This window comes from Rhizobium sp. BK376, assembly GCF_004341625.1.
Lineage (GTDB): Bacteria > Pseudomonadota > Alphaproteobacteria > Rhizobiales > Rhizobiaceae > Rhizobium.
On record NZ_SLZG01000002.1, the window covers coordinates 111,697 to 167,052 of the forward strand.

Annotated in this window: 58 protein-coding genes and 1 tRNA gene (2 of these 59 cut by a window edge); 42 read left to right on the top strand and 17 right to left on the bottom strand. The window is 59.7% G+C overall.

The window, feature by feature from the left end; translation table 11 throughout:
- Together EV561_RS05070 and EV561_RS05075 are read left to right on the top strand one after the other, a co-directional pair.
- Positions 1-220, top strand: the 3' end of a protein-coding gene (locus EV561_RS05070) for an AcvB/VirJ family lysyl-phosphatidylglycerol hydrolase (RefSeq protein ID WP_132518302.1). Its footprint begins 1,163 nt before the window's first position; 220 of the gene's 1,383 nt are visible here — the last part of the coding sequence; its start codon lies beyond the left edge, outside the window; the stop codon is at positions 218-220.
- Between the two features lie 193 nt (positions 221-413).
- Entirely contained in the window at positions 414-1,094 is a 681-nt protein-coding gene (locus EV561_RS05075; RefSeq protein WP_348633725.1) for an HAD-IA family hydrolase, read from the top strand.
- A 79-nt stretch (positions 1,095-1,173) separates the two neighbouring features.
- Here EV561_RS05075 and EV561_RS05080 read toward each other — a convergent pair whose 3' ends face one another.
- Positions 1,174-2,613 carry an FAD-binding oxidoreductase gene (locus EV561_RS05080; protein WP_132518304.1) on the bottom strand — a complete coding sequence of 480 codons (1,440 nt, stop codon included), beginning with the start codon at positions 2,611-2,613 and terminating at the stop codon, positions 1,174-1,176.
- A gap of 212 nt (positions 2,614-2,825) precedes the next feature.
- On the opposite strand from EV561_RS05080, the gene EV561_RS05085 reads away from it, so the two are divergent.
- From EV561_RS05085 to EV561_RS05095, 3 genes are all read left to right on the top strand, one after another.
- On the top strand, positions 2,826-3,413 hold the full coding sequence (locus EV561_RS05085; RefSeq protein WP_132518306.1) for a 5-formyltetrahydrofolate cyclo-ligase: 588 nt from the start codon (positions 2,826-2,828) through the stop codon (positions 3,411-3,413).
- A gap of 3 nt (positions 3,414-3,416) precedes the next feature.
- Complete coding sequence (locus EV561_RS05090) at positions 3,417-4,241, top strand: TIGR00282 family metallophosphoesterase (RefSeq protein ID WP_132518308.1); 825 nt, start codon at positions 3,417-3,419, stop codon at positions 4,239-4,241.
- A 253-nt stretch (positions 4,242-4,494) separates the two neighbouring features.
- Positions 4,495-5,355, top strand: coding sequence for an MBL fold metallo-hydrolase (locus EV561_RS05095; RefSeq protein WP_132518310.1), 861 nt, complete (start codon positions 4,495-4,497; stop codon positions 5,353-5,355).
- 56 nt (positions 5,356-5,411) lie between these two features.
- On the opposite strand, the gene EV561_RS05100 is transcribed toward EV561_RS05095, so the two are convergent.
- Positions 5,412-5,915 (bottom strand): pyridoxamine 5'-phosphate oxidase family protein, encoded by a 504-nt coding sequence (locus tag EV561_RS05100; protein WP_132518312.1) that lies wholly within the window; start codon positions 5,913-5,915, stop codon positions 5,412-5,414.
- 184 nt (positions 5,916-6,099) lie between these two features.
- On the opposite strand from EV561_RS05100, the gene EV561_RS05105 reads away from it, so the two are divergent.
- A complete protein-coding gene (locus EV561_RS05105) occupies positions 6,100-6,846 on the top strand; it encodes a YebC/PmpR family DNA-binding transcriptional regulator (RefSeq protein WP_132518314.1) in 747 nt (248 codons plus the stop codon).
- A 214-nt stretch (positions 6,847-7,060) separates the two neighbouring features.
- Positions 7,061-7,687 carry a LysE family translocator gene (locus tag EV561_RS05110; RefSeq protein WP_132518316.1) on the top strand — a complete coding sequence of 209 codons (627 nt, stop codon included), beginning with the start codon at positions 7,061-7,063 and terminating at the stop codon, positions 7,685-7,687.
- Positions 7,688-7,690: 3 nt separating this feature from the next.
- Here the strand turns inward: EV561_RS05110 and EV561_RS05115 are convergent, their stop codons facing one another.
- Together EV561_RS05115 and EV561_RS05120 are read right to left on the bottom strand one after the other, a co-directional pair.
- Entirely contained in the window at positions 7,691-8,500 is an 810-nt protein-coding gene (locus EV561_RS05115) for an anti-sigma factor (RefSeq protein ID WP_132518318.1), read from the bottom strand.
- Positions 8,497-9,282 carry a sigma-70 family RNA polymerase sigma factor gene (locus EV561_RS05120; RefSeq protein ID WP_132518320.1) on the bottom strand — a complete coding sequence of 262 codons (786 nt, stop codon included), beginning with the start codon at positions 9,280-9,282 and terminating at the stop codon, positions 8,497-8,499. The genes EV561_RS05115 and EV561_RS05120 overlap by 4 nt, the downstream gene beginning before the upstream one ends.
- 294 nt (positions 9,283-9,576) lie before the next feature.
- Here EV561_RS05120 and EV561_RS05125 point away from each other — a divergent pair, with 294 nt between their 5' ends.
- Both EV561_RS05125 and EV561_RS05130 read left to right on the top strand, forming a co-directional pair.
- Positions 9,577-10,551 carry an MBL fold metallo-hydrolase gene (locus EV561_RS05125; RefSeq protein ID WP_132518322.1) on the top strand — a complete coding sequence of 325 codons (975 nt, stop codon included), beginning with the start codon at positions 9,577-9,579 and terminating at the stop codon, positions 10,549-10,551.
- 31 nt (positions 10,552-10,582) lie between these two features.
- Positions 10,583-11,026, top strand: coding sequence for a tetratricopeptide repeat protein (locus EV561_RS05130; protein ID WP_245512621.1), 444 nt, complete (start codon positions 10,583-10,585; stop codon positions 11,024-11,026).
- 84 nt (positions 11,027-11,110) lie between these two features.
- Here EV561_RS05130 and EV561_RS05135 read toward each other — a convergent pair whose 3' ends face one another.
- Positions 11,111-12,112, bottom strand: a complete 1,002-nt coding sequence (locus tag EV561_RS05135) for an LLM class flavin-dependent oxidoreductase (protein ID WP_132518326.1) — start codon at positions 12,110-12,112, stop codon at positions 11,111-11,113.
- Positions 12,113-12,327: 215 nt separating this feature from the next.
- On the opposite strand from EV561_RS05135, the gene ruvC reads away from it, so the two are divergent.
- From ruvC to EV561_RS05170, 7 genes are all read left to right on the top strand, one after another.
- On the top strand, positions 12,328-12,840 hold the full coding sequence (gene ruvC, locus EV561_RS05140) for a crossover junction endodeoxyribonuclease RuvC (protein ID WP_132518328.1): 513 nt from the start codon (positions 12,328-12,330) through the stop codon (positions 12,838-12,840).
- 60 nt (positions 12,841-12,900) lie between these two features.
- Entirely contained in the window at positions 12,901-13,155 is a 255-nt protein-coding gene (locus tag EV561_RS05145; RefSeq protein WP_132518330.1) for an AbrB/MazE/SpoVT family DNA-binding domain-containing protein, read from the top strand.
- Positions 13,155-13,568: a type II toxin-antitoxin system VapC family toxin gene (locus EV561_RS05150; protein WP_132518332.1), complete on the top strand. Its 414-nt coding sequence runs from the start codon at positions 13,155-13,157 to the stop codon at positions 13,566-13,568. The genes EV561_RS05145 and EV561_RS05150 overlap by 1 nt, the downstream gene beginning before the upstream one ends.
- A gap of 12 nt (positions 13,569-13,580) precedes the next feature.
- Positions 13,581-14,195 carry a Holliday junction branch migration protein RuvA gene (gene ruvA, locus EV561_RS05155; RefSeq protein WP_132518334.1) on the top strand — a complete coding sequence of 205 codons (615 nt, stop codon included), beginning with the start codon at positions 13,581-13,583 and terminating at the stop codon, positions 14,193-14,195.
- 75 nt (positions 14,196-14,270) lie between these two features.
- The gene (gene ruvB, locus EV561_RS05160; protein ID WP_132518336.1) at positions 14,271-15,311 is read left to right on the top strand and encodes a Holliday junction branch migration DNA helicase RuvB; all 1,041 of its coding nucleotides are present in this window, start codon (positions 14,271-14,273) and stop codon (positions 15,309-15,311) included.
- A 73-nt stretch (positions 15,312-15,384) separates the two neighbouring features.
- Positions 15,385-15,873 carry an NUDIX hydrolase gene (locus tag EV561_RS05165; RefSeq protein ID WP_207910503.1) on the top strand — a complete coding sequence of 163 codons (489 nt, stop codon included), beginning with the start codon at positions 15,385-15,387 and terminating at the stop codon, positions 15,871-15,873.
- A gap of 43 nt (positions 15,874-15,916) precedes the next feature.
- Positions 15,917-16,480 carry a DinB family protein gene (locus tag EV561_RS05170; RefSeq protein ID WP_132518340.1) on the top strand — a complete coding sequence of 188 codons (564 nt, stop codon included), beginning with the start codon at positions 15,917-15,919 and terminating at the stop codon, positions 16,478-16,480.
- Here the strand turns inward: EV561_RS05170 and EV561_RS05175 are convergent.
- From EV561_RS05175 to EV561_RS05185, 3 genes are read right to left on the bottom strand one after another with little or no spacing between them, the layout of a single operon-like run.
- The gene (locus EV561_RS05175) at positions 16,449-17,381 is read right to left on the bottom strand and encodes an NAD(P)-dependent oxidoreductase (protein WP_132518342.1); all 933 of its coding nucleotides are present in this window, start codon (positions 17,379-17,381) and stop codon (positions 16,449-16,451) included. The genes EV561_RS05170 and EV561_RS05175 overlap by 32 nt on opposite strands.
- Entirely contained in the window at positions 17,378-18,244 is an 867-nt protein-coding gene (locus EV561_RS05180) for a glycosyltransferase (protein WP_132518344.1), read from the bottom strand. The genes EV561_RS05175 and EV561_RS05180 overlap by 4 nt, the downstream gene beginning before the upstream one ends.
- Positions 18,241-19,461 (bottom strand): NAD-dependent epimerase/dehydratase family protein, encoded by a 1,221-nt coding sequence (locus tag EV561_RS05185; protein WP_132518346.1) that lies wholly within the window; start codon positions 19,459-19,461, stop codon positions 18,241-18,243. The genes EV561_RS05180 and EV561_RS05185 overlap by 4 nt, the downstream gene beginning before the upstream one ends.
- A gap of 138 nt (positions 19,462-19,599) precedes the next feature.
- Here EV561_RS05185 and ybgC point away from each other — a divergent pair, with 138 nt between their 5' ends.
- The 16 genes from ybgC to serA all read left to right on the top strand — a co-directional run bounded on the left by ybgC (position 19,600) and on the right by serA (position 37,231).
- Complete coding sequence (gene ybgC / locus EV561_RS05190; RefSeq protein WP_132518348.1) at positions 19,600-20,052, top strand: tol-pal system-associated acyl-CoA thioesterase; 453 nt, start codon at positions 19,600-19,602, stop codon at positions 20,050-20,052.
- 365 nt (positions 20,053-20,417) lie between these two features.
- Complete coding sequence (gene tolQ / locus EV561_RS05195; protein ID WP_132518350.1) at positions 20,418-21,137, top strand: protein TolQ; 720 nt, start codon at positions 20,418-20,420, stop codon at positions 21,135-21,137.
- Between the two features lie 24 nt (positions 21,138-21,161).
- Positions 21,162-21,623 carry a protein TolR gene (gene tolR, locus EV561_RS05200; RefSeq protein WP_132518352.1) on the top strand — a complete coding sequence of 154 codons (462 nt, stop codon included), beginning with the start codon at positions 21,162-21,164 and terminating at the stop codon, positions 21,621-21,623.
- A gap of 9 nt (positions 21,624-21,632) precedes the next feature.
- Positions 21,633-22,931 carry a hypothetical protein gene (locus tag EV561_RS05205; protein WP_132518354.1) on the top strand — a complete coding sequence of 433 codons (1,299 nt, stop codon included), beginning with the start codon at positions 21,633-21,635 and terminating at the stop codon, positions 22,929-22,931.
- A gap of 20 nt (positions 22,932-22,951) precedes the next feature.
- Complete coding sequence (locus EV561_RS05210; protein ID WP_132518356.1) at positions 22,952-23,386, top strand: hypothetical protein; 435 nt, start codon at positions 22,952-22,954, stop codon at positions 23,384-23,386.
- A gap of 20 nt (positions 23,387-23,406) precedes the next feature.
- Entirely contained in the window at positions 23,407-24,714 is a 1,308-nt protein-coding gene (gene tolB / locus EV561_RS05215; RefSeq protein WP_132518358.1) for a Tol-Pal system beta propeller repeat protein TolB, read from the top strand.
- A 145-nt stretch (positions 24,715-24,859) separates the two neighbouring features.
- On the top strand, positions 24,860-25,393 hold the full coding sequence (gene pal / locus EV561_RS05220) for a peptidoglycan-associated lipoprotein Pal (protein ID WP_132518360.1): 534 nt from the start codon (positions 24,860-24,862) through the stop codon (positions 25,391-25,393).
- A 180-nt stretch (positions 25,394-25,573) separates the two neighbouring features.
- Positions 25,574-26,617, top strand: a complete 1,044-nt coding sequence (gene ybgF, locus EV561_RS05225; protein ID WP_132518362.1) for a tol-pal system protein YbgF — start codon at positions 25,574-25,576, stop codon at positions 26,615-26,617.
- Positions 26,607-27,950: a tRNA lysidine(34) synthetase TilS gene (tilS, locus tag EV561_RS05230; RefSeq protein WP_245512591.1), complete on the top strand. Its 1,344-nt coding sequence runs from the start codon at positions 26,607-26,609 to the stop codon at positions 27,948-27,950. The genes ybgF and tilS overlap by 11 nt, the downstream gene beginning before the upstream one ends.
- Positions 27,951-28,075: 125 nt before the next feature.
- Positions 28,076-30,019, top strand: a complete 1,944-nt coding sequence (gene ftsH, locus EV561_RS05235; protein WP_132518364.1) for an ATP-dependent zinc metalloprotease FtsH — start codon at positions 28,076-28,078, stop codon at positions 30,017-30,019.
- A 222-nt stretch (positions 30,020-30,241) separates the two neighbouring features.
- Positions 30,242-31,594, top strand: coding sequence for a phosphoglucosamine mutase (glmM, locus tag EV561_RS05240; protein ID WP_132518366.1), 1,353 nt, complete (start codon positions 30,242-30,244; stop codon positions 31,592-31,594).
- Positions 31,595-31,806: 212 nt separating this feature from the next.
- Entirely contained in the window at positions 31,807-32,655 is an 849-nt protein-coding gene (locus EV561_RS05245) for an outer membrane protein (protein ID WP_132518368.1), read from the top strand.
- Between the two features lie 202 nt (positions 32,656-32,857).
- Entirely contained in the window at positions 32,858-33,151 is a 294-nt protein-coding gene (locus EV561_RS05250) for a KTSC domain-containing protein (RefSeq protein WP_165927753.1), read from the top strand.
- 203 nt (positions 33,152-33,354) lie between these two features.
- Positions 33,355-34,188, top strand: coding sequence for an outer membrane beta-barrel protein (locus EV561_RS05255; RefSeq protein WP_132518372.1), 834 nt, complete (start codon positions 33,355-33,357; stop codon positions 34,186-34,188).
- Between the two features lie 181 nt (positions 34,189-34,369).
- On the top strand, positions 34,370-35,551 hold the full coding sequence (locus EV561_RS05260; RefSeq protein ID WP_132518374.1) for a phosphoserine transaminase: 1,182 nt from the start codon (positions 34,370-34,372) through the stop codon (positions 35,549-35,551).
- 84 nt (positions 35,552-35,635) lie between these two features.
- On the top strand, positions 35,636-37,231 hold the full coding sequence (serA, locus tag EV561_RS05265; RefSeq protein WP_132518376.1) for a phosphoglycerate dehydrogenase: 1,596 nt from the start codon (positions 35,636-35,638) through the stop codon (positions 37,229-37,231).
- Positions 37,232-37,294: 63 nt separating this feature from the next.
- Here serA and EV561_RS05270 read toward each other — a convergent pair whose 3' ends face one another.
- The gene (locus EV561_RS05270; RefSeq protein ID WP_132518378.1) at positions 37,295-38,218 is read right to left on the bottom strand and encodes a LysR substrate-binding domain-containing protein; all 924 of its coding nucleotides are present in this window, start codon (positions 38,216-38,218) and stop codon (positions 37,295-37,297) included.
- A gap of 392 nt (positions 38,219-38,610) precedes the next feature.
- On the opposite strand from EV561_RS05270, the gene EV561_RS37080 reads away from it, so the two are divergent.
- The 4 genes from EV561_RS37080 to EV561_RS05285 all read left to right on the top strand — a co-directional run bounded on the left by EV561_RS37080 (position 38,611) and on the right by EV561_RS05285 (position 42,219).
- On the top strand, positions 38,611-38,757 hold the full coding sequence (locus EV561_RS37080) for a hypothetical protein (RefSeq protein WP_165927750.1): 147 nt from the start codon (positions 38,611-38,613) through the stop codon (positions 38,755-38,757).
- Positions 38,758-38,915: 158 nt separating this feature from the next.
- A complete protein-coding gene (locus EV561_RS05275; RefSeq protein ID WP_132518380.1) occupies positions 38,916-39,497 on the top strand; it encodes a histidine phosphatase family protein in 582 nt (193 codons plus the stop codon).
- A gap of 608 nt (positions 39,498-40,105) precedes the next feature.
- On the top strand, positions 40,106-41,974 hold the full coding sequence (locus EV561_RS05280) for a hypothetical protein (protein ID WP_132518382.1): 1,869 nt from the start codon (positions 40,106-40,108) through the stop codon (positions 41,972-41,974).
- A gap of 26 nt (positions 41,975-42,000) precedes the next feature.
- Entirely contained in the window at positions 42,001-42,219 is a 219-nt protein-coding gene (locus EV561_RS05285; RefSeq protein ID WP_132518384.1) for a hypothetical protein, read from the top strand.
- Between the two features lie 59 nt (positions 42,220-42,278).
- Here the strand turns inward: EV561_RS05285 and EV561_RS05290 are convergent, their stop codons facing one another.
- Positions 42,279-42,485 (bottom strand): hypothetical protein, encoded by a 207-nt coding sequence (locus EV561_RS05290; protein WP_132518386.1) that lies wholly within the window; start codon positions 42,483-42,485, stop codon positions 42,279-42,281.
- A gap of 344 nt (positions 42,486-42,829) precedes the next feature.
- On the opposite strand from EV561_RS05290, the gene mnmA reads away from it, so the two are divergent.
- Complete coding sequence (mnmA, locus tag EV561_RS05295; RefSeq protein ID WP_132518388.1) at positions 42,830-44,029, top strand: tRNA 2-thiouridine(34) synthase MnmA; 1,200 nt, start codon at positions 42,830-42,832, stop codon at positions 44,027-44,029.
- 130 nt (positions 44,030-44,159) lie between these two features.
- Positions 44,160-44,236, top strand: a tRNA-Met gene (locus EV561_RS05300).
- Positions 44,237-44,918: 682 nt separating this feature from the next.
- Here the strand turns inward: EV561_RS05300 and EV561_RS05305 are convergent.
- The gene (locus tag EV561_RS05305; protein ID WP_132518390.1) at positions 44,919-45,440 is read right to left on the bottom strand and encodes a DUF992 domain-containing protein; all 522 of its coding nucleotides are present in this window, start codon (positions 45,438-45,440) and stop codon (positions 44,919-44,921) included.
- Between the two features lie 258 nt (positions 45,441-45,698).
- Here EV561_RS05305 and EV561_RS05310 point away from each other — a divergent pair, with 258 nt between their 5' ends.
- Positions 45,699-46,943 (top strand): adenylate/guanylate cyclase domain-containing protein, encoded by a 1,245-nt coding sequence (locus tag EV561_RS05310; protein WP_132518392.1) that lies wholly within the window; start codon positions 45,699-45,701, stop codon positions 46,941-46,943.
- A gap of 7 nt (positions 46,944-46,950) precedes the next feature.
- Here the strand turns inward: EV561_RS05310 and EV561_RS05315 are convergent, their stop codons facing one another.
- Entirely contained in the window at positions 46,951-47,652 is a 702-nt protein-coding gene (locus EV561_RS05315) for a TetR/AcrR family transcriptional regulator C-terminal domain-containing protein (protein WP_132518394.1), read from the bottom strand.
- A 195-nt stretch (positions 47,653-47,847) separates the two neighbouring features.
- Between EV561_RS05315 and EV561_RS05320 the strand changes: the two genes are divergently transcribed.
- Positions 47,848-49,068, top strand: a complete 1,221-nt coding sequence (locus tag EV561_RS05320; protein ID WP_132518396.1) for a multidrug effflux MFS transporter — start codon at positions 47,848-47,850, stop codon at positions 49,066-49,068.
- A 523-nt stretch (positions 49,069-49,591) separates the two neighbouring features.
- On the opposite strand, the gene EV561_RS05325 is transcribed toward EV561_RS05320, so the two are convergent.
- From EV561_RS05325 to EV561_RS05340, 4 genes are read right to left on the bottom strand one after another with little or no spacing between them, the layout of a single operon-like run.
- A complete protein-coding gene (locus EV561_RS05325) occupies positions 49,592-50,458 on the bottom strand; it encodes an HlyD family secretion protein (RefSeq protein WP_132518398.1) in 867 nt (288 codons plus the stop codon).
- The gene (locus EV561_RS05330) at positions 50,455-50,664 is read right to left on the bottom strand and encodes a DUF1656 domain-containing protein (protein ID WP_132518400.1); all 210 of its coding nucleotides are present in this window, start codon (positions 50,662-50,664) and stop codon (positions 50,455-50,457) included. Before EV561_RS05330 ends, EV561_RS05325 begins: the two co-directional genes overlap by 4 nt.
- The gene (locus tag EV561_RS05335; protein ID WP_132518402.1) at positions 50,661-52,760 is read right to left on the bottom strand and encodes an FUSC family protein; all 2,100 of its coding nucleotides are present in this window, start codon (positions 52,758-52,760) and stop codon (positions 50,661-50,663) included. The genes EV561_RS05330 and EV561_RS05335 overlap by 4 nt, the downstream gene beginning before the upstream one ends.
- Positions 52,753-53,220: a MarR family transcriptional regulator gene (locus EV561_RS05340; protein ID WP_132518404.1), complete on the bottom strand. Its 468-nt coding sequence runs from the start codon at positions 53,218-53,220 to the stop codon at positions 52,753-52,755. The genes EV561_RS05335 and EV561_RS05340 overlap by 8 nt, the downstream gene beginning before the upstream one ends.
- A gap of 199 nt (positions 53,221-53,419) precedes the next feature.
- On the opposite strand from EV561_RS05340, the gene EV561_RS05345 reads away from it, so the two are divergent.
- Complete coding sequence (locus EV561_RS05345; RefSeq protein WP_132518406.1) at positions 53,420-54,259, top strand: TIM barrel protein; 840 nt, start codon at positions 53,420-53,422, stop codon at positions 54,257-54,259.
- A gap of 122 nt (positions 54,260-54,381) precedes the next feature.
- Complete coding sequence (locus tag EV561_RS05350; RefSeq protein WP_132518408.1) at positions 54,382-54,981, top strand: DsbA family protein; 600 nt, start codon at positions 54,382-54,384, stop codon at positions 54,979-54,981.
- A gap of 189 nt (positions 54,982-55,170) precedes the next feature.
- On the opposite strand, the gene EV561_RS05355 is transcribed toward EV561_RS05350, so the two are convergent.
- Positions 55,171-55,356, bottom strand: partial view of a putative quinol monooxygenase gene (locus EV561_RS05355; RefSeq protein ID WP_132518410.1) — the 3' portion only. The gene runs 114 nt beyond the window's last position; only the last 186 of its 300 coding nucleotides appear in the window; the start codon falls outside the window, past its right edge; its stop codon occupies positions 55,171-55,173.

Here is a 55,356-nt window from a genome sequence, read left to right on the forward strand (position 1 = left end):
GGGCAAGGGCGGAAACCCGCTCAACGACCTGAAGTCGGTCAACCCCAAGATCGTCCAGTGCATCTACGGCAAGGACGACGACGAGGATGTCGCATGCCCGTCGCTCGATGGGTCGGGCGCTCAGGTGATCGGCATGTCCGGCGGCCACCATTTCGACGATGACTACGAAGCGCTTGCGCAGCATATCATCGACGGGCTGAAGAGCCGTCTGGTCGAGTAATCGAATTTTTGCCGGCGGCGACGTCCTGTCGCCGCTGCATTATTGGTTTGAATGTCCGGGTCGATACCGGCCCGATCCCTGAAGACATTCGTTTGCTTCCTGGCCTGACTATCGGTAGTCGGAAGGAGGCAGCCGTGAGTCGATACTTCGATCGACGGCGCGGCATTCGTTCGAAATCCAAGAGGAAACAGTCTTGCCTGTCGCACCCGTCTCCGCCTTCGACAAACATTATTCGGCCTTCCTCTTCGACATGGACGGCACGATCCTCAATTCGATCGCGGCGGCTGAGCGCGTGTGGGGCGACTGGGCCAGGCGGCAGGGGCTCGATGTCGTCGAGTTCCTTCCGAAGATGCATGGCAAGCGCGGCATCGACACGATCGGGCAGCTCAATCTGCCGGGCGTCGATCCCGTACGCGAGTCGGCGCTGATCGCTGAAGCCGAAATTGCAGATACGCGCGGCGTGATACCGATCCCCGGCGCTGTAGAATTCCTGGCATCGCTGCCGCCGGATCGTTGGGCAATAGTAACCTCCTCGCCGATCGCACTTGCCAAGGCGCGGCTTGAAGCGGCCGGCCTGCCGATGCCGCGTTTCATCGTCACCGCCGAAGACGTCACCGTCGGCAAGCCGAATCCGCAATGCTATATCCTGGGGGCCGAGCGTCTCGGCGTCAGCACGTCGCATTGCCTAGTGTTCGAGGATGTTCTGGCTGGCGTCCAGGCAGGTGAGGCGGCAGGCGCTGATGTAACCGTCATAACCGCCACGCATGCCCATCCGCTCGAGACAGCGCATACGACGATTACCGATTATCTCGGCGTCGAAGTGCATATCACCGAGGACCACTTTCTGACCATGAGGCGCAAGGCCTCCCTCTAGGCCCCTCGGGAACAGAGAAAGGGGAAGAGCGGGTCCAGTCCATAGCCAGTCGCTCTTCCCAGGTTACGGGTGACGTGCTCTAGGCGGCCCGCGTACCCGTTGACGGGGTAATGTTCTGGTTCATTCGGAACAGATTGAGCGGGTCGTAGCGCTGCTTGATCTCGACCAGATGCCGATAATTGCTGCCATAGGCGGCCTGTACCCGATCCCCTTCGTCAAACGGCATGAAGTTGATATAGGCTGTGCCAATCGCATGCGGCTTGGTTGCTTCGAATAGCTCTCGCGCCCAGCCGATGCATGGGTTGTCCATGCTCTGCTCGCGCCAGCGTGCATGGACGTTCATCACAAAGTGGGATTTGCGTTGCGGGAATGCGGTTGCATCCTGCGCGATGCGGCCGGCGCGGCCGCCGACATGGCCGATAAATATTTCGCATTCCGGTCCCGGCAGCTTGCCGACCGCCTGGCGCAATACGTCGATGGCGCCATCCGACAGGGCCGCGAAATCCTGGCTCTTCCAGTAATTGCGCGCTCCCGGCGTCAGCAGCGGATCGAATGCCTGTTGCCATGCCGCAAAGGGTGCCGGGCCGACCACATCGGCGATGGGACGCCCAATGCCGCGCAGCCTTGCCGTCGCCTTCTTGCCCTCTTCGACATCGCCGGCATAGCACATGGCGAGAACGAGAATCTTCTTGCCGTGCCATTCCGTGGGCAGGAAGGGCAGTGGGGGCGCATGGCGCATCACGACCCAGCAGGTCAGCTCATCGGGGGCTGCCTCGAGTGCTTCGCGATAGTCCCGAAGGATGTTTTCCGCGTCGTCGAAAGAATGCACGACCAGTCCGGCCAGAACCTGCGGATTGAGTTCGTTCAGCTGGAATTCGAATGATGTCACGACACCGAAATTGCCGCCGCCGCCGCGCAATGCCCAAAAGAGATCAGCGTGCTCCTCCTGGCTCGCACGCAGCAGCTGCCCGTCGGCAGTCACCACGTCGACAGAGAGAAGATTGTCGATCGTCAGGCCGAATTTTCGTGTGAGCCAGCCGAAGCCGCCGCCAAGCGTCAGGCCGGCTATGCCGGTCGTCGAATTGATCCCGGTCGGCAAAGCGAGGCCAAATGCCGCTGTCTCCTTATCCACATCGGACAGCAATGCACCCGGCTCTACGCGGGCCCGCCTAGCCTGCTGGTCGACCCTCACGGAGCGCATCTGGGAAAGGTCGATTACCACGCCGCCGTCGCAAACCGCATTGCCGGCGATGCCGTGGCCGCCGCCGCGGATGGAGACGAGCAACTTGTTCTCGCGCGCAAACTTGACCGCCGCGATCACGTCAGCAGCACCAAGGCAGCGGAATATGATGCCCGGCCGCTTGTCGATCATGCCGTTCCAGATGGCGCGCGTTTCATCATAGGCCGGGTCGTCCGGCGTCAGCAGGGCGCCGCGAAAGCCTAATGCAAGCGCGTCGATGGCCGCGCCGCTCACCACCGCTCGACCCTTTTCGAGGGTCGCGAGACTCAAATCATTCATGATTTTTCTCCTCGCAGGCGACGCCCCGTCTCGCTGCGGAGCTCATTTTGCGCTTAACGCTGCAGCTCCACAAGTATTCGCTAAAATAACAACCCGAAATCGGTATATCGGCTGCTCGCCTCATCGAGGCTGGGAATGTCGCCCCCGCGGCTTGAATTGGGCAGACAGCCCTCTATGGTCCACGGCCTTGTGATCTGAAAGATCGGGCGGCCATGACACCGAAAGAATTGAAAGCCGAGATGCGCAACGCACGGCTGGCGGAACGCGATGCCATTCCTGAGGAAGAGCGTATCGATAAGGCGCGCGATATGCTGAGGCATAGCGGCGATGCCATTGCGGTCGAGCCGGGCATGATCGTATCGGGCTTTTTGCCGATCCGCTCGGAAGCCGATATCCGGCCCTTGATGGAGCGGCTGCGCGAGCGTGGTGCGCGGCTCTGCGTTCCGGTCATTCTGGACAAGCTGACGATCGTCTTCCGCGAACTTTTGCCCGAGGCGCCGCTCGTTTCCAGCGGCTTCGGCACGGTTGGACCAGGGCCTGATGCTCATGTGCTCGATCCGGATTTGATGCTCGTGCCGCTCTCGGCTTTCGACCGGACCGGGCACCGGATTGGCTATGGTGCCGGCTATTATGACCGCGCAATCGATAAATTGTGGCAAAAAGGGCTCGATCCGAAGCTGATCGGCATTGCATTCGATTGCCAAGAAGTGCCATCAGTACCGGCTGAGCCCCATGATGTCAGACTGGACGCGATCTTGACCGAGAGCGGGCTCAGCATATTTTCTCCTGAGATTGGATAGTGAATGCGACTGCTGTTTCTGGGTGACATGGTTGGGAAAACGGGACGTACCGCAGTCTGGGACCGTCTGCCCGGATTGATTTCCGACCTGAAACTCGACTTCGTCATCGTCAACGGCGAGAACGCCGCCGGCGGCTTCGGCATTACCGAAGATATCTTCCTTGAGACCATCAATGCCGGTGCCGATGTCGTCACAACCGGAAACCACGTCTGGGACCAGAAGGAAGCGGTGACGTTCGCAGGCCGCCACGATCAGTTCCTGCGCCCGGCAAACTATCCCCAGGGCACGCCGGGCCGCGGCTCGGGCATCTACTATGCCCGCAACGGTGCCCGCGTGCTTGTTGCCAACATCATGGGCCGCGTGTTCATGCATCCGGAACTCGACGACCCTTTCAAGTCGGCCGAGGCGATCCTTGCGGCTGCGCCCCTGAAGGAACAGGCGGATGCGATCATCTTCGACTTCCATGCGGAGGCGACCAGCGAAAAGCAGTGCTTCGGCCACTTCGTCGACGGTCGCGCCAGCTTTGTCGTCGGCACGCATACGCATGTGCCGACGGCGGACGCACAGATCCTGAACGGCGGCACCGCCTACATGACCGATGCCGGCATGTGCGGCGACTATGACAGCTCACTCGGCATGGAAAAGGAAGAACCGCTCAACCGCTTCATTTCGAAGATGCCGAAGGGTCGGTTCGAAGCGGCATCGGGACCGGCGACGATCTGCGGCGTCGGCGTCGAGATTTCCGATGCGACGGGGCTTGCGGAGAAGATTGCTCCGCTCAGGATCGGTCCGCGGCTGTCGGAGACGATACCGGAGTTTTGGCGGTAGGCCCACACACTCCCCTCATCCCTGTGCTTGTCACAGGGATCCAGCCACCCCGCGTCCGCGCGGTGAATGGCTCGTCCAGATAATGCGTCTCCCGCGCCCAAGGACTTGGCCGCACTGGATTCCTGTGACAAGCACTGGAATGAGGGAGGAACATGCTGCCCTGCCCAACACGCAATCGTGAGCATCGGTCCTCTGGACCGCCTCCCACCCATGCCGCATTCTCGCTGCACCGTGAAAGCGCCGGAGGGGTGGCATGAAGCCGCACGATTTTATCCTCGCTATCGCATGCCTTGTGGCCTTCATTGCACCGAACCTTGCCACAGCCCAACAGACGAAAATCCAGGCCCGACCGCAGACGCCTGCCAGCGAGTGCCAGGCGATTGCGCAATCACTGCCCAAGACGACATTCGTCAATCTGACGTCCGCGCCGCCCTCGAAAGCGGCGGCGGAAGCCAACGACCAGGTGAAGATCACCTTTCTCGGTCACGCGACCTTCTTCATCGAGACGCCAGGCGGCGTGTCGATTGCGACCGATTTCAGCGGTGTTTATCCGCCGCCTTATGCGCCAACCGTCGCAACGATGAACAAAGCGCATCCGTCGCATTACACGTTGAACCCCGATCCCGCGATCAAATATGTCCTGCATGGATGGAGTGACACGCCCGGCGAGGCGGCGAAGATCAACATGAAGGTCGGCGACACGCTGATCCGCAATGTCCCGACCGACATCCGCGCCGGCTACGGCGGCGGCGTCGAACCGAACGGCAATTCGATCTTCATTTTCGAAGTGGCGGGGCTTTGCATCGGCCATCTCGGACATCTGCATTTCGAGCTTAATGACAAGCAATATGCGGAGATCGGCCGTCTCGATATCGTGATGGTGCCCGTCGATGGCGGCCTTACCATGGGCTCTGACAGCATGAGCCGCGTGGTGAAGCGGCTGCGTTCGTCGATCATCCTGCCGATGCATCGCTTCGGGCCGGTCATGGATCAATTCCTGGCGCTATTCGGCCCGGATTTCGATGTCGAGAAATCGTCCGGCGACACGCTTACGGTTTCGCTCAGGACATTGCCGAAGAAGCCGCTCATCTATGTGGTGAACGGCATGATGTGACACAGAAATCCCGGGCGCTTGCGCGGCCCGGGATGTGATGCGGTTGTCAGTTTCGATCAGGCGAACTGCAGATGCCGCTTGATGCCGACGTCAGGCGTCTTTTCGTCGTCGAGATTGGCCTTGGCGATTTCCCAGCCGAACTTCAGCTTGCTCCCGGTCGAGACCCAGATTTCGGCATCGTCCACATGCATGGCAAGCATGGTCAGGTGGGGGTCCTTCTTGCCGTCATCGTACCAGGCAGCGACGATCGAGCTCCAGTACTGGTCGATGCGGGATGGATCGGGCCGCACCTCGATGCTGCCGGCGAGGCATGCGTGATAGTCGTGATCCTTGCCGACGAGGCAGAAATGCGCACGGGTGCCGGGCTTGATGGCGCGTGCGATGTCCGCGTCGGTCTTGGTATAGAACCAGATCGTGTTGGTCGTTGGATCGGCGTGCGGGGCCATGGGCTGCATATGCATTCCGGAGCCGTCGATACCCAGCATTCCGGCGTGAACGTTGTCTACCTGATCCCAGAGCTGTTGCGCCGGATGTTCGCGTGCTTCACTGAAGCTGGCCATGGCTTTCCCTTTCCGTAGCGTATGAGGTTCGGTTCAAAACGTCAGGTAGCTGGCTTTGTTCCCCGGCTTTCGCAATGGCGAGAATGCGGTGCTGCGACGCGCATTTCCGGCTTTTTACTTGAATGCCGGCTGCTTCGCTTTTATAAGGCGGCCCATTCCGAAAATAAGACGTGACAGGGGTGCCATGGCTGGCCATTCACAGTTCAAAAATATCATGCACCGCAAGGGTCGGCAGGACGCGGTCCGTTCGAAGCTGTTTTCCAAGCTCGCACGCGAAATCACGGTTGCGGCCAAGAGCGGTGTTGCCGATCCGACGATGAACGCGGCTCTGCGTCTCGCCGTGCAGAACGCCAAGGCGCAGTCCATGCCGAAGGACAATATCGACCGCGCCATCAAGAAGGCCGCGGGCGCCGAGGGCGAGAACTACGATGCGGTCCGCTATGAAGGCTACGGCCCGGGCGGCACGGCGATCATCGTCGAGGCGCTGACCGACAATCGCAACCGCACAGCCTCCAACGTTCGCTCGATCTTCTCCAAGGCGGGCGGTGCGCTCGGGGAAACCGGCTCGGTGTCCTTCTCCTTCGACCATGTCGGCGAGATCACCTACAAGCTTTCCGTCGGCGACGCCGACAAGGTCATGGAAGCTGCCATCGAGGCTGGCGCCGATGATGTCGAAACCGATGAAGACGGCCACTACATCACCACGGGTTTCGAGGCGATGAGCGAAGTTGCCAAGGCTCTGGAAGCCACGCTCGGCGAAGCAGAGACGGTCAAGGCCGTCTGGAGAGCACAGAACAACGTGCCTGTTGACGAAGAGCGTGCGCAGTCGCTGCTGAAGCTGATCGACAGCCTCGAAGATGACGACGACGTCCAGAACGTCTATTCGAACTTCGAAGTTTCCGACGAGGTCATGGCCAAGCTTTCCGCTTGATCGACGTTTAGGATTGAGTTCACAAGGGCCCTCGAAGTTTGCTTCGGGGGCCTTTTGTTTCGATTGGCAACCGGGTCCTCCGTGCCAATCGCATCGGCATATCCGCGCAGGCGAGAAATTGCGCTTGCGCAGGCGGATCGAAATCGGCTCAAGATGAGGGATTGCACCGCGCTGCCGTTTCCGACAATCGGCGCGTGTCGCCGAGGAGGATGAAATGATCGATACAGCCACGCTTGCGACCTATGTTCTCGTCGTGATGGGTCTGATGCTGATCCCGGGTCCCGCCGTTCTGCTGGTGCTGGCGCGGGCGACGACCGGTGGGCGGTCGATCGGGTTTGCGTCCGGGCTCGGCATTGCGACCGGCGATCTCGTGCATACGATCATGGCGACCTTCGGCCTCTCCGCCATTCTCGCGACATCGGCGCTGGCTTTCAGCATCGTGAAATATGCGGGCGTCGCCTATCTCGTCTATCTCGGCCTGAAGGCAATCACCGAAAAGTCCGGCCGTCTCGATCTCCCGACCACGCGGCCGATCAGTGCCGGCAAGGCATTCCGGCAGGCGATCCTCGCCGAAATTCTCAATCCGAAAACGGCGCTGTTCTTCCTCGCCTTCCTGCCGCAATTCGTGCATCCGGCAAACGGCCCGGCCATCCTGCAGTTTGCCGAGCTCGGCATCATCTTCGTGCTGCTCAGCGTCAGCTATACGGCTGTCATCGCCTTGGCCGCAGGCTCCTTCGGCCGCTGGCTGCAGCGCAATCCCGGCATCGGGCGCTGGCAGAACAAGGTGGTCGGCGCCGTCTATGTCGGGCTTGGCCTGCGGCTTGCGCTTCAGGATCGCTAGAAATCACAGCGCCGCCTGGCGGATGAAATCGTCTCGGAAAGCCGCAAGGTCAGACGCACCGACATCTGAGACCGCATAGAAGACAAGGCCGCCGCCGGACCATCTCACGACATTGTAGCCCTCATGCGTGTCGGCGGTCTCCGCTTCCGGCTTATCGGGCCAGACGAAGACGTTGATGATATGGGCGCGGCGCTTGTAGATCAGCGCAGCGACGACCTTGCCATCGATATAATCGACACGGCCGCCGACCAGCGGAAAGCCTTGCGGGGCCAGATCGACGACAGGCGGCGAGAAATCGATCTTGCCGTCGAACCAGGGTTTGACGGTATGCTGGTCCGATGTCAGCACGTCGGTCAGATGGTTGGCGAGCAGCGAGCGGATATGGCTCGCCAACACCTCGTCCTGGATCGGCAGGTTTCCGGTCGGCGCATTGACGAAGAGAAAAGCGCTTGCGGCCAAAACGCCGAGCGATGGAATGAAGCTCCATTCCTTCACATAGCGCAGGCCGCGCGCCCACCAAGTCTCTTGCGCGGATACGCCCCGACGGGCGTTTGCACGCGAGCGGCTTTCCTCGGCGATGGCATCGAGCAGGGTGGAGCGAACGGCAGATGGCATCGGCCATTTTACCCCATCCCGTCTCGTCAGCCGTCTCATGGTTTGAAGTCTTTCCAGTTCCGCAGTGCAGTCGGGGCAGGTGGCAAGGTGGCTCTCGAATTGTGCGGTGTGCACGGAATCCAGTTCGTCATCGACGAACCCGTGCAACATGATGCTCCATTCCGGGCAGCTTCCCTTGTCGGCATTCTCGTCAGTCATTTCGTCTTTCCATTGTCTTCAGTCAGGCGCCATGCGTCCGCAAATTCCTGGCGCGCTCTCGCCAGCCTTGACATGACGGTGCCGATCGGCACGTCGACGATCTCGGCGATCTGGCGGTAGGAGAGGTCTTCCAGTTCCCGCAGCACCAGTACCTCGCGCATGGCTTCGGGCAAGGCGCTGATCACCTTGCGGACGCGCAGCGATTCCGTCGTATGGATCATCGACATTTCCGGAGTGTCTTCCTCAGAGGCTACTTCGAAATCGGACGATCGCTCGCCGTCGGCTTCCGTCTGGCCTGGCATTGGGATCTCGACGCGGGACTTGCGCCGCTTTTCGATCAGCCAAGCGTGATAGCAGTTGCGCACGATGCTGAAGATCCATGCGCGTGGATCGCCGCCGCGATATCCACCGAAGCTGCGGCAGGCCCTGAGGAAGGCGTCCTGCAATATGTCCTGTGCCGCATCCTGATCCCGGCTGAGAAAACGCGCGAAATTATAGGCGGCGTCCATGTGAGGCACGATGGTTTGGCGAAAGCGGCGCATCACGTCGGCTTCGTCTGCACCATTGCCGGCTTCGGCGCGTGCCCGTTCCCCGATGTCCGTATCGGCCGTCGTGTCCAGTATGGCCAGAATGGTTTCTCTGAAAGTCGACAGCGCTCTTGCCGGCCCGTCATTCAGGACCGAACGGGCAAATCGCGACGTCGCCGCGCCGAGGTCGCCAAAGAAGGCGAGGAGGGGACGATGGGCAAATGATGTCGAATACGCGAGAGGGGCGTTTGTCATCCTGTTTCCCGAGCTGCGTCGAGGGAGAATAGGCCTCGGATCTGCGAAGGTGCAATGCTGGCTTCATAAGCTAGATCGATGAGGCGCCGCTTTTATTCCATCTAGAACTAAATTTTTTCGATTGTTCTGCGGTGCAGGCAACCGGCGATAAAATTCTGCCTTTTATTTCAGCAAGATAGCAAAAAACTTTGCGGGGTTCGGAATAAATCGACGGCGGCTGCGATCTGGTTTCAGCAGTGGGGCGAAATGCTGCTCCACGCCGCAGACCCCATAATTATCCGAGGAGACATCACAATGTTCAACATGACACGCCGCGCCGTTTTGGGCTCGGCCGCAGCGGCGGCCGCGTTCGGTCTGTCATCGAAGCTCGAATTCGTGGCGCCGGCTTTCGCCGAGACGCCGCTCGAGCCGACCGTCGGCTTCTATCGCTACAAAGTGGGCAACGTGGAAGTCACTGCGATCTACGACGGCATATGGCGCAAGCCGCATGATCCGAAATTCATCCGCAATGCCTCCATCGAGGACACGAAGGACGCGCTTGCCAAGGCAGGCTTGACCACGGAATTCATGCCGATCCCGCTCACCGTCGTCGTTCTCAAGATGGGCGATCGGCTGATCATGATGGATGCCGGCTCCGGCGTCGGGCAGTGGCAGGCAAACGCCACGCATCTGCCGGCCAACATGGCGGCGGCCGGCATCGACTACAAGAAGATCGATACGATCATGATCTCGCATTTCCATCCGGACCATGTCTGGGGACTGATGGAGAAGGGGACGAACGACGCGGTATTCCCGAATTCCGAGCTGATCGTCAACGCCGCCGAATTCAACTGGTGGACCGATCCGGCCCGTCTGGACAAGCTCGCTCCCGATCGCAAGCCGGCCGGCAAGCGCATCGCCGACGTCTTCCCGAAATGGAAGAACTGGAAGCTCGTCAACGACGGAGCCGAAGTCGCCCCAGGCATCCGGTTGGTATCGGCGCCCGGCCATACGCCTGGCCACTCCGTCTACATGGTTGATGCTGGGAGCGACCAATTCATGGTCTCGGCTGACATCATGTACGTGCCGGCTCTGCTTGCGCCGCATCCGGAATGGCAGGGCGCCTATGACCAGGACGGGCCGATGGCCGTCGATACCCGCCGCAAACTGATCGACCGGGTGATCGCAGACAATATCAAGATCTGCGGTTCCCATTTTCCGTTCCCGGGAACGGGGACTTTCGTGAAGGACGGCAATTCCTACGGGTTCACGCCGGTCCTTCAGAGCTGATCGATAAAGGAGAACGATCATGAGAGAATTTATGCTGAGCGGTAAGCTCGTCGCAGCCCTCATCATCTGCATCGCGGCCGCTGCCCCGGCGCTTGCCGTCGACAACATCGAATCATCCGATGCTCCGGATCTGACCTCCGTTCAGGCCAAGATCGCGGCGAAGGATTATTCGGGAGCACTGACCGAGCTTCAGGGCATTGCGCAGACCACGCAGCAGGCCGACGTCTACAATCTGATGGGCTTCACGCTTCGCAAGACCGGCGACTACAAGACGTCGCTCACCTACTACACCAAGGCGCTGGAACTGCAGCCTGACCACAAGGCTGCCCGGGAATATCTCGGCGAACTCTATGTCGAGACCGGCGACATGGCCAAGGCCAACGAGCAACTGGCAACGCTGCAGAAGCTTTGCCCAAGCGGCTGCGAAGAACTGGACGATTTGCGAAAGGCCATAGCTGCCAAGGGGGCTAGCTAATATGGCCGGGGGCAGGCGGGAAACCGCCTGCCCCAACTTGCTTCAAGCTATATTTGCATAAAGCCTGTTGCGCGGAGCGGCGGATCAGGCCGCCGTCTTTTCAAACACATCCAATCCCGCAAACAGCTCGACCGATTTCAGCCGCGCCTCGATATCGTGGATCGGCATGGAGAGGATCACCTCGTCGGCCTGCGTTTCCTTCAGGAAATTATTGAGTTTGGCTTCCGCGGTCTTCGGCGAACCGACAACGGCGTAGCGCAGGGTGTGCTCGACATTGAGCTTTTCCATCGGCGACCAGAAGGCGTCCATGTCCTCGATAGGCTTCGGGAATGGGCCGCGCACGTTGCGGCGCAGGTTCACGAACTGCTGTTGGGCCGAGGTGAAAAGGCGCTGCGCTTCAGCGTCGGTATCAGCCGCAGCGGCCATGGCGCCGACCATCACATAGGGCTTGTGGAGCGTTTCCGAAGGCTTGAAGCGGTCGCGATAGATGGCGATCGCATCGATAAGAGAATCCGGCGCGAAGTGGGAGGCGAAGGCATAGGGCAGGCCGAGCGCGGCGGCCAGATGGGCGCTGTAGAGGCTGGAGCCCAGGAGCCAGATCGGAATGTTGGAATTCGTGCCAGGAACGGCGAGGATCGACTGATTGTCGCTTGCCGGGCCAAGCAGATGTTGAAGTTCGACGATATCGTTCGGAAAGCTTTGGGCGCCGGCATCAAGGTTGCGGCGCAGGGCCTGGGCCGTACGCATGTCCGTCCCGGGCGCCCTTCCGAGGCCGAGATCGACGCGGCCCGGAAACAGGGCTTCCAGCGTGCCGAACTGTTCAGCAATCGTCAAAGGAGCATGGTTCGGCAGCATTATGCCGCCCGAGCCGATGCGGATATGCTTGGTTGCCGCGCCGACATGACCGATCACGACAGAGGTTGCTGCGCTGGCGATGCCGGGCATGCCGTGGTGTTCAGCGAGCCAGAAGCGCCTGTAGCCGAATTCCTCAGCTTTCTGCGCCATGCGTTTCGAGCTTTCGAGGGATTGGGTGACGCTGGTGCCTTCGGCAACGGGCGAAAGATCGAGGATGGAAAAGGGAACCATGGCAAAACCTGCACTATGAAGGGAGAAGCGATCGTCGTTCTCATGTAGGATGACAAATCATCTTTTCCAAAGGAAGATTTGACAAAACTGTCCAAAAATATGTCGGCGGCTGCATTCGCCTTCTCGTTCAACCGGCCAAGCTTCAGTGGCTGGGAGTGTTTTTGTTTTGTTCACATTTTGCTGGCACATCAATAGGCCGAACGATAGGGTAAACCATGCAAAATACGATTCGCATCATCGGTATCGATCCCGGGCTGCGCAGAACCGGCTGGGGTGTCATCGATACGCTCGGCAATTCATTGCGCTTCGTTGCCTCAGGGACCGTCACATCGGATGGCGAGATGGATCTCGCCTCGCGCCTTTGCCAGCTTCACGATGGGCTTGCCGAGATCGTTCACAGCTACAAGCCTGATGAAGCAGCGGTCGAGCAAACCTTTGTCAACAAGGATGCCGTTGCGACCCTGAAGCTCGGCCAGGCCCGCGGCATCGCCATGCTGGTTCCCGCGCGGGCCGGCCTTCAGGTTTCCGAATATGCGCCAAATGCTGTCAAGAAAGCGGTCATCGGCGTCGGCCACGGCGAAAAGCAGCAGATCCACATGATGCTGAAGATTTTGATGCCGAAGGTGGAGTTCAAGGGCAATGACGCCGCCGACGCCCTGGCGATCGCCATCTGCCACGCCCACAATCGTGGCGGTAACCGGATGCGCATGGCGGCGCTTGCCGGATAGTTTGTTCTTGACTTGTTCCGATGGTAATGATAATTCTTACCGAGTAATCGGAGCTGTTTGATGCGTGTGACATCCAAGGGACAGGTGACAATTCCGCGTGATCTGCGCGAACTGGCGGGAATTGAGCTCAACAGCGAGGTCATTTTTTCCATCGAGGGCGGAAAATTGGTGCTGTCTCCCAAGAATGGGAAAAGCGAAATCGAGGATCGGCAACGGCTCGATCGTTTTCTGGATACGCTGAAAAGACTCGAGGGAACCGGCGATCCCGATATCGATGCCGAGGCCTTGATGTCCATGACGCGCGATCGATCATAATGGTGACGATCGTCGATACCAATGTCCTTGTGGATCTGACCACGACCGGATCTCCTTGGCATGCCTGGTCGCGCGGGCAGGTGGTTTCCGCGTTTCGGCGGGGGCCGGTCGTGATCAATCCGATTATCTATGCTGAATTTTCCGTCCGCTATGACGATATCGAGGAGGTTGAGCGCATTCTGCCGCAGGATGAGTTCAGGCGGGAAAACCTGCCATGGCCCGCGGCTTTCGCGGCGGCGGCGGCCTTTCGCGTCTATCGCTCGTCGGGTGGCGGGCGCGAGCGGATTCTTCCCGATTTTCTGATTGGCGCTCATGCTGCGATCAGGGGTTATGCAGTGTTGACCCGCGATCCAAAAGGTTACCGCTCCTATTTCCCGTCGCTTGACCTCGTCACTCCCGAAACCCATCCCTGAGGGACCAATTTCATGATCGGCAAGCTGAAAGGCACTATCGAAGAGATCGGCGAAGACCATGTGCTCGTTGATGTACATGGCGTCTGCTATGTCGCTTTCTGCTCGGCGCGCACCTTGTCGAAGCTCGGATCGGCCGGTGAGGCCTGCATTCTCTTTATCGAGACCTATGTCCGCGAAGACCAGCTGAAGCTCTTCGGCTTTATGACGGCGCTGGAGCGGGAGTGGTTCAACATTCTGCAGGGCGTTCAGGGCGTGGGTGCGAAAGTTGCCCTGGCAATCCTGTCGACGCTGACGCCGCCTGAACTTGCAAACGCTATTGCCCTGCAGGACAAGGCCGCAGTCTCTCGCGCTCCGGGAGTGGGGCCGAAGGTCGCCCTTCGCTTGGTGACGGAACTCAAGAACAAGGCGCCCGCCTTTGCCGGCGAGGCGATTAATATCGGGCTGAAGCAGGAACTCGGCGAAGGGGTTGCATCCGCTCCTGTTGCCGACGCCGTCTCGGCGCTCACAAATCTCGGCTATTCCCGCGACCAGGCGGCAAATGCGGTCGCCGCCGCGATGAAAACGGCAGGCGAGGGAGCCGACAGCGCCAAACTGATACGCTTCGGGTTGAAGGAACTTGCGCGGTGAATTCGTTTCGACGCATCGAATTCCTTACTATAGTAAGGGTGCTGTCGAGATTATCGAAGGAATGGAACTTCTGACATGAATGAACCCGCCCGCCTGATATCGCCTGACAAGCGCGGCGAAGACCTAGATATGACGTTACGGCCACAGTCGCTGGACGAATTCACCGGACAGGCGGAGGCGCGCGCCAATCTCAAGATCTTCATCGAGGCGGCCAAGAATCGTGGCGAGGCGCTGGACCATGTGCTCTTTGTCGGTCCTCCGGGTCTGGGCAAGACGACGCTTGCGCAGATCATGGCGAAGGAACTCGGCGTCAATTTTCGCTCGACCTCCGGCCCGGTCATTGCCAAGGCGGGTGATCTGGCAGCGCTTCTCACCAATCTCGAGGAACGCGACGTCCTCTTCATCGATGAAATTCACCGGCTCAATCCGGCGGTCGAGGAAATCCTCTATCCGGCGATGGAAGATTTCCAACTGGACCTGATCATCGGCGAGGGGCCAGCGGCGCGGTCCGTCAAGATCGACCTTGCCAAGTTCACGCTGGTCGCTGCCACCACCCGTCTCGGCTTGCTGACGACGCCGCTGCGCGACCGTTTCGGCATTCCGGTGCGCCTGAGCTTTTACACCGTCGAGGAGCTGGAACTGATCGTGCGACGTGGTGCGCGGTTGATGGGGCTTGGCATGACTGATGACGGCGCCCGCGAGATTGCGAGACGGGCTCGCGGCACGCCGCGTATTGCCGGCCGTCTTCTGCGCCGCGTGCGCGATTTCGCGGAAGTGGCGCGGGCTGAGGCGGTGACGCGCGAGATTGCCGACGAGGCGCTGACGCGGCTGCTGGTGGACAATGTCGGTCTCGACCAGCTCGACAAGCGCTATCTCAACATGATCGCGGTCAATTTCGGCGGCGGTCCTGTCGGTATAGAGACGATTGCCGCAGGGCTTTCCGAGCCGCGGGATGCGATCGAGGATATTATCGAGCCCTACATGATCCAGCAGGGTTTCATCCAGCGGACGCCGCGCGGCCGCGTGCTGACGGCGATCGCGTGGAAGCATCTTGGGCTTCAGCCGCCGAAAGATCTGGAGGCGGCGCAATTCCGAATGAATCTCGACGATGAGTAAGGCCGCAAGCCGACCGGCCAAGGGCAAATCGGCTGCGGGTAAGGTGAGCAAGGCGCAGGACCTGCGCATCCGCATGAAGTTCAAACCGGATCGCATTTTCCAGATGCGCATCGCCGGGCTCGGTTTCCGCGACGGACATGTGCTTGTCCATCGCGCCACGCACGAGCCCTTCTGGACCTTTCCGGGCGGCCGAGCTGAGGTTGGCGAGACCTCCGAGGAAACGCTGAAGCGGGAGATGGTCGAGGAGCTTTGCGCCGAAGTCTCTGTCGAACGGCTGCTGTGGTCGGTCGAGAACTTCTTCGACTATGAAGGCAAGCAATGGCATGAGCTCGGTCTCTATTACCTGATGCATTTGCCCGAGCATTTTCCCTTTCGATCCGGCGAGATCGTGCACCGGATCAAGGACGGCAAAAGCGAACTCGAGTTCAAATGGGTGCCGGCCACGCGCGCCTCGCTTGCTGCGCTCGATATCCCGCCCTACTTCATCGCCGACGAGATCGAGAACCTGCCGCCGACGCCGCGTCATCTTGTCTGGCGCGATGGCGACCTGGATATCAAGTAACCGAACGTTTCGTCATCAGAGGCGGAACATTAAGGGGTTGAGCATGTCGGATTTCGATCCATGCAGGGTATTCCGCAAGCTGGCCTATAACAATGCGCTGGCCAATTTCCGGCTGCATCAAGCCTGTTCCGAGCTCGGTCCCGGCGAATTCGAAGCGATCCGCACGAGCTTCTTCCCGTCGCTCAAGGCGACTTTCAACCATATTCTGACCGTGGATTGGTTTTATGTCGATGGGCTCGAGGGCGGCCAGCTCGGGCCGAAGGCATTCCAGATCGAAGAACCCTGCGAGACCATGGCTTTGCTGGCGGAGGAGCAGGCGAAGGTCGACCGTCGGCTCCTCTTGCTCTGCGAGAATTTGAACCCCGACAGGCTTTCCGGCGTCGTCGATCTCAATCGCGGCAATCGCATTCAACAGGAGCGGATGGAGGATGTACTCAGCCATCTCTTCCAGCACCAGACGCATCATCGCGGTCAGGTGCATGCGATGCTTTCGGGGAGCAGCGTGAAGCCGCCGCAGCTAGACGAGTTCATCGTTGCCGACGACGCCCGCTTTCGCGGAAAGGAACTCACTGCATTTAACTGGAACGAGACGACGCTGATGCGCTGAGTGGCGGCAGGATTGCCGGAAGTTTTGTTGCCAGCGTGCGGATCGTTGTGCGCAGCAACTCCTCGCCGCCGCTCGTCCAGCCCAACGCCCGGATCTTCGCCGTATCCATTTCGCTGACGATGCCTTCGGGGGCCGGCGCAGGAAGGGCGCTCGGACAGTCGGTTTCATGCTGCAACAATTTCAGTATCTCGTGGGTCTCGGTCAGCAGGTCGGAGATGTTGAAGATCTCACGGTCGATGCGTCCGGTCTCCGTTTCCAGCACCATGCGGACGGCCCGGGCCAGATCGCGCCCATGCACTTCGGTGCCCGCCCGTGCGGATACGGATTGTCCACTGAGATAATCGGCGAAAAGATCGTCCCATTTATTGGGGCTTAGGTCGCCGTAAACGCCTGTGGCGCGCAGGATGACGGGCGCAAAGCCCGGTGCTGCAAGCGTCAGCAGCGCGCGCTCGGCATCCAGCTTCACCTGCCCATAGAGCGTGTTCGGGGTCGGCTTCATGCTTTCGCAAAGCACCTCGCCGGCGAGCCGGTCGCCATAGACGGCGCGGGAGGAGATAAAGACGCAACGACGAATGCCGGCTCGCTGTGCGGTTTCGAAGAGCTTGATCGTGCCGTCGAGATTGAGGCGGCGAAACTCGGCGGGATCGTCACCTTCCCCGCCCCGATATTTGCCGGGAATATGGCTGAAGGCAGCGTGGACAAAGAAATAGGCATCGTCAAAAAGGCAGCTTTGGTCTTCCCGCGGGTCCAAGGTCATCGGCAGGAAGGTTACCGGCTTCGAGAAGAAGCCCGAATCCGGCCTGTTGCGGCCACCGACGATGACCGAATACCCGGCAGCCAGAAGGTCCTCGACGATGTAACGACCGACGAGACCCGTTCCACCCGATACGAAGACTTTCATGCGGCCTCTTTCGGATTGGCGAATGCGGCGACGTCTGGAACATCATGGCCGGCATAGAAACGCTGCCACAGCTCGATCAACGGCTTCAACTTGTCGACCTTGGGATGATTCTCCTCCCATGGCTTCTCGTATTGATAGTGCAGGACCGAAATGCTGTGCCAGTCCCAAAGAGCCGGCATGGTGAACCATACATATTGCAGCATGTTCATGAAGACCGGCAGGCCGTGCCAATCCGGGAAGAATGTCTCGAGAAAGGTCTGATCCGTCCGACGCCAGAAAGCACCCGGACGATCGATCATGCGCAGCATGTCGTTGAACGTCGCCAGCGAAGGGTGCGCAACGAAGACGCCTGAGTTCATGCGATGGAAGTCCGCCATGCTCTCATAGACATTGGGAGCGGCGGAGAATTCCGGATAGTCGAAGAGCTTGTCGATGTTCTTCAGCACCAGCGCGTCGGCGTCGATGAAGACGCAGGCGCGGTAGTCGATCAGCTGCCAAAGCCGCAGCTTGCAGAAATTATCGAGCGGAGAATGGAAGGCCGGCTTGCGACCCTTGGTAAAGGGTGCTGCGGCATGGAGGTTGCCGCGCGTATGGCGTTCGTTGAATTCGTCGGAAACCGGCAGGTGCTCGACCTCGACGAGGCGACAGCCCAGCTCTTCCAGCGGCACCAGATCGCGATCCTCCACTCCTGCCGTATGCAGGACGACGATATCCGCAACAGTATCGGTGTGCCGGATGGAGCGCGCCAGCGCGACCGCGCCCATGGCATAATCGGCATTCGTCACAAGCGTCACAAAGGCATGGCGGGCCTGCGCTGTCGTGCGCGGCCGGACACCCTGCAGGATTTCGCTTCCGAACATCATGAGACGGATTTCAATCTTTTGCCTTCGGGATCGTGGTTGACGGTCGCCGCGAGATCCTTCGTCCAGGCCGAGACGGCCGGAACGCGCGAACGGTCGACGCGGTATGCATATTTCTTTGCTACATCGACGATCTCATCGAGGAGACCGGCCTGAAGCGTGGTCGGTTCAAGGCCGAGGCCGAGGAATTTTTCGTTCTTGACGATGAGTTCGTTTTCAGGGGCTTCCTTGCGCGGATTGGGCAGCCAGGCGATCTCAGCGCCCGTCAGCTTGGAAATCATCTCCGCGAGGTCACGGACGCGGTGCGTTTCCGTCATCTGGTTGAAGATTTCGACGCGGCTGCCGCGAGCGGGCGGGTTCTTCAGCGCAAGCTCGATGCAGCGGACGGAATCCTGAATGTGGATGAAGGCGCGGGTCTGGCCGCCGGTGCCATGCACCGTCAGCGGGTAGCCGATCGCCGCCTGGATGAGGAAGCGGTTGAGCACCGTGCCGTAATCGCCGTCATAGTCGAAGCGGTTGATGATCTGCGTGTGGCGGCGGGTCTGCTCCGTATGCGTGCCCCAGACGATGCCCTGATGCAGGTCGGTGATCCTCAGGCCGTCATTCTTGGCATAGAACTGGAACAGCAGCTGATCCAGGCACTTGGTCATGTGATAGATCGAGCCGGGATTGGCGGGATAGAGGATTTCCTGGCTGACCGAGCGGCCGTCCGCCGTCTCGATGCCGACAGGCAGATAGCCTTCGGGAATAGCCGCGCCGACGGTCGAATAACCATAGACGCCCATGGTCCCGAGATGGACAAGGTGCGAATCGAGATTGAGCTCGACCAGCGCATTGAGCAGGTTGTGCGTCGCGCTGACATTGTTGTTGACGGTGTAATTCTTGTGGCGGTCGCTCTTCATCGAATAGGGAGCGGCGCGCTGTTCGGCAAAATGCACGATCGCATCTGGGCGATGCTCGGCCAGCCACTTCTTCAGCAGTTCGTAGTCCTTGGCGAGGTCGATCAAATTGAAGTGAATGCGGCGACCGGTCTCGGCATGCCAGATGCGCGTGCGCTCCTGGATGGAATCCATTGGCGTCAGCGACTGGACGCCAAGCTCCGTATCGATCCATCTGCGGGAGAGATTATCGAGGATATGGACATCGTGGCCGGCGTCGGAGAGGTGCAGGGATGTGGGCCAACCGATAAATCCGTCTCCGCCCATAACCGCAATTTTCATAAGTTCGTCTCCTTCTGCGCATCGATCGCTATCCGGCACGTTCCCGGATAGTCAGGAATTATGACATTTGTTGAACGCTTGCCTGATGAACTGTCTTCCGTCAAAGAAGGTCCCCAGATTTTTTCGGAGACGGCAAGAATGAACAGCCCCTTCCTGATCGCCGGGGAGTTGACATCAGGCGGACACCGGTTGCTGCAGCGAGTCTATTACGAAGATACGGATTTTTCCGGCCTCGTCTATCACGCCCGGTACCTGCATTTTCTCGAGCGCGGGCGCACCGATTACCTGCGTTGCCTGGGCGTGGAGCAGCGGGAACTCATCGGCGCGGATGAAGAAGGCCTGGTTTTCGTCGTCCACCGCATGGAGATCGATTTCAAATCGCCGGCGCGGATGGACGATGTGCTGACGATCCACACCTCCACGGAAAAGGCAGGCGGCGCAAAGATGGTGCTCTCGCAGGAGATCCGCCGCGACGGCGCCCTGCTGATCGCGGCAAAGGTCATCATCGCCGTGATCAATGCCAAGGGGCGCCCGCGACGTTTGCCGGAGGCGCTGGCGCAGCAGATGCTGGTCGCGTCGAAAGAGGGGTAGTCGCGAAAAGCGGGCCGCGTCGCAAATCGTTCTTGTTAAAACTTGATTTGCGAAGGAATTCCCGCGCTGCAGGAAATGGTCTGGAACCCCTGCTGTTGCGACCCGGTCTTGAGCGGTCGCCTTGCAACTGTAGTAATTCCGTCACGGGACACTAACAATCTTTTAACCATAATAGTGTCTTAATAGCAAAGTCAGGGTTTGTGCGGCGCACGCCTTCCTTTGACCAAATTTGACGGCAAGAAGGCAGTTGTAGCTTGGAGGCTTGACCAGGGCGTTTCGGTGGCAGCTGCCAGACATTTCTTGCGAGATCAGTTTTGTGCCGCCCGGTCTAGCGCCGGGCGTTTGGATTCGAGGATTTTGGATCAATGGAACAAGTTGGATTGGCAGCAGTAACAAGTGACGTGACGCTGTGGTCGCTGTTCATGCAGGCGGGCCTGGTCGTCAAGATCGTCATGCTCGGCCTGATCGCCGCGTCCGTGTGGACCTGGGCGATCGTCATCGACAAATACCTGGCCTATGGGCGTGCGCGCCGCCAGTTCGATCATTTCGAGCAGGTTTTCTGGTCCGGCCAGTCGCTGGAGGAACTCTATCGCACGCTTTCGGAGCGGACGAATACCGGCCTCAGCGCCATCTTCGTCGCCGCCATGCGCGAATGGAAGAAATCGTTCGAGCGCGGAGCACGGTCGCCGATCGGCCTGCAGATGCGCATCGATCGCGCCATGGATGTGACGCTCGCACGAGAGTCCGACCATTTCGGCGCTCGTCTCGGCTCGCTCGCGACCATCGGTTCCGCGGCGCCGTTCATCGGTCTTTTCGGTACGGTTGTCGGTATCATGACCTCGTTCCAGGCGATCGCCGGTTCGAAGTCGACCAACCTTGCGGTCGTCGCACCTGGTATCGCGGAAGCGCTGCTCGCGACCGCAATCGGCCTCGTCGCCGCTATCCCGGCCGTTATCGCCTACAACAAGTTCTCCGCTGACGCCGGCAAGCTTTCGGGCCGGATGGAAGGCTTTGCCGACGAGTTCTCCGCGATCCTGTCGCGCCAGATCGACGAAAAGCTGCAGCCGCGCCAGGCCGCACAGTAACGGCCGCAAAGAGGAGAGACGCTGATGGCAATGTCGGTTGGAGCAAAGGGTGGTGGCGGTGGGCGTCGCGGCGGACGCCGTCGAGGCGGTCGTGGCGGTGGTCCGATTTCCGATATCAACGTGACGCCGCTCGTCGACGTCATGCTCGTGCTTCTGATCATCTTCATGGTGGCAGCGCCGATGATGACGTCGGGCGTGCCGATCGATCTGCCGCAGACCCAGGCGGGGGCCCTCAACGCCCAGACGCAGCCGATCACCATCTCGGTGAAGGGCACGGGCGAGGTCTTCATTCAGGAGACGGCGATCCCGGTCACGGAGATTGCCGCCAAGCTGCAGGCGATCGCCACGACCGGCTATAACGAGCGCATCTTCGTGCGCGGCGACGCAGCGGCTCCTTACGGGGTGATCGCCGACGTCATGTCGCGCATCCAGGAGGCAGGTTACAAGAATATCGGCCTCGTCACCCAGCAGAAACAGGATCATTAACGGACTGACATGAGGGGCAGCGTCGCTACATCCTTTGTACTGCATTGCGTGGTGCTCGTCTGTGCCTTGGTGACCATTGGGGCGCCCCGGACCCTGGACACGCCGGAAAGCGAAGCCATGCCCGTCGATCTCGTTGCTGCGGACCAGCTCCAGCAGGGCGAGAAAACCGCTCCAGTCAAGGATCATGCCGCCAAGAAGCAGACGACCAAGCAGACCCAGGTCGCCAATGCGCAGAATACCGGCGAGAACGATATCGACCTGAAGAACCCGGCAACGCCGAAGGCCCGACCGACCGACGACAATGCTGCGGCGGCGGTGCAGAAGAAGGTCCAGACGCCGGTTCCGAAAGACGATCCGCAGCCGAACGACGTCAAGACGATCGAGCAGCAGGAAACGGATGCCGCGCCGAAGGAAGTGGCCGCCATTCCGCAGCAGCGTCCTGACGTGGCGCCGCCGACGCCAACACCTCCGCCCACGCCGAAGGCTGATCCGACGCCGCCGACACCCACGCCGCCGACGCCGCCAACCCCGCCGAAGGCTGACACGCCGCCTCCGCCACCGACCCAGCAGCCGGCTGAAATCACCGTGCCGGACAATATTCCGCTGCCGGAGGTGAAGCCACAGGCTCAGCCGCAGCCGCCGAAGACCGCGGACAAGACGCCTGACGTCAAGCCGGATCCCAAGCCCGAGGTGAAGCCGGAAGCAAAGCCTGCGCCAGTCAAGCCGGATCCCAAGCCGACCGATAAGACGGTGACGCAGAGCACCAACAAGTCGCCCGACGACGGCAAGAAAAATGATGACAAGAAGCGCGAGACCGCCAAGGGATCGACCGCGAAGGACAGCGATTTCAACGCCGACGAGATTGCCAATATGCTCAACATGAAATCTTCGGCTGGCGGTGCGGCCCGTTCCAAGCTGGAGGCCTCGGCCGGCGCGAACACACAAGTCACCTCGACAGGCGGCAAGAAGTCGGCCGGTGGCGGCAAGCTGAGCCAGAGCGAAATGGACGGGCTTAAGGGCCTGATCCAGGGCAACTGGAATGTCGTTGCGGGCCTTGAGGGTGCTTCCGAAGTCCGTGTCAGGATCGTCGTCCAGCTCGATCGGTCGGGTAACGTCATCGGCGACCCGCAGATTACGGCGACTGGCGGTCCCGCGGGAACCCAGGAGGCGATCAAAAGCAGCGCCCAGCGCGCGATTATGCGCTCGGCGCCGTTTAAGCCCGATCTGCTGCCTGCGGATAAATACGACGGCGATAATGGCTGGAACCAACTGGTGCTCAATTTTGATGCGAGCGATCTGGGGCTGTGATGCGGGGAGCTCGGCGACATATGAACGGACGCTCCGCCCGCATACTGACCGCGCTTTGCGCCCTGATTATTTTCCTGCCCTTTCACGTTTTTGCCGCAGAGCCGGTCCACAAGCCGGTGCACCATGCACAAGCGAAGCATGATGCCGCATCTAAGCAGGCCGAAGTGGACGCGTTCCGGAACCAGATTCTTGAACACTGGTCACTGCTCGCAGGCCTGCCTGGTGCTGACAAGGTTCATGTCCGTGCGCGCGTCAAGTTAGATCCCTCCGGAAACCTCAGAGGCAATCCGGACATTACGGCGACCGGCGGTCCCGAAAATACCCGCAAGGCGCTCATGATGAGCGCTTACCGATCCATATTGAAGGCGGCCCCATTCCACGGCCTGCCTCGCGATAGATACAACGACTGGCGTGAAATCGTTGCCGAGTTCAACGTCAGCGACTTTGCGCTATAATGCTGAAAGGCTTGGCCCATATGTTAAAAAGTTCCCTCGTTCGTGTCCTCCTGGTGCTGACAGGTCTGATGGCCGCCTATGTCTCTCCGGCTTATGCAGTCGTCGAGATCAACATCAATAAGGGCAATGTCGCGCCGCTGCCGATCGCGGTCACGGACTTCCTGTCCAATGGCGATATCGGTGCCAAGGTCTCGCAGGTCGTTGCCGCCGATCTTAAGCGCTCCGGACTGTTTGCGCCGGTCGACAAGGCCGCCTTCATCGACAAGATCAGCAATTTCGACGCGGCTCCGCAGTTCCAGAACTGGCGCACGATCAATGCCCAGGCGCTGGTGACCGGTCGCGTGACGCAGGAAGCCGATGGCCGCCTGCGTGCCGAGTTCCGCCTTTGGGACACCTTTGCCGGCCAGCAGATGACCGGCCAGCAGTTCTATACGCAGCCGGAAAACTGGCGCCGCGTCGCCCATATCATCGCCGACGCGATCTATGAGAAGATCACCGGCGAAAAGGGCTATTTCGATACCCGCGTCGTCTTCGTCGCTGAAAGCGGAACGAAGACTGCTCGCAAGACGCAGCTTGCCATCATGGATCAGGACGGCTTCAACGTCCGCACGCTGACCGATGGCAGCGATCTCGTCTTCTCGCCGCGCTTCTCGCCGAACCGGCAGGAAGTCACCTACATGTCCTTCGCCAACCAGCAGCCGCGCGTTTACCTGCTGCAGCTGGAGACGGGGCAGCGCGAAGTGGTCGGCAACTTCCCGGGCATGACCTTCTCGCCGCGCTTTTCGCCGGATGGGCAGAAGGTCATCATGAGCCTTCAGCAGGAAGGCAATTCCAACATCTACACGATGGACCTGCGTTCGCGCACGACCACGCGCCTGACCTCGACGGCGGCCATCGACACGTCGCCGTCCTATTCGCCCGATGGCAGCCAGATCACTTTCGAAAGCGACCGCGGCGGCAAGCAGCAGATTTACATCATGAACGCCGACGGCTCGAACCAGCATCGCGTTTCGTTCGGTGATGGTTCCTATTCAACGCCGGTCTGGTCGCCGCGCGGCGATCTGATTGCCTTTACCAAGCAGTCCGGCGGTACCTTCTCGATCGGCGTGATGAAGCCTGATGGCTCGGGCGAGCGCCTGCTGACCTCAGGCTTCCACAATGAAGGCCCGACCTGGGCACCGAATGGCCGCGTGGTCATGTTCTTCCGCGAAGCCCAGGGAGCCAGCGGTCCGCAGCTCTACTCGATCGACCTGACAGGCTACAACGAACAGCTGATCAAAACCCCCGGATTTGCTTCGGACCCGGCCTGGTCGCCGCTTCTCGAGTAGTTGTCCACAGCTGTGCCTCTTTCTCGCCGCAAAGTGCTGTGAGGGACGGGGTAGCGGTTTGTTAACCATAATTGTTGAGCGCGGATTAACCGAAAGCAGTTACTGTCTGGAAACCCTAATACTGAGTCGTAAGGAGAGAACGGCCATGAGCCGAATTGACACCCCGGCCGCAAGCCGCATGCAGAATTTCGCCCGTAATCCGATCATGATCGCGCTGTTCGTCGGCCTTTCTCTGGCCGGTTGCGCTTCCAAGAAGAACCTTCCGGGCAGCGCTGGGGATCTTGGCCTGAACGGCGCTGGCGCCGCAACGCCCGGTTCGCCGCAGGACTTCACTGTCAATGTCGGCGACCGCATCTTCTTCGATACCGACTCCTCGTCTATCCGCGCGGATGCGACGCAGACGCTCGACCGTCAGGCTCAGTGGCTGGCCCGTTATCCGAACTACGCCGTTACGGTTGAAGGCCATTCGGATGAACGCGGTACCCGCGAATACAACTTCGCGCTCGGTGCCCGCCGCGCAGCTGCTGCCAAGAACTACCTGGTTTCCAAGGGTGTTCCGGCCAATCGCCTGAAGACGATCTCCTACGGCAAGGAACGTCCCGTCGCGACCTGCGACGATATTTCCTGCTGGTCTCAGAACCGCCGCGCTGTCACCGTGCTCAACGGCGCCGGTTCCTGATAAGCTTAACAGTTTCGAAAGATGCGAAAGGCGGCCCCTGTGGCCGCCTTTGTCGTTTGCACGCGCTCGTTTACTTTTTTGACCACACTTTGGCCGAACTCCGTTGCTTTTTGGAAGCAATTGTAAAAATCTCCTGCACGCGCCGATGGCGCGAAGAATCACGGAAACAGGACGTTACATATGAGAAATCTGGTCGTGGCCGGCATGCTTGGTCTGGCGATGGTCGCCGGAAGCGAGAGGAGCGCAAACGCCTTGTCGCTGTTCGGCATGCACATCGGACCGCGCAACGAGCAGCAGGCGCAACCGGTTCCGGCAGCGCCGCTCAATCAGCAGGCGCCCGAGGGCCAGCCCACGATCATGGTTCAGAGCAGCGATGCGGAAGTTCGTCTCCAGCAGCTCGAAGATCAGATGCGCCAGCTGAACGGCCGCGTCGAGGAAATGAGCTACCAGCTTCTGCAGATGCAGGAGCAGATGCGCAAGACGCAGGAAGACAATGAATTCCGCTTCCAGCAGCTCGAAAAGAAGGGCGGCGGCGGTGGCGCGGCGACCAACAGCGGCGGCGCGATGAAGAAGAGCGATGCAACGCCGCCTGCGGCAGCCGGTGGCCAGCAGGACGATGTTGCCGGCGTGATCGGCTCCTCGCAGGGTAATGCTGCTGGCGGCAGCGATATGCCCGATGCCGGGGGACAGCAGGGAAGTGGGCTCGGCAAGCCGCCGGGCCAGCTCGGCTCGATCCAGTTCGACCAGAACGGCAAGCCGGTCGGTGGCGGCGTCAACAGTCAGGCCAGCGTTGGGTCCGGTCCCGCGCCAGCTGCCGACTCGACGCAGACCGCCTCGCTCGGCAGCGAAGCCGACACCTATAAGGCCGCTTATGGCCATGTTCTGTCCGGCGATTATGGCGTCGCAGAGCAGGAGTTTCGCCAGTATATCGCCAGCTACCCGAATAGCGCCCGTGCGCCCGATGCCAACTTCTGGCTGGGCGAAGCGCTGTACTCGCAGGGCAAGTATAATGACGCGGCAAAGACATTCCTGAATGCCCATCAGAAATACGGCACCTCGGAAAAGGCGCCGGAAATGCTGCTGAAGCTCGGCATGTCGCTTGCGGCACTCGACAACAAGGATACGGCTTGCGCAACCATGCGCGAGGTCACCAAGCGATACCCGAAGGCCTCGAAGGCCGTCACTGCCAAGGTTGCCAGCGAAGAAAAGCGGCTTGCCTGCTGATCCCATTCCGGCATCTGCCGTAAGCGCGTTCGCACTGCCCGAAGACGCAGCGGCCGATTTTCTCAATCGTATCCGCCGACCGGCGCATATTCTTGTCGCCATTTCCGGAGGCAGCGATTCGACGGGTCTCCTCGTCGCACTTGCCGACAGGCTGAAGACCTTTTCCCATCCTGACATTACTCTTTCTGCCGCCACCATCGATCACGGCCTGCGCGCTGAATCCGGCGCCGAGGCTGAGACTGTCGCGGCGCTCTGCTCCCGCCTTGGTATTGCCCATCGGACGGGCCGTTGGGTTGGCGAGAAGCCGAAGAGCGGGATCATGGCCGCCGCAAGAGAGGCGCGCTACGGGCTGCTTGCCGATATCGCGGCCGAAATTTCCGCCAACGTGATCGTCACTGCCCATACATCAGACGACCAGCGGGAAACGCTCGCCATGCGCGCGGCCCGCACTGTATTCGAGGACGGTGCCGGAACGGGGATCGCCGATGCCGTTCTCTTCGACCGACGGATCTGGATCGTGCGCCCCTTCCTGGGCTGCCGCAGGAGCGATATCCGCGACTATCTGTCCAGGCAAAGCATCGGCTGGATCGACGATCCCAGCAACGAGGACCCGCATTACGAACGGGTGCGTATCCGGAAGTCTCTCGCAGAACAGACGGACGGTCGGATCGACGGGCCAGACGCCCGCGAAGTAGAGCGTACCGCGTTGTCGGCTGCGGCCGCTGGCTGGCTCGCAGCCCATGTCACCGTGCATGGCTGCGCGCTTGGCGAAATCCGCTCCGAGGGATTGAGGGCTGACGCCAAACTTCTCCGTTACGCCCTCTCCAACCTTGCCGCTGTCTTCGGCGGTCGGGCCTTTCCTGCCGGTCGTGACCGTATGGATCGCATTCTGGATTTCCTGGCTGCGGGCATTGCAGGGCGCCGGACGGCTGCCGGCGTCGTCTTCGACCTGCGCAGGGACGGGCTGTTTCTGATGAGGGAGAGCAGGGGTATCGCACCGCTCACTGTGGCACCTGGAGAGGCAGCCATCTGGGACGGCCGGTTCGAGGTTACCAATCGTGGCCGTTACACCATTCGCGTTGAGCCCAAGGCCGATGTGGGCGCCGATTTATTTCCGAAAAATTTGCCGAAGGGCGCCATTCGTCGCGCCGGCGCAGCATTACCGGAGATTCGGGCTATCGATGGAATTCCAAGGGGTTGGGCAGGCTCTGATGTGACCGTTTCGCCGTATTTCGCGCCATTCGACCGCTTTTTGACACGATTCGATCTCATGTTCGCCGATCGTTTGGCCGTTTCTTTTGGAAGAACACCGTATTTATGTCCGCCGCTTTAAGGGTTATTGACGGAAAACGCATCCGACAGTGTGGATTGCCTTGGCAATGGCACAGCGTAATCCTATGTTAGAGGCCAAGTATAGCAGCCGTCAAAAGGCGGGCTGTGTCAGTGCTGGGGAGTTCAATGAACCCTAATTTTCGTAATTTCGCTCTGTGGGCAATCATAGCCTTGCTGTTGATTGCCCTTTTCAGCATGTTCCAGACTGCGCCCGCGCAGACGGGGTCCCGGGAAATTCCTTACTCGCAGTTCCTGCGGGAAGTTGATTCCGGCCGCGTTCGCGACGTGACGGTGACGGGCAACCGCCTTGTCGGGAGCTATGTTGAAAACGGAACGACCTTCCAAACCTATGCTCCAGTTGTGGACGAAACTCTGCTCGATCGGCTGCAGACCAAGAATGTCACGATTGTCGGCCGTCCCGAATCCGACGGCTCTTCGAGCTTCCTGAGCTATCTCGGCACGCTGCTGCCGATGCTCCTGATCCTCGGCGTCTGGCTGTTCTTCATGCGGCAGATGCAAGGCGGATCTCGAGGGGCAATGGGCTTCGGCAAATCCAAGGCCAAGCTTCTGACGGAAGCGCATGGTCGCGTCACCTTTGAAGACGTTGCTGGTGTTGATGAAGCCAAGCAGGATCTCGAGGAAATCGTCGAATTCCTGCGTGATCCGCAGAAGTTCCAGCGGCTCGGTGGCCGCATTCCGCGCGGTGTCCTGCTCGTCGGCCCTCCCGGCACCGGTAAGACGCTGCTTGCTCGCGCGATCGCCGGCGAAGCAAACGTGCCCTTCTTCACCATTTCCGGTTCCGACTTCGTCGAAATGTTCGTCGGCGTCGGTGCAAGCCGTGTACGCGACATGTTCGAGCAGGCGAAGAAGAATGCGCCCTGCATCATCTTCATCGACGAAATCGACGCCGTCGGTCGCCATCGTGGCGCCGGTCTTGGCGGTGGCAACGACGAGCGCGAACAGACGCTCAACCAGTTGCTGGTCGAGATGGACGGCTTTGAGGCCAATGAAGGCATCATCCTGATCGCTGCGACAAACCGTCCTGACGTTCTCGATCCGGCGCTGCTGCGTCCGGGCCGCTTCGACCGCCAGGTCGTCGTGCCGAATCCCGACATCGTCGGCCGCGAACGTATCCTGAAGGTGCATGCCCGCAATGTTCCACTGGCTCCGAATGTCGATCTGAAGACGCTTGCCCGCGGTACGCCCGGCTTCTCCGGTGCCGACCTGATGAACCTCGTCAACGAAGCTGCCCTGATGGCCGCCCGCCGCAACAAGCGTGTCGTCACCATGGCCGAGTTCGAAGACGCCAAGGACAAGATCATGATGGGCGCCGAGCGCCGTTCTTCGGCCATGACCGAGGCGGAAAAGAAGCTCACGGCCTATCACGAAGCCGGTCACGCGATCACGGCGCTCAACGTCGCCGTCGCCGATCCGCTGCACAAGGCAACGATCATTCCGCGCGGCCGTGCACTCGGCATGGTCATGCAGCTCCCCGAGGGCGATCGCTACTCGATGAGCTACCTGTGGATGATTTCGCGCCTATGCATCATGATGGGCGGCCGCGTTGCGGAAGAACTGACCTTCGGCAAGGAGAACATCACCTCGGGTGCGTCCTCCGACATCGAGCAGGCAACCAAGCTTGCCCGCGCGATGGTCACGCAATGGGGCTTCTCCGACGAACTGGGTCAGGTCGCCTATGGCGAGAACCAGCAGGAAGTATTCCTCGGGCATTCGGTTTCGCAGACCAAGAATGTTTCGGAATCCACGGCACAGAAGATCGACACCGAAGTGCGTCGCCTGATCGACCAGGCCTACCAGCAGGCGAGGGACATCCTCACTGAAAAGCACGACGAATTCGTTGCGCTGGCCGAGGGTCTGCTGGAATACGAGACGCTGAGCGGCGAAGAGATCAAGGCGCTCATTCGTGGCGAAAAGCCGTCGCGCGATCTCGGCGACGACACGCCTCCGAGCCGCGGCTCTGCGGTTCCGAAGACGGGCGCCAAGAAGGACGGTCCTGTCGGCGCCAAGGGCGAAGAGCCGGAAGGCGGCTTCGAACCGCAGCCGCATTGACCGCGGTATTCGGTTGATAATCAAGGGGCCGGCTCTCGTTTTTCGGGAGCCGGCCTTTTTTGTCGGTAACAGGATATGATAGGCTTTCTCTGTAAGTGACGTGATAGGGCCCCCGTTTTATGGCATGAGCCTCATGATTTGAGGTCTCTACGCTTAGTTGATTTGAGACGTGTGTGGGGATGCGTGGCCCTCATCGGGCACGCTTTAATCGCGGGAGTTTGCATGAAACGCAGTTATTTTGGAACGGACGGTATCCGGGGCCAATCCAATACTTTTCCGATGACGCCCGATCTGGCCATGCGGGTCGGGATCGCGGTCGGGACCATTTTCCGACGTGGCAGCCATCGTCACAGGGTCGTCATCGGCAAGGACACACGTTTGTCCGGCTACATGCTGGAAAATGCCATGGTTGCCGGGTTCACGGCAGCCGGCGTCGACGCTTTCGTTCTCGGCCCGATCCCGACTCCTGCCGTCGCGATGCTGACGCGGTCACTCCGCGCCGATATCGGGGTTATGATCTCGGCCTCGCACAATCCTTACGAAGACAATGGCATCAAGCTTTTCGGCCCTGACGGCTACAAGCTCTCGGACGATCTCGAACAGCAGATCGAGGAGCTTCTGGAGAAGGACATCTATTCGCAATTGGCAAAGGCCGATGACATCGGTCGGGCCAAGCGTATTGACGGCGTGCATGATCGTTATATCGAGCATGCGAAGCGCACGCTTCCACGGGACGTCACGCTTCAGGGGCTGAGGATCGCCATCGACTGCGCCAATGGCGCCGCCTACAAGGTCGCGCCCGCTGCGCTCTGGGAGCTTGGCGCGGATGTCGTGACCATCGGCAACGAGCCGAACGGCATGAACATCAACCTCAATTGCGGTTCGACCAGCCCGACGGCACTTCAGAAGAAGGTCGATGAAGTGCGGGCCGATATCGGTATTGCGTTGGATGGAGATGCCGACCGTGTCGTCATCGTCGACGAGAATGGCACCATCATCGATGGCGATCAGCTGATGGCTGTCATTGCCGAAACCTGGGCCGACAATCAGATCCTGCGCGGTAACGGCATCGTTGCGACTGTTATGTCCAATCTTGGCCTGGAGAGGTTTCTCGGCGGCAAGGGGCTGGAGCTCGCCCGCACGAAGGTCGGCGACCGCTACGTTGTCGAGCACATGCGCCAGCATGATTTCAACGTCGGCGGCGAACAGTCCGGACATATCGTGCTGTCCGACTATGGCACGACGGGAGACGGGCTCGTTGCGGCGTTACAGATTCTTGCCTGCGCCAAGCGTTTGGACAAGCCGGTCAGCGAGATCTGCCGTCGGTTCGAGCCGGTGCCGCAGCTTCTGCGCAATGTGCGCATTTCCGGAGGAAAGCCCCTGGAGGATAACCAGGTGCGGCAGGCGATTGCCGACGCGGAAAGCGAACTTTCGCGAAACGGCAGGCTGGTGATCCGGCCTTCGGGTACGGAGCCCTTGATCCGCGTCATGGCGGAAGGGGATGACCGCAGCCAGATCGAACGCATCGTCAACGATCTTATCGGCGTGATCGCAAACGTTCGCACTGCCGCCTGAGCATCCATCCACTCCTTTTTTGAAACAGCCGGCGTGTTCAACGCCGGCTGTGTTGTTTTTATACTCATAGTTGAATGCTTCGTGGTCTGATTTTCCGAACAACAAGGTAAATAATCGTAGTTAAGCGGGTTTTAACTTTTCCAATTCATTATCCATGGCATGTGTCAGGCTGCTTCGTCCGGCCGATGACGACGAATTGGGAGTCCCAAGCCATGATGAAAAGATTGATCGGAACGGTTGTCGCAACGCTTCTAACCACATCCGCATTTGCTGCGGATCTCTACACGCCCGAGCCGGCCCCGCAGGCCGCCCCGCCTGTCGTCAGCCAGTCGAGTGGATGGTATCTGCGCGGCGATGTTGGCTATGCCTTTACGGATCTGCGCGGGGCAAACTATTTCCAGGGGTCTAACAGCAACCTCGTTGATTTCAGCAGCTCCAGTCTCGACGACAACTTCACGCTCGGCGGCGGTGTCGGTTACCAGATCAACAACTACCTGCGCGCCGACTTGACGATGGACTATCTGTTCAGCTCGGATTTCAACGGCTCGACCCATGGTGACTGCGGCGCCTGCGGACCTGGATTTACCTCGGTGGCGGCAACCTCGCATGACGTGGCTTCGATGACGGCCTTCAGCTTGCTGGCCAACGCCTATGTCGACCTCGGCACTTACGGCGCCTTCACGCCTTATCTCGGCGGCGGTCTCGGCGGTACCTACGTCAAATGGGACAATCTGCACAACACGTCCTGCGCGGACGATGATTCCTCGTCTTGCGACGGCACGGTTAGCCACAACGGCCGCGGCAGCTGGCGGTTCACCTACGCTCTGATGGCAGGTACTGCGATCGACCTGACCTGCAATCTCAAGGCCGATGTGGGCTATCGCTTCCGCCACATCGAAGGCGGCGACATGTTCGGCTACGCCGAGAATGGCGGTCCGGGCTACGACAAGGGCATCAACATCCACGAGGCTCGCCTGGGTGCTCGCTACACCTTCGGCGGCTGCGAGACGGCAACCTACATGCCGCCGGCCGATATCCCGCCGGCCCCGGTCTACAAGTAATATCCCGATTTCCTGCCTTGGTGCCCCGAAAGCCGCTCGATCCGTCGGGCGGTTTTTTCTTGTCCGACTGCGATCCACCTGATCCCGGCGGGCCGATTGGGTCATTTCAGTTTTGGCGGTGGAAACCCCCGATATGGAGGGTGCAAAGGCTGCCATCCTTGGCTTATTATGCCTTATATCCCTCGGGACAATTGGGTGGGAAATGCGTGTTCAATCCTTCAGCTTGAGCGCTATCCGGTCGGCTGCCTACGAGGCGGATACCGAGACCCTGACCATCTATTGGCACAATGGCCGCAAATCCTCGCATTATCTGGTTCCCGAATGGGTCGCGGTAAAGATTTTTTCCCTTGCCGATCCCTATTCCTTTTATCTCAATCATATCAGGGACACGTACCCCGCCACTCAGCTGTCATGGCGATCGCTCTTCAAGCGACGGAGAGATAGCGTCGCTCAATCCGAGATCGAAGCCTGGGAGAGAGAGATGTCGGCGGGGTGATCTCCCTGGTGTCTCGTCAAATTGATCCTGCTTGAACACAACTTCCTAAACGCCAGCATCGCCCTTTTAAACGTTCGTTAACCATGAATTCCTTATGGTTAATGAAACGACAATGGCGCGACATCCGTCATCCCTAGGGGATCGAGATGCGAGCCACGCAGGATTGAAATGCGGGGCGACCCGCGGGTGAGAAGGGCAGTTCGATGATCCGTTTCAAGGCGCTGGCCGTCGGAACCGCGATGGCGGCTACGCTGGCCGGGACGGTTTTCGCCGGTGATCTGCCGCCCGAGGTCAAGATGCAGGAAGTCACCGTCAAGGACGCGCAAGGCTTCTACGTCCGCGGCGACGTCGGCTATGCCGTCAACGCCGATCATCACGGCGTTCGTTTCCGAGACTATGATTCGGCGACCGGCGACTACAGCGGCGGCAGCTTCGATTCGGACCGCTTTGATGGCGGAGATTTCACCGGCAGCCTTGGCGTCGGCTACCAGTTCAACGACCTTGTTCGCGCCGATATCACCGGCGATCTCTTCAGCGGTGATTTCAAGGGAAAATTTTCGAGCGACGAGCCATGCGCCGGCGGTAGCGCCGGCACCGGCTGCGGCTACAAGGGTTCCTCTTCCTACACCGCTGGAAGCCTGTTGCTGAACGGCTATGTCGATCTCGGCACGCTTGCCGGCTTCACACCCTATGTCGGTGCAGGCCTCGGGGCCACGCGGGTCGATTGGAACAGCGTCAACGCCACGGCCTCCTGCATCGACGGCAGTGCTGGTTGCGGCGGCGCAGGGTCTTCCGCCAGCCGCTATCCCGGCCAGGCTGACTGGCGCTTCACCTATGCGCTCATGGCCGGTGTCTCCTACGATCTTGCCCAAAACGTCAAGATCGATCTCGGCTACCGCTTCTCCCATGTGGCAGGCGGGGACATGTTCGGCTACTCCGGCGCTGATTCGGCCGCGGGTGCCTCAGGGGCCATGGGACGTGACGGTTCATTGTCGCGTCATGAAATCCGTATCGGCCTGCGCGTGACTACCTGGTAGTCACGTCACCACCTGGTAGTTTTGCGCATTTCCCCTCGCATCCGCGACCTTGCGACGCAAACACGCCAAAAATTAATCCGCCTGCGACACTTCCATCTTGACCGCGTGCGCGGCCTCCTATACCCACGGCGGCGGGACACCTCTCCCCAACGAGAGGCTAATTACCTGGAAGGGTATACATATGGCCGCTGCCACCGCAAAGCCGGACGTACGTCCGGAGAACACCCATTTTTCTTCTGGCCCCTGCTCGAAGCGCCCTGGTTGGTCGCTCGAAGCTCTTTCCGACGCGGCCCTTGGCCGTTCGCACCGCGCGAAAGTCGGCAAAGCCAAGCTCAAGCAGGCCATTGATCTCACTCGCGAAATTCTGGAAGTGCCGGCGGATTACCGCATCGGTATCGTTCCTGCGTCCGATACCGGCGCTGTCGAGATGGCGCTCTGGTCGCTGCTCGGCGAGCGCGGCGTCGACATGGTCGCCTGGGAAAGCTTCGGTGCCGGCTGGGTCACCGACGTCGTCAAGCAGCTGAAGCTCAAGGACGTCCGCAAGATCGAAGCGGGCTATGGCGAGCTTCCGGATCTCTCTACCATCGATTTCGACCGCGACGTGGTCTTTACGTGGAACGGCACGACCTCGGGCGTCCGCGTTCCGAACGGCGATTTTATTCCTGATGACCGCAAGGGCCTGACGATCTGCGACGCGACGTCTGCAGCCTTCGCCCAGAACCTCGATTTCGCCAAGCTCGATGTCGTTACCTTCTCCTGGCAGAAGGTTCTCGGCGGCGAGGGCGCGCACGGCATCATCATCCTGTCGCCGCGCGCTGTCGAACGCCTGACGACCTACGCACCGGCCTGGCCGTTGCCGAAGATCTTCCGCATGACGTCTGGCGGCAAGCTGATTGAAGGCATCTTCACCGGCGAGACGATCAACACGCCTTCGATGCTTTGCGTCGAGGACTATATCGATGCTCTCCTCTGGGCAAAGCAGCTCGGCGGCCTCAAGGCGCTCGTCGCCCGTGCCGATGCCAACACCAAGGCGATCGCCGATTTCGTCGCCGCCAACGACTGGATCGCCAACCTGGCCGTCAAGCCGGAAATCGAATCCAACACCTCGGTCTGCCTGAAGATCGTCGACAAGGACGTGGCCGCTCTCGATGAAGCCGGTCAGGCGGATTTTGCCAAGGGTCTCGTCGCTCTCCTCGAAAAGGAAGGCGTCGCCTATGACATCGGCGCCTACCGCGACGCGCCGTCCGGTCTTCGCATCTGGGCCGGCGCCACGATCGAGACTGCAGACATGCAGAAGCTGATGCCGTGGCTCGACTGGGCTTTCAAAACCCAGAAGGCGACGCTGTCCCAGGCCGCTGCCTGACGTGATCGCATAGGCTCCGCCAGAAGGGCGGAGCCCCGCATCTCCATTCGATTCATCGCTGAACACTTTTGAAGGAAGCCCCCAATGGCACCTCGCGTTCTCGTATCCGACGAACTGTCGGAAACCGCCGTCCAGATCTTCCGCGATCGCGGGGTCGAAGTCGATTTCCAGCCGCAGCTCGGCAAGGACAAGGACAAGCTTTTCGAAGTCATCGGCAATTATGATGGTCTTGCCATCCGCTCTGCCACGAAGGTGACGGAAAAGATCATCGAAGCCGCCAAGAACCTCAAGGTCGTCGGCCGCGCCGGCATCGGCGTCGACAATGTCGACATCCCGGCCGCTTCCAAGCGCGGCATCATCGTGATGAACACGCCCTTCGGCAATTCGATCACGACAGCCGAACACGCGATCGCGCTGATGTTCGCCGTCGCCCGCCAGCTGCCTGCCGCCGATGCCTCAACGCAGGCAGGCAAGTGGGAAAAGTCACGCTTCATGGGTGTCGAAATCACCGGCAAGACGCTGGGTGTCATCGGCGCCGGCAATATCGGCGGTATTGTCTGCAAGAAGGCGATCGGTCTCGGCATGCATGTTCTCGCCTATGACCCCTTCCTGTCCAAGGAGCGCGCTGAGGAAATGGGCGTCACCAAGGTCGAGCTCGACGAGTTGCTGGCCCAGGCCGATTTCATCACGCTGCATGTTCCGATGACGGACAAGACGCGCGGCATCCTCAACAGGGAAGCGCTGGCAAAGACGAAGCCGGGCGTGCGCATCATCAATTGCGCTCGCGGCGGTCTCGTCGACGAGCAGGCGCTTGCCGATGCCATCAAGGCCGGACATGTCGCCGGTGCTGCCTTCGACGTCTTCGAAGTCGAGCCCGCCAAGGAAAGCCCGCTCTTCGGCTTGCCGAACGTCGTCTGCACGCCTCATCTTGGCGCGTCGACCACGGAAGCCCAGGAAAATGTTGCCCTGCAGGTTGCCGAGCAGATGGCAGATTACCTCGTGAAAGGTGCTGTTTCGAACGCCATCAACATGCCGTCGATCACGGCCGAGGAAGCGCCGATCCTGAAGCCCTTCATCAAGCTTGCCGACGTTCTCGGCGCCTTCGTCGGCCAGGTCACCGACGAGCCGATCAAGGAAATCGAAATCCTCTATGACGGTGTCACTGCCGGCATGAACACCAAGGCGCTGACCTCGGCGCTGCTGGCCGGCCTCATCCGCAGCCAGGTCGCCGACGTGAACATGGTTTCGGCGCCGATCATGATCAAGGAAAAGGGCATCGTTCTTGCCGAGGTCAAGCGCGACAAGACCGGCGTCTACGACGGCTACATCAAGCTGACGGTCACGACCGAAAGCATGACGCGCTCGGTTGCCGGCACCGTCTTCTCCGACGGCAAGCCGCGCTTCATCCAGATCAAGGGCATCAATCTCGACGCCGACGTCGGCAATCACATGGTCTATGTCACTAACACCGACGTCCCCGGCATGATCGGCTTCATCGGCACAACGCTCGGTTCAGCCAACGTCAACATCGCCAACTTCCAGCTCGGCCGCGACAAGCAGGGCGGCGACGCCATCGCTCTGCTTTATGTCGATGCGCCTGTCAGCGATGAAGTTCTGGCCAAGCTGACCGCCAATGCGGCTATCCGCCAGGCAAAGCCGCTGACCTTCAACGTCGATTGATTTCTCCTCCCAAGGGAAACATGCGAACCCGGCGTGGCGAAAGCTGCGCCGGGTTTTTCTTGTCTATGACGCGGCGATGGTCCGCTGGGCGATCAGCCAGTTGCGAAACAGCGCTATGACAGGGCGCTTCAGCGCATTTGCAGGATAGATTAGCGTGTAGTTCAGCGATGCCGGCTGGATTTCGGTGAAGCAGCGGACGAGGCTGCCTTTCTGCAGGTCGTCTGCCACAAGAGACGTGCGGACGAGCGCAAATCCGGCGCCCTGTCGGCAGGCCTGCAGCATCTCCTCGAGAGAATCGAAGTCGGGGCCATCCGCAACTGCTTTGGCGATATGGAACGAAGCGAGTTCCTCATTCTCCCCCGTGGTCACCTGCTCGTACCAACGCTGCCAATCCAGCAAGGCATGGCGCATGCCCGCAAACCTGAGCAGGGGCGCCGAGGCAATCGCGCCGCGCGGGGGAAGTCGCCCGAGATATTTCGGGGCGCAAACGACAAATTCCTCCTCGGCGAAGAGTGGTTCTCCCACCAGGCCGGGGGTCTCCGGTCCCAGACTGATGGCAAGATCGATATCCTGCTGGTCGAAATCCGGACGCCGGTAGGTCACGGTCAGATTGAGGACGACCTCAGGGTATCGCTGACAGAAATCCTTGAGGCGCTGACCCAGCCAGCCGCTGGAGAATTCCGGGGTGACAGACAGTGTCAACGTTTGGCTGCTGATATTCGAACGCGCCTGATGGAGCGCACGCTCCAGTTGGTCGATTGCCTGCGACACGGCGGGATGGAGAGAGGCCCCTAGTGGCGTAAGGGTGGCGCCTCTGCGGCCGCGAACCAGAAGCGCGCCGCCGATCCATTCCTCGAGCTGGGCTATCTGATGGCTGACGGCCGTTTGGGTGAGACCCACACGCTCGGCCGCCCGACCAAAACCACCGGTGTCGGTAATGGCGCAGAAAGCCTTCAACGCGGCGATGGGTGGCAGCGGCCTTGGCATGAAAATCCTTCATGTCTAGAAAGGAAAGCTTCATTATAAGAGCTATGAAATTGGATGCATAGCTGTTCTTTCATCGGGAGCACGACGATTTCCATGAAAGAATATTATATCTACTGGTGGAGATTTCGATGGCGACGGGGGAGTGTTTTTCGTCTGTTCTTCCGAAGGGCGCCAGAGGTTTCGCGCCAATCCACGGAGGAGGTCAGTGCTCATCTCAGGCGCGATATCGGACTTGAAGATCCGTCTGGGGTGCAGGGAGCATCTCTCAACGATCGATGAAGCGAAGCTTTTGCTTCACTCGCCCAGCACTGAATGCATCAGCGGCCCCGTTCAGCCTGATGTCAGTCTCGATCTCTAAGTTGTGAAAGCGGCAGTCATGGGAGGCGGACGGATTGGCGATCAGACAGATGATATATGGAGCCGTGTTCGTCGCGGGTCTGATGGCAGCAGTCATGACCATTCCCATGGTGAATAGGACATCGCCCGATGTCATCACCAATGGTGTTTCGCCGCTTGCCTCGCTCGCGGGGTCCCGCTGAGCGGTACGGGCCGAACAATCCACGTCGATCCGATCTGGCCTTTAAGCCAGTGCCCTGATTGTGCATGACAGCAGTCAGCTCTCGACAGCCAACCTTTCGAATGCGATGAAGGGATAGCGGCGCTTGCAAGTGCCATCCGCGATCGAAAGGTGGGTCAGATGAGCAGCGCGTTTCCCGAAATCTATCTCGTCCGTCACGGTGAAACGGAATGGAGCCGATCCGGCAAACATACCGGTCGCAGCGACATACCTTTGACAGAAGCCGGCGAGGAGGCTGCCCGGAAGGTCGGCGACCGTCTGCAGGGGCTTTCCTTTTCTGTCGTGTGGTCGAGCCCTTCCCAGCGGGCATCGAGTACATGCGCGCTTGCCGGTTTCGGCGCGGACCGCATCGTCAAGGATGATTTGGCTGAATGGGACTACGGCGCCTATGAGGGCGTGACCACGAAGGAAATCCTCGCTGAACGGCCCGGCTGGCAGATTTTTCGCGACGGTTGCCCGCGGGGCGAGATGGCGGCGGATGTCGGTGCGCGCGCAGACCGGATCATCGGTGACTTCAGACGGACCGAAGGCACGATCCTGGTGTTTTCAAGCGCACATTTTCTGCGCGTGCTTGCCGCACGCTGGTTGGGCCTGCCTCCGGAAGGCGGCGCGTATTTTGCGCTCGACACCGCCAGCATCAGCGTTCTTGGCTATGAGCACGATCTCACGGAGCCGGTTGTCCGCAGGTGGAACCAGAAGTAAGCGGTACCAGCGGCAAGCGCTTCTCAGCAACCAAGGCTGCGGTCGATCGTCAGCGTGTCTTTCTACGTGAATTTTACTTGGCAACCAGACGCAGAGGTTGCATATCCGCATCGGATACAGCAGAGTGCATCCATTGCCGCCCAGGACGTGAACGATATGGCGTCTGATTCGATCAACAGATTTATTGGATCCCGCGTAAGGGCACGTCGCCTAACTCTGGGGATTGAAGCCGCAACGTTTGCCGGGGACCTAGGCCTTGCAATTCGGGACCTGGAGGAATTTGAAATAGGTGCAAAGCCGATCGGCGCTGCTCTGCTTCAGAGGATCGGGAAAATACTTCTTGTTCCTGCCATGTATTTTTTTCAGCAAGAACCGGAGCAGCCTTTGACGTTGAATGGGGTCTACGGGACCGATCGTGAACCTGACGTTCCACCGCAAGGGTTGAACCTGGGAAACGCAATGCACAAGATAACGGATCCCGATCTTCGTGAGCAGCTCATGTTGGTCGTTCAAGCCTTGGTCCAGGCACGCCCAAGATATCGTTCCTGATCGGTGGACAATGATGCAACCGATCGCGCAATCTTGCATGAATACCGAAAGGTGAGGGCATGACACAGCCCGAATTCAAACTCGTAACACTTGGTCGGTTGCGGCTTGTCGATGGAGCCGGAAATACCGTTTCGTTCCCGGAAAAGGGGCTGCTCATTCTTGCGCATGCGTGCCTGAAGAATTGGGAGCGGAAATCGCGGACGGAAATCGCTCGCCAGTTTTGGGCGGATGTCGATCAGGCCCAGGCCTCTGCGAACTTAAGAAAAACCGTAAGCCGCATCAGCGACCGGCAGGCGCAGCTCGATTTCCGGCCTTTCGAATTTGACAGTCGCTCGGTCGCAGTTTCGCAGTCCGCGTTCCGGCACGATATAGACGAACTGACATCTGTAGAGGGTGTTTCGCCGCTCGATCACTTTCTCAAGTTGGCCGGGTTGCTTCAGGAAGAGTTTCTTTCAGATGTCAGGGCTCACGATGAGACGCTGAACGGCTGGATCGAAGATCGCCGCAATGAATGTTTTGCCATGCTGCGCGAAGCCTTTCTGGGGGCTGCGGAAGCTGTTCCCGAGGCGCATAGGTCGGTTTTCAAGACGGTCGCCATGCGGCTTCTCGACCGGGATTCCGGAGACGAGACCGTTCGCGCGGCAATAACGTCGATCTATGACTATCAAGGTTACGGGCAGGAGGAACGGGGTCTCGACGTCAGGGGATTGCAGGCTGGGCGCCGGCTTCCTGCCGAGGCTGCTGCAGCCGCAATTCAGCTCGAGGGCGAAACCAGGCGGCCCCCGAGGATGGTTCTCCTTCCGCCGAAAATCAGCGGCAACAGCGCCGACGCCTATGGTGCAGCGCTTGTGGAAGATGTGACGATCGGCCTGTGTGCGTTACGATCGGTTTCGGTGCTTGCGCCTTATACGGCCGCGCAGATTGCAGGCCGCGCGAACAAATCCCAAAGCTATGAGCGACATAGCATCAGCTACGTGCTCGAGACGCGGATAACCGATGAGGCTCAGGGGCATACGCTTTTCGCCCAATTGATATTCTTCGGGAACGACGAAATCGTGTGGGCGGATCGTTTCAATATAGCCGAAGCGGGCCTCATCCACTCGCGCAGGGAACTTGCGGGCAAGATAGCGTCGGCGATTTCGAGACAGGTCGAGAGAAATGAGCTGCAGCGTCTTTTCTTCGAAGAAAATGCTGCGGCCTACAAGCATTTCCTGATCGGGCAGCAGACGCTGACGTTCCTCGATCTGGCACGTGTTCGCCGAGCACGTGGGCATTTTCGCGAGGCCCTGAAGGAGCAGTCCAGCTTTGCGCCGGCCTTGAGCGGCCTAGCGCGGAGTTTCTTCTTCGAATGGCTTCTGACTGCTCGTGGCGACAGCGAACTTCTGTCGCTGGCGGAACGGCATGCCAATGACGCCATCACCGCAAACTCCTCGTTGGCGCCGGGATATCGTGAACTCGGCGTGGTGAAGCTTTACCAGAGGCAATATGACGAGAGCATCGCGTTCCTCAGCACTGCGGAAAAGCTGAGCCCCAACCATGCCAATATTCTGGCGAGCCATGCCGACACGCTGGTGCAGGCATCCCAACCGGGCGAGGGGCTGGAGAAGATCAAGGCGGCCCTGGATCTCAATCCGCTCGCGCCTGATGAATATTTCTGGACTGCCGCCGGAGCGAGCTATTCGCTGGAAAAATACGAGGATGCGCTCGGCTATATCGACCAAATGAAAGATAAGCTTCCGGCAGACCGCCTTGCGGCGGCGAGCTGGGGCATGCTCGGCAACGCAAAAAAAGCAAAACAGTTTGTAGCGAGTACCTTCGAGGTTCATCCAGACTTTAGTTTGGAGAAATGGATGTCAATTGTGCCGTTCAAAGAAGATTGGCAGAAGGCGCATTACCTCGAAGGCCTGAAAAGTGCGGGCTTCAAGTAAATCCAGTTAAATCAAAGGAGATAATCATGGCGAATGTTGTAGTATTCGGAATTGAAGGCGAAAGCGACCTCTGGATCGCTGATTTGGGTGCTGGCACGGTGTCGAAAATCGGCAAGCCCACGCAGGGCGAGCTGGCGACCGTCGACAAGCTGCGCGCGGCAGGAACCACCATCGTGAAGGGCGTCAACCTAGCGGTTACCGCACAGTCCAGCGCTTCCGTCGCCGGCGGTTTCATGGACGGCTGATCGAGCCGCATCAGATGCCAAGATTGATGGCGAGACAGTCTCGCCATCAGTTCACTCTATCAGTTTGGGATGTGGTCGTTCTGCGGAACGAGAGCAATGTCCGGCCTGGCCTGCTCGCCGATTTCGTCCAACAGGGCGACCAGGGCTATGTTCAGGGATTCAGCGACTTTCTCGAAGCCGATCTCTTCGGCACTATCGCGGGCAGAGGCTACAAGTCTAGCAAGAGCAGCAAGTTCCTGTTCTCGTTCATTGGGATGCGACGTCATCTCGGGTATTTTCACTCACAATTAGCAAATCAATTCTTTCACTATAGCTGCCTCTGTCTCTTCTGTGCGTAACATCGGCGTTACACCTCCCGTTATTATTGGTGTTAGCGCTATCCAGGGACAGGTTCTTTGTAACGGTCAGTTGCCCGGACTGCCGTGAAAGTGCGTCGTGACGGCCAACTCTTGCGCGCAAGGGCAATCCTTTCTATATCCGTCAGGAAATAGTCCGGCGGCTGGTCATCTCCCGGCGGCTGGCAGCATGAAATCCGCCGCATTTGCATGACACTCGACGGATCGACATTATCAATTGAACACTGTGACGAAAGCATCGACGGTAGGTAGCCGTGAACACGCTCGATTTTGACAAGAAGCCGGAAGATACCCGCGTCGTGGTCGCCATGTCGGGAGGCGTCGATTCATCCGTCGTTGCCGGTATTCTGAAACGGCAAGGCTATGACGTGCTCGGCATCACGCTGCAGCTCTATGATCACGGGGCGGCCGTCCATCGCGCCGGCTCCTGCTGCGCGGGCCAGGACATAGACGATGCGCGCCGCGTTTGCGAGACGCTCGGCATTCCGCATTATGTGCTCGATTACGAGAAGCGTTTCCGCGACACCGTCATCAATCCCTTCATGGAAAGCTATGTTGCTGGCGAGACGCCGATCCCGTGCGTGTCCTGCAATCAGACCGTAAAATTTGCCGATCTGCTGGCGACGGCGAAGGAACTCGGCGCCGATGCCTTGGCAACCGGCCATTACATCCGGTCGCGCCCCAATCCTTCGTCCGACAATCCCGGTCGTCGTGCACTCTATCGCCCGGCCGATGCCGATCGCGACCAGAGCTATTTTCTCTTCGCAACGACGCAGGAGCAGATCGACTATCTACGTTTCCCGCTCGGCGGACTGCCCAAGTCTGAGACACGCAAGCTGGCCGAAGAGATGGGCCTCGTCGTTGCCAAGAAGGCGGACAGCCAGGACATTTGCTTTGTGCCGCAGGGCAAATATTCCGACATCATCACCAAGCTGAAGCCGAATGCGGCGCTCGCCGGCGAGATCGTTCATCTCGATGGCCGCGTGCTCGGAAGCCACGAGGGCATATTGCACTACACGATCGGCCAACGTCGCGGTATCGGCATCGCAACCGGCGAGCCGCTCTATGTGGTCTATCTCGACGCCCGTTCGCGCCGCGTCATCGTCGGGCCGAAAGAGGCGCTGGAGACCCACCGTGTCTATCTGCGCGATGTGAATTGGCTGGGCGACGAGCCGCTCTCGGTCGCTGCTTCGGGTGAGGGGTTCGCCTGCTATGCCAAGGTGCGCTCGACCCGCGCGCCTGCGCCTGCCGTTCTGCATGCCGACGAGACTGGCGTCTATGTCGACCTGACGGTCGGCGAGGCCGGTGTGGCGCCCGGACAAGCCTGCGCGCTTTATTCCGCGCCCGGTGACGATGCCCGTGTCTACGGCGGCGGCTTCATCGAGCGTTCGGAGCGCGAACCTGCGGCCGAAGCTTCGCTCAAGGCCCTCCTTTGCCAGCCGGTTGCTGCATAAAATTCTTTGGAAAAGGCCGGGCTTTAACGCGGCCTTTTTCTCTATGACATGCTTGACACAAAGGCGAGACGCCCTTTATAAGCCGCTCATTCGACGGGCCGGGCGCTTTGCAAACGGCATTGTTGTTCATGGCTGGGTAGCTCAGTTGGTGAGAGCGCAGGATTCATAACCCTGAGGTCGGCGGTTCAATTCCGCCCCCCGCTACCATTCAAGCTTAAAATTGTTGAATGAATTCCAGGCCTTGCGAGCGCAAGGCTTGTGGTCTCTGTTTTGCGCCGTCCTTAGGCTACGGGTTGGCCACATTCGCTGTGTAGTTTGAAACCATGCGCCTCCAGATTTATATCATCGTGGTTCTCCTCAGCGCCATAATGTGGGTCCTGTCTTTTCATGCCACGCGGGACGGGTATCGCCATGCCTGGCGCGCCGGATTGATGCCGGATCTGCATATCAAGCATCATATCCATCGCGTGCTTTGACCCACCCCTAGTCCGGTAGCAGCATCGTGATTCAACGATCCTAAAAAGAGCTGCCAAGACATTTGCAAAATAATCGATAGCAGGCTACCATTCGCACAACTACTGAATGTGAGGAATGGGGTAACACACATACGCCCGCCCGTATGGCAATGACGATGCTCGTGGCTAAGAACCTCCGTCCCATTCCCTGCGTCGTCAGGAACATAGCGGACAAGCACGTAAGGCGGACGAAATTTTACCAATCTATTGGTTCAGCTGGGCCTGCTGAATAGCCCCGCGGCTTTCCGCCAATCCGCATCAGCCTTCAATAATCTTGGAAGCAAAAATAAGGTTGCCAAAACGGCGACCGGAAAAGCCGCGACGAAGATGACGGCGTCGCGGCCAAATAATAATAGAAATAACCCGAACCGCTATCAGCCTTCCGGCGTCAGCGTCATCGAGGTGCCGGTTGCCGCGACATTGAGGCCGAGCTGACCGGTTACGCTGATGGTCTGAAGATGGATCGAGCCCTCGGTTCCTCCGAAGAGGATGTTGGTGCCGACGCCGGCTGCAACGGTGGCCTCAGCGGTAGCGCCCTGATAGAGGCCGGCCAGCGAGCCATGGTGATAGCCCGATGTCGGCGCGAACACAGCCCAGATCAACCGTCCGCGCGTCGTGAAGCCGAGGTCGACGCCGAATTTACGAATGCTTCCGGAATAATGATCGACACGGTCACCTCCGAAGCTCGAATGAAATGTGCAGTCGACGGTTTTCGAGGAACCGAGAAGGTAGCCCACGCCGGGGCCGATCAAGCAGTCGAGGTATCCGATCTTTACGCCGCCCTGGACATCCGTTTGTTGTGGGCGCGTCGTCACCAGGTCTGCAGAATTTGCGCTCGAGATGCAAACCTGCGTTAGGGCTGCCGCGCCAAGCAATACTGCAATGGTCTTTTTCATCGGGTTCTCCTTTAAATATGACATGTCGGATATAGAGTTCGCCTGCGGTTTACCAAGGCCATGTCTGAAGAATGCCTTAACGGAAGGTTGGGCGACGATGGGGCAATGCAAATCGAACTGTTGACCCCGCCATCCATCATCGGCATCTGTGGCGGAATTCTGAATGCAGATTTCACCACTTATCAAAGCCGGGCCAATCCCCCACATTACGCAGCAGCCACCCAATCCTATTGTCTGGACGAGAATACGGAGTGCATCATGGAACCTCTCAACGACAATACCGCTCGAGCGGCTGCCGCAGAGGACGGCGTGTGGCCGGCTCAGCGGCACAGCATTCTCGACTGGTTGATCACGGACACGCGCAACGAGCGTTTCATCGACAATATCTTCGTGGAGATGTGCCGGCGGCTTTCTGAGGCCGGGGTCCCGGTCGCGCGGGCGACGCTGCATTTCAGAACGCATCATCCGCAGTGGCTCGGCGCACGCATCCTATGGCGCACCGGTTTGACGGAGGCGAAGATAACGACGTTCGGATACGGCGTCGAAACCACTCCGCAATTTCAGAACAGTCCGGTCAACGTAATCTATAGTGGATCGGAAGAGGTGCGTCAGCGTCTCGAAGGTCTCCCAAAAGATGCTGAGGTGAATTCGCTTTATCTGGAACTCAGCGAAGATGGCCTCACCGACTATGTCGCCTGGCCGATCCATCACACGTTCGGCAAGCGTCACGTGGTGACTTTTTCGAGCGACAGGCCCGGTGGCTTTGCGGAGAAGGATATCGCTTTCCTCAGGGATCTGCTGCCTGCCCTGACGCTAGTCAGCGAGATCAGGCTGAAGAATGTGATGGCGCGGACGCTATTGCAGACATATGTCGGGCCGCATGCCAGCGAACAGATCTTGGCGGGTGCTACGACACGCGGCAGCGGCGTGACGGTTGGTGCAGCGATCATGATATGTGATCTGCGCGATTTCACGTCCATTTCCGATCTCTGGCCGCGCGACGATGTGATCGAACTGCTCAACGCCTATTTCGACGCCATCTGTGACCCGATCCAAAGGCATGGCGGCGAGATATTGAAGTTCATGGGTGATGGCCTCTTGGCTATTTTTCCGCTCAGCAAGCCGACGGCCTGTGCCGATCTCCTGCAGTCCATCCGAGAAGGTCAGGCGGCGATGGCCGCTCTCAACGCTCAGAATGCCGGCAAGGGGCGTCCGGTGTTGAACTATGGCGTTGGCGTCCATGTCGGAGACGTGATGTACGGCAATATCGGCTCGAGCAAGCGGCTGGATTTCACCGTCATCGGTCCGGCCGTTAATGTCGCTTCGAGGCTGGAGACGCTGACGAAGGATATCAAGCGGCCGGTTTTGCTCTCAAAGGCTTTCACCGAAATGGCAAAATGCGAGTCGGAGCTGGAAAGCCTCGGTTCCTTCCCGCTTCGGGGATTGGGCGAGCCCGTGGATATCTTTGCCTTGCCGGCGGAAGATGCAACCCAGGCTGGATGAGCGCCAATTACCCCGGAAGTAATTGCTTCTCATTCGCTGCCGCTGTTTTGTCCGATGACCTTGTATAGGCGCGCAGGAAGGTTTGCACGGCCTTGCGAGCCGCGGTTTGGATCTGCTCGTCGCTCGGCGTTTCGCCGAAGAGGAGCATCATCTGCAGATCGGCATTGACGAGTGCGAGGAATTGTCGTGCCGCAAGATCGAAATCATCGATATCAAGATTGGCCTGCCGCGAAAGGCGCGACAGGAGTGCGGCAAGCGCCGCATCGATCCGACCTGGACCCTGCTTACGCCAGGCCTCGAAGAGGTGCGGATAGCGCTCGCCTTCCGTCTGAACCAGGCGGCGGAGGAATTTTCCATCATGATTGCAGGAGCAGTTGCACATAAGTCCGGCGGCAAAGGCTGTCAGTTCGTTTTCGAGATCGTCCGCATTGCTGGGGAATGTTGCCAGGACAGAGAAGAGCGCGGCGTTGGCGCGGTCCATGACGTCCTGCACGACCGCCATGAAGAGCGTCTCTTTCTCGCGGTAGTGATTGTAGATCGTCTGTCGGGAAACGCAGGCCTCCATCGCGATCTCGTCAATGCTCGCTCCGGAGAAACCCTCCCGGCAGAAGACGTCAGCGGCCGCATCCAAAATGGAGACGCGCTTGGCGAACTGGCCTCGCTGGGTATGCCCGCTTGCCTTTCGTGCCGAGGGAATTCGATCTTTCATAAGCGGAAGATAAGACGTGTTGACGTTTTAGACAATAGTGTCTAATTTTACACCTGTGTCCAAGTTTATGGACGAAGAGTACCAACGGGATGCGTGGTTCTCCCAAGTCATCGCATTTGCCCGACCAATCCATTGAAACTCCGCCAAAAGCGATGCGACGCGCTAAGCGTTGCGCCTTCTTGAAAGATCATCATCATGACGACATCCTTCTTTCGCATGGCGCTCATCCTCGGTCTGCTATCGGCCATCGGTCCCTTTGCAATCGATATGTATCTTCCGGCGTTGCCGTCGATCGGCAAGGACTTGCACGCCGAGACCAGTGTCGTGCAGCTTAGCCTCCTGTTTTTCTTCATCCCATTTGCGGTTGCGCAGCTTCTCTATGGTCCCATCTCGGACATGTGGGGACGCAAGCTGCCGCTTTACATGGGTATCGGCCTGTTTGCCGTCGCCAGCGTCGGTTGCGCGCTCGCCGACAATATCGAAACGCTGATCGCGTTCCGTTTCGTTCAAGGCATCGGCGGAGCCGCCGGCATGGTTGTTCCGCGCGCGGTCGTGCGCGATATGCACACGGGCGTTCAGGCCGCCAAGCTCATGTCACTGCTGATGCTGGTTTTCAGCATCTCGCCGATCCTCGCGCCGCTGACCGGCAGCGCCGTCATCAGCTTCTATGGCTGGCGTGGTGTGTTCTGGGCAGTGACGATCGCCGCCGCCATCGGGCTAGTTCTCCTCTCGACCCAGCTTGAGGAGACGCGGACGAAGGCCGATCGCCATGGAAGCAATCTCGGCAGCGCCATGAGGGCCTATGGAATGCTGTTGAAGGACGGTCATTTCCTCGCGATGACATTCATCGGCGGCTTCGGGCTTTCCGGATTTCTGGTCTATCTGGCGAATTCGTCCTTCGTGCTGATCGAGCATTACGGCCTGACGCCGACGGAATACAGCTTCGCGTTCTCGATCAATGCCGTATCCTTCTTCGCTGTCTCGCAGCTGACCGGCTGGCTTGGCCACAGGTTCGGCCTCGTCCGCGTCATGCGGATCGCGGTGATCGCTTTCGCCGTTGCGATGGTGGCACTGGTCATCGTGATGAGCGCAGGGCTCAATCAGTTGCCTGTCATGGCCGCCTTCCTGTTCGTCGGCTTCGGCTGCCTCGGGTTGGTTATCCCGACGACCGGCGTGCTTGCGCTGGAGGATCACGGCGCGATTGCCGGCACGGCGTCGGCATTGATGGGAACGCTGCAATTCGTGGCGGCCGCCGTCGCGATGACTATCTCCGGCCTCTTTTTCGATGGGACGGCACTACCGATGGTGATCGGCATCGCACTCTGCGCGCTGATTGCCTTCGGGCTGGCGCAGGCAACGTCAAGTCGGCGGCACGCTGCTATCAACATCGAGGCCGAAGCCCCGGCTGCGGAGTAGGTTTTGCTGCCCCGACTATGAAAAGGCCCGGCTGTCGTCCGGGCCTTTCGTGTGAGGGTCGTCACACAGAAAACTTCTGCCGATCGCTGATTTCTGCAATACGAAGGGAGCTTATTTTTTCTGGTTATAGTTGCCGTACGAAGAACCCCGTAGACTGGCGGGCCGATATTTATCTAATTGATATTAATTGATTTCTCTATTTGTGAAGGTTGCGTGACGTGATCTTTATGCAACGCATCGTAATGCTGTCTTGCTTTTTGCCAAAATCTGACGTCCGCAATCTTGTTGTGCAAAATTGAATCCCCCATATGGCCTTCCGTAAGGAAAGGCGGACGGCCCGGTTACTCGAATCGCAACCAAATCAGTTGGATGCTGACGACGAGGATCAGCCCGGTCCCGGTTCCCTTTCTAGCAGATTCTAATCTGATCCGATTGACCTCCGATCAGAGAAGTGGAAAGGCCCGGCTGTTCCCTGCCGGGCCTTTTTCAATATTGCGAGACAACAATCGAGCGTGGCTCGATGTCAGTTGACGATGGTGACGCTTGCAGTGCGGCCGGCAACGAGTGCCGTATCGGCTGGGACGTCATCGAGTGCGACGCGGACAGGCACGCGCTGGGCGAGCCGGACCCAGGTGAAGGTTGGCGTCACGTTGGCAAGCGAGCTCGATGTATCGGAGCGCTCACGGTCCTCGATACCGCCGGCAACGCCAACGACGTGGCCCTTGAGGCCGTTCTTGCTGCCCATCAGGTTGACGATGGCGGCATCGCCGACCTTGATGCGGTCGAGCTTGTTTTCCTCGAAATAGCCGGCGATGTAGTAGGAATCACCGTCGATCAGGGCGGTTACCGCGCTGCCGGCCGTGACATAGTTGCCGGGCTGCAGTGAGAAGTTGGTGAGGATGCCGTTGACTGGCGCACGCACGGTCGAGCGGTCGAGATTGAGCTGCGCGGTGTCGCGAGAAACGATGGCCTGGCTGAGCGCCGCTTCGTCCTGCTGGACAGTCGTCTGCGCCTGCTGGATCTTCTGGCGGGTGACAGAACCGTCGCCGAGCTTCTGGTAAAGATCGAGGTCGCTTTTAGCCATGTCGAGCGCTGCCTGGGCGCCGGCAACCTGCGCCTCGGCCTGGCGCAGCGCCAGATCAAAGCGGGCAGAGTCGATGCGGAAGATGACATCGCCCTTCTTGACCGTCTGATTGTCCTTGACCTCGACATCGCTGACGAAGCCCGAAACGTCGGCCGCGACATGAACCACGTCGGCTCGAACCTTGCCGTCACGGGTCCATGGCTCGTTCATGTAGTAGTCCCAGAGGTGCCATCCAAGCACACCGGCAAAGACGACGACGACACCGGTCAGCACGAAGCGACCGAGAAAAGCGAAGAACGATTTCATAGCGGTATCCGATTGATTGACAGCGTAATGACGCCGAGCAGGCAGAAATACATCGCCGTGTCGAACAGCGGTCGATGCCAGACGAGGCGGTAGAAGCCGATATAGGCGAGCACCCGTCTCAGAATTGCGTTTAGGAAGAAGCAGACGAGGGCGATGGCAGCGAGTGTCGGGATGTACACGCCGTAGATATTGACATCGGTGATCATGCCGCATGCTCCTTCAGGTCCTGTTCGCCGGGCTTTTCAACCGGGCGGTTCTCGTTTGCCGCAAAGTCCTGCGCATCGGGGAACAGGCTGTAACGCAGGCCTGTCAGAGCGCGGCGGGCGCCATCTGCCGCCGACGAGGATCCGTTGTCGCTGAGGGCGCTCAGCGAATGGTCGAGCGTTTGCAGCAAGTTATTGTCCGGGGCGGCTTCGGTCTTCTGTTGCTTCCTTTGATAGAAGGAGGCGACCGAGGAGAGCACGTCGTCGATTGCCATGCGGCTAGGCTGGGGAAGCAGCTGCTTGTGGCGCTGAAGCTCGACCGTATTCAGCCCATTGCGCAGGTCCTTCATCACATCGTTTTGAACGACGTAGGAGTCGGCAGGCAGCGCGGCCAGGCGGGGAGCGAGCAGGCCGAGGCGATCGACCATGCGGTGCAGGAGTGCGGTTACGTCGGAACCCTGCGGCTTGCGGGCGGCAGCGGCGATATCCGTCCAGCCGGCGCGCAGCAGGCGGAAGGCGCTCCATTCGGCACCGACCGAGCGAACGAGCGCGGTCGTTCCGCAGGCGATGATCAAGCCGAGGACGAGTGCGGTGTTCGAATTGAGGAACGATGCCAGGTCAAGGCTGAGGCGGCCCTGCAGGCCCAGCATGCTCGGCAGGTTGACGCCGAAACCCATGCCGACCAGCATGGTCGACGGACGCGCCATCAAGGTGCCGACGGGGATCAGCACCAGCCCCAGAGCAGCAAGAAGCATGACATAGCCATGTATGGCCGGGAAGACGGCGAATTCGAGCACGAAGGCGCATCCGACCGCCGCGATACTGGCAAAGAGGAATTGCTTCATCATCGGCGTCGGGTCGTCCGTTGTCGCGAAGATGCAGCAGAGCACACCGGCCATCATGGCTGCGGCACTGCCCTGGGACCAGCCGGTTGCTATCCAGAAAGCCGTGGCGATGAAGGTTGCAAGCATTGCGGAAACACCGGAATAGAGCGCCATGCCGTAATCCTTGTGCATCGGCCGCTTGTCGAGAGAGGAGCCGAAACGGTTCCATCTCAGGTCATGACGAGACCCAGCAGTGATATCCTGCTTCAGGTCGATGCAGTCGCTCCAGATCTGGATAAGGTCGCGCAGCCGGGCGACGGCATTGTGGACGAGCAGTTCCTGCCATTGCGGCATTGCGGCTGCTTCGGTCTCTGCGCGGGCGATGATGTCGAGGAATTCCGCCCGCTTGTCTTCCGACAGCGCCTGTCCGCTTTCGAGCCAGAGAGCGGTCCGCTCCTTCAGTTCGACGATGGCGGGCGTTTGCTGGCCGTTCGTTGCGCGTGACAAGGCGGAGAGCACGTCGGCGAGGCCCGACACGATCGGCAGCATGGCGACCATGCGACGTTGCAGCGTGCGCGCCAGTCTGACGAGATCCCTGTGTCCCGACGTGTCATAGGCAACATGCGTGGTGAAGCCATGCAGGTCGACGGCATCGGCGGCCATTTTCTGTGCTGTCGAAGCCAGTTCCGGATCGTTGCGCTCGCCTTTCAGCGTAGCTGTCGCCAGCGTGGTCGCATCTTTCATCCAGGCATCGATGCGGTCTGCAAGGACCGGACCGGCATGGCGCGGGAAGATCAGGCGGCTGACGAGGGCGGCGCAGATGATGCCGACCGCAATCTCGATGACGCGAGCAGTGACATAGGTGAAGGCGGTATCGGGGCTGTCGACGATCGGAAAGCCTGTCAGCGCGGTGGTGTAGCCGGCGAGCATGAACGTGTAGCTCCGCGGCGTGCGATCCAGCAAGCTGATGGCGAGGCAGATGCCCATCCATAGCGAAATCGCCAGTGTCAGTAGCACGGGAGAATTCACTAGGTTCGGTATGAGGATGACAGTCATGGCACCGCCGATGGCGGTTCCGAGCAGACGATAGATCGCCTTCGAGGTGCTGGCGCCCGAAAGCGGGTGCGAGACGATGTAGACCGTTCCCACGGCCCAATAGGGATTCTGCAGGTCGAAATAAAGCGCGACGAACAGCGCCAGCATTGCCGCTGCGAAGGTCTTCAGGGAGAAGACGACATCCCGAATTTCGGGCCAGAGAATGGCGTATCTATTCATCGCTGTCCTGAGCCCCCCCAAATGTTGCCGATTTAGTGGCGATGATGCGCAACACCTCGAGGGCGGCGCCTACGCGCTCGGGATCGATATCGCCGAGCATCTTTTCCCGCAGTGCCGCGGCTTCCGCTTCGCAGCGCTCGGCGACCTTGGTGCCTTCCTCGGTCAGCCGCACCAGCTTGATGCGGCGATCGGTATCGGCCGGTACGCGGCAGATGAGGCCGTCGCTTTCGAGGCCGTCGAGCACGCGGACCAGTGTCGGGCCTTCGACGCCGACGCGTTCCGCAAGCACACCCTGGGGCACGAGATCGCCATGGCGCAGCAGCATGATCAGCGGCGTTGCCGTGGCGTCCGACAGATTGTGTTCCATCAGCATGACGTTCAGCGCGCGTCTCCATCCCCGGCCGCAGGCGAGCAGCAGGGGAGCGAATTCGGTCCAGGATTTCTTGAGGTCATCGTTCATAAGCTATTAGATAGTATCCTACTGATTTGAATGCAATCTTTATTGATGGCTGATCGGACCGTTATTTTCGCATGGCTGATATTCGCATGCGACGCGGGTGAGCGGTCGCGCTATAACCGGACGCGAACCGCAGGGTTCGTTCTTTCGCCGATCGGATGGAGGTCGATCGACGGATTGGCATCATGGAGGAAGTGTTGACATGACCGATAATTCGAAGACCGACCGCTTTGCCGTCTCGACATGGTCTCTGCATCGCGCGCTGGGCGTGACCTATCCGTATCGACCGGGTGAAGAGCGTGAGCCGGAGCGGCGGCCGACCTATGGGGAGGGCTCGGTCGACCTCATCGATCTGCCTGTGGCCCTGCGCGATCACGGACTATCCCGGCTGGAAATCTGCTCATTCCATCTGCCGACGCTTTCGGCATCCTATCTTGCTGAACTGTCCGATGCCTTTGTGCAAGCCGGCGTTCGCGTTCAGACGCTGCTTGTCGAGGATGGTGATCTCAGCAATCCGGAGACGGCCGCGCGCGATGCCGAGTGGATCGCAAGCTGGATTCCAATCGCCTCGGCGCTGAAGGCGGAGAATATGCGAGTCATCGCCGGCAAGGCGCAGCCGACCGAAGAGGCGCTTGCCCGCGCCGAGGGCCATCTGCGTTGGCTGGCGCAACAGGCGGAAGGGTCCGGCATTCGCATCGTCACCGAAAACTGGTTCGCTTTGCTGCCGGGTGCGCGCGAGGTGAACAGGTTGCTTGGCGCGCTCGATGGCAAGGTTGGTCTAAACGGCGATTTCGGCAATTGGACGGGACCGGGCAAATATGACGAGCTTGCGCAGATCATGGGCAAGGCCGAACTCTGCCATGCCAAGGCGCATTACGGCGCTGGCGGCATGGATGCGGAGGACTATCGGCGCTGCGTCGAACTTTCCGAAGCTGCGGGATACCGAGGTCCCTATACGCTTATCTATGATTCCGATTTCCATCCGAACGAGTGGAACGGAATTGTCGAGGAGCGTGACTTCATCGGGAAGATCCTGGGCTGACCAATCCAGTTTCGATCATTGATTCAAAACGCTAATTTGATCGCGGAACGGGCTTGCGAACCCGTCGCGATTGTCGATCATGCACCCGCGTTCGATTTCTCTTTCAACAGGACAAACAGGCAATGGCCAAAGTCATAGACTATTTCTTTTCGATCAGCTCTCCCTGGGCCTTCATCGGCCTGAAGCCGTTTGCCGAGCTGGCCGAGCGCATGGGTGCCGAGGTTCGTCCGTATCTGACGACTGTCGTCGAGGAAAACGGCGGCATCTATTCACGCAATCGTCCCGATGCGCGCAGGCTCTATTGGCTGAAGGATCTGGAACGCTGGAGCCGCGTGCGTGGCCGCAACATGAAGATGGATGGCCGTGGATCGCTGAGCGATGCCACTCCCGCATCCTTCATGGTCATTGCCGCGATCCTCGACGGCAAGCCGTGGATTCCGCTGACATTGGCGCTTCAGGAGGCATTCTGGACGCGGGCAGAAGACATCGGCAACCCCGAGGTTCGCAAGCAGCTTGCCGACGCTGCCGGCCTGGATGGCGCCGCACTCTTGAAGCGCGAGCAGGATGCCGACGTGCAGGCGAAGTGGAAAGCAGACCGCGACCAGGCGATCGAAAAGGGCGTCTTCGGCTTCCCGACCTTCATGATCGATGGCGAACTCTATTGGGGGCAGGACAATCTGCCGTTCCTCGAGCAGCATCTGAAGACCGGGAAACCGGCCTGATCAGGTTGGTGAAGCCAGCCGAAGAGCCGACAACCCCTCCGTCATGCTCGGGCTTGTCCCGAGCATCTGCAACGGATTGATTTTATCGGATGTAGCAGATCCTCGGCACAAGGCCGAGGATGACGTCCAGTTTCGATCGAAGGTCGTCAAGAACCTGAACGCCGACAGCATTTTGCCGGCGCAAATACTTTAAGCGGCTTCCAGAACATGCACGGCGCGGGCGGCGACCAAGTGCGCGGTCTTCTCGCCGAGCGCCTTCATATGCGGTGCAGCCGCATGTGCCTTCAGCGCAGCCATGCTCGCCCACTTTTCGACAACCACGAATGTATCGGGACCGAATGCCGGATCGGCGCCGGCGACATCGACGGTTGTGGT

Excerpts from the sequence above, each read along its gene's own strand:
- ruvC (WP_132518328.1), top strand. The coding sequence starts at position 12,328 with ATGCAAAATACGATTCGCATCATCGGTATCGATCCCGGGCTGCGCAGA.
- EV561_RS05280 (WP_132518382.1), top strand. The coding sequence starts at position 40,106 with ATGACACAGCCCGAATTCAAACTCGTAACACTTGGTCGGTTGCGGCTT.
- EV561_RS05185 (WP_132518346.1), bottom strand. The coding sequence starts at position 19,461 with ATGAAAATTGCGGTTATGGGCGGAGACGGATTTATCGGTTGGCCCACA.
- EV561_RS05270 (WP_132518378.1), bottom strand. The coding sequence starts at position 38,218 with ATGCCAAGGCCGCTGCCACCCATCGCCGCGTTGAAGGCTTTCTGCGCC.
- EV561_RS05135 (WP_132518326.1), bottom strand. The coding sequence starts at position 12,112 with ATGGTTCCCTTTTCCATCCTCGATCTTTCGCCCGTTGCCGAAGGCACC.
- EV561_RS05085 (WP_132518306.1), top strand. The coding sequence starts at position 2,826 with ATGACACCGAAAGAATTGAAAGCCGAGATGCGCAACGCACGGCTGGCG.
- EV561_RS05320 (WP_132518396.1), top strand. The coding sequence starts at position 47,848 with ATGACGACATCCTTCTTTCGCATGGCGCTCATCCTCGGTCTGCTATCG.
- EV561_RS05325 (WP_132518398.1), bottom strand. The coding sequence starts at position 50,458 with ATGAAATCGTTCTTCGCTTTTCTCGGTCGCTTCGTGCTGACCGGTGTC.
- EV561_RS05205 (WP_132518354.1), top strand. The coding sequence starts at position 21,633 with ATGAGGGGCAGCGTCGCTACATCCTTTGTACTGCATTGCGTGGTGCTC.
- EV561_RS05260 (WP_132518374.1), top strand. The coding sequence starts at position 34,370 with ATGGCCGCTGCCACCGCAAAGCCGGACGTACGTCCGGAGAACACCCAT.
- ruvB (WP_132518336.1), top strand. The coding sequence starts at position 14,271 with ATGAATGAACCCGCCCGCCTGATATCGCCTGACAAGCGCGGCGAAGAC.
- pal (WP_132518360.1), top strand. The coding sequence starts at position 24,860 with ATGAGCCGAATTGACACCCCGGCCGCAAGCCGCATGCAGAATTTCGCC.
- EV561_RS05335 (WP_132518402.1), bottom strand. The coding sequence starts at position 52,760 with ATGAATAGATACGCCATTCTCTGGCCCGAAATTCGGGATGTCGTCTTC.
- EV561_RS05250 (WP_165927753.1), top strand. The coding sequence starts at position 32,858 with ATGCGTGTTCAATCCTTCAGCTTGAGCGCTATCCGGTCGGCTGCCTAC.
- EV561_RS05080 (WP_132518304.1), bottom strand. The coding sequence starts at position 2,613 with ATGAATGATTTGAGTCTCGCGACCCTCGAAAAGGGTCGAGCGGTGGTG.
- EV561_RS05095 (WP_132518310.1), top strand. The coding sequence starts at position 4,495 with ATGAAGCCGCACGATTTTATCCTCGCTATCGCATGCCTTGTGGCCTTC.
- EV561_RS05100 (WP_132518312.1), bottom strand. The coding sequence starts at position 5,915 with ATGGCCAGCTTCAGTGAAGCACGCGAACATCCGGCGCAACAGCTCTGG.
- EV561_RS05150 (WP_132518332.1), top strand. The coding sequence starts at position 13,155 with ATGGTGACGATCGTCGATACCAATGTCCTTGTGGATCTGACCACGACC.
- EV561_RS05310 (WP_132518392.1), top strand. The coding sequence starts at position 45,699 with ATGGAACCTCTCAACGACAATACCGCTCGAGCGGCTGCCGCAGAGGAC.
- serA (WP_132518376.1), top strand. The coding sequence starts at position 35,636 with ATGGCACCTCGCGTTCTCGTATCCGACGAACTGTCGGAAACCGCCGTC.
- EV561_RS05350 (WP_132518408.1), top strand. The coding sequence starts at position 54,382 with ATGGCCAAAGTCATAGACTATTTCTTTTCGATCAGCTCTCCCTGGGCC.
- EV561_RS05305 (WP_132518390.1), bottom strand. The coding sequence starts at position 45,440 with ATGAAAAAGACCATTGCAGTATTGCTTGGCGCGGCAGCCCTAACGCAG.
- ybgC (WP_132518348.1), top strand. The coding sequence starts at position 19,600 with ATGAACAGCCCCTTCCTGATCGCCGGGGAGTTGACATCAGGCGGACAC.
- ybgF (WP_132518362.1), top strand. The coding sequence starts at position 25,574 with ATGAGAAATCTGGTCGTGGCCGGCATGCTTGGTCTGGCGATGGTCGCC.
- EV561_RS05090 (WP_132518308.1), top strand. The coding sequence starts at position 3,417 with ATGCGACTGCTGTTTCTGGGTGACATGGTTGGGAAAACGGGACGTACC.
- ruvA (WP_132518334.1), top strand. The coding sequence starts at position 13,581 with ATGATCGGCAAGCTGAAAGGCACTATCGAAGAGATCGGCGAAGACCAT.
- EV561_RS05345 (WP_132518406.1), top strand. The coding sequence starts at position 53,420 with ATGACCGATAATTCGAAGACCGACCGCTTTGCCGTCTCGACATGGTCT.
- EV561_RS05290 (WP_132518386.1), bottom strand. The coding sequence starts at position 42,485 with ATGACGTCGCATCCCAATGAACGAGAACAGGAACTTGCTGCTCTTGCT.
- EV561_RS05145 (WP_132518330.1), top strand. The coding sequence starts at position 12,901 with ATGCGTGTGACATCCAAGGGACAGGTGACAATTCCGCGTGATCTGCGC.
- EV561_RS05315 (WP_132518394.1), bottom strand. The coding sequence starts at position 47,652 with ATGAAAGATCGAATTCCCTCGGCACGAAAGGCAAGCGGGCATACCCAG.
- EV561_RS05340 (WP_132518404.1), bottom strand. The coding sequence starts at position 53,220 with ATGAACGATGACCTCAAGAAATCCTGGACCGAATTCGCTCCCCTGCTG.
- EV561_RS05180 (WP_132518344.1), bottom strand. The coding sequence starts at position 18,244 with ATGATGTTCGGAAGCGAAATCCTGCAGGGTGTCCGGCCGCGCACGACA.
- EV561_RS05275 (WP_132518380.1), top strand. The coding sequence starts at position 38,916 with ATGAGCAGCGCGTTTCCCGAAATCTATCTCGTCCGTCACGGTGAAACG.
- tolR (WP_132518352.1), top strand. The coding sequence starts at position 21,162 with ATGGCAATGTCGGTTGGAGCAAAGGGTGGTGGCGGTGGGCGTCGCGGC.
- EV561_RS05165 (WP_207910503.1), top strand. The coding sequence starts at position 15,385 with ATGAAGTTCAAACCGGATCGCATTTTCCAGATGCGCATCGCCGGGCTC.
- EV561_RS05130 (WP_245512621.1), top strand. The coding sequence starts at position 10,583 with ATGCTGAGCGGTAAGCTCGTCGCAGCCCTCATCATCTGCATCGCGGCC.
- tolB (WP_132518358.1), top strand. The coding sequence starts at position 23,407 with ATGTTAAAAAGTTCCCTCGTTCGTGTCCTCCTGGTGCTGACAGGTCTG.
- EV561_RS05255 (WP_132518372.1), top strand. The coding sequence starts at position 33,355 with ATGATCCGTTTCAAGGCGCTGGCCGTCGGAACCGCGATGGCGGCTACG.
- glmM (WP_132518366.1), top strand. The coding sequence starts at position 30,242 with ATGAAACGCAGTTATTTTGGAACGGACGGTATCCGGGGCCAATCCAAT.
- EV561_RS05210 (WP_132518356.1), top strand. The coding sequence starts at position 22,952 with ATGAACGGACGCTCCGCCCGCATACTGACCGCGCTTTGCGCCCTGATT.
- EV561_RS05170 (WP_132518340.1), top strand. The coding sequence starts at position 15,917 with ATGTCGGATTTCGATCCATGCAGGGTATTCCGCAAGCTGGCCTATAAC.
- EV561_RS05285 (WP_132518384.1), top strand. The coding sequence starts at position 42,001 with ATGGCGAATGTTGTAGTATTCGGAATTGAAGGCGAAAGCGACCTCTGG.
- EV561_RS05115 (WP_132518318.1), bottom strand. The coding sequence starts at position 8,500 with ATGACTGACGAGAATGCCGACAAGGGAAGCTGCCCGGAATGGAGCATC.
- EV561_RS05120 (WP_132518320.1), bottom strand. The coding sequence starts at position 9,282 with ATGACAAACGCCCCTCTCGCGTATTCGACATCATTTGCCCATCGTCCC.
- EV561_RS05330 (WP_132518400.1), bottom strand. The coding sequence starts at position 50,664 with ATGATCACCGATGTCAATATCTACGGCGTGTACATCCCGACACTCGCT.
- EV561_RS05245 (WP_132518368.1), top strand. The coding sequence starts at position 31,807 with ATGATGAAAAGATTGATCGGAACGGTTGTCGCAACGCTTCTAACCACA.
- EV561_RS05105 (WP_132518314.1), top strand. The coding sequence starts at position 6,100 with ATGGCTGGCCATTCACAGTTCAAAAATATCATGCACCGCAAGGGTCGG.
- ftsH (WP_132518364.1), top strand. The coding sequence starts at position 28,076 with ATGAACCCTAATTTTCGTAATTTCGCTCTGTGGGCAATCATAGCCTTG.
- EV561_RS05125 (WP_132518322.1), top strand. The coding sequence starts at position 9,577 with ATGTTCAACATGACACGCCGCGCCGTTTTGGGCTCGGCCGCAGCGGCG.
- EV561_RS05175 (WP_132518342.1), bottom strand. The coding sequence starts at position 17,381 with ATGAAAGTCTTCGTATCGGGTGGAACGGGTCTCGTCGGTCGTTACATC.
- EV561_RS05110 (WP_132518316.1), top strand. The coding sequence starts at position 7,061 with ATGATCGATACAGCCACGCTTGCGACCTATGTTCTCGTCGTGATGGGT.
- tolQ (WP_132518350.1), top strand. The coding sequence starts at position 20,418 with ATGGAACAAGTTGGATTGGCAGCAGTAACAAGTGACGTGACGCTGTGG.